We start from the raw sequence: 57,671 nt of genomic DNA on the forward strand, positions 1-57,671 counted from the left end.
TAGAGACGCAAGATTTTGCGTATCACAGTGAAAGAATGCGCCTGCTGACAGCATTTCTTGGTGTATGCATATTGGTATGGATTACTTGTAGAGACGCAAGATTTTGCGTCTCACGAGCAACCCATCGCAAACCTCATTCACCATAAAATACCAATATAAAGCATGCAAATAAATCGGGAGACGCAAGATTTTGCGTCTCTACAAGGAGGGAATGCGCCTGCTGACAGCATTTTTTGGTGTATGCATATTGTCATGGATTTCTTGTAGAGACGCAAAATTTTGCGTCTCACGAGCAACCCTTCGCAAACCCAATCCATCATAAAATACCAATATCAAACACACCAATAAACCGGGAGACGCAAAATCTTGCGTCTCTACTTTTTTCCACCACAAATTTCAATCAGCATTCCTCACCACATCATCACAATGCGCCAGCCTTGCTGTCACCGTTTTTTGGTGTATGCATATTGGTATGGATTGCTCGGGAGACGCAAGATTTTGCGTCTCTACTTTTCCTCCAACACAAATTCAAATCAACATTCCTACCCCTTACATCGCAACGCGCCAGCCTTGTTGTCGGTGTTTTTTTTGCAACACGCATTATAGTGGAGAAAAAGCGACATACCACACACCGTAAACTCACTGAGAACCGCGTATATCCTGACAACATATATTTCGCTTCTGTATACGCGGATTTCAGCGCATATGCATAACATCCTGGATATCAGCAAAATGCGCGAAAAGGCGTCCGAAAGAGGAAATCCGGCTTCACGAAAAAGGCTTTCCCGCCACGTAGGAAAGCCCGTATGAGCTTGCGGAAGAGCCTGTTCCGGCACTCGGAAGAGGCTCTTCCGCATCACAGAACAAAACGGGGAAGAGTCCCGGCATGCCTTTCTGACATCTTAAAACGATAGAAACAAGGGCACAGGCGTATACACTTGGGTATAACATGCAGGCTATTCCGATACATACCAAACACGAATTGGCTGCATTTGAATATATCCCCGCCTGTGAAATATCTGTTTTTCCATAAAACAGACTGCACCCGGCTATCTGACAGCAAGCTGTCAACGGACTCGCCGTCTCTATTTTCACAAAAGATAATGTCAAATTTTTTTACTGCCCGTCATGCGCTTACTCAGTCCTCTTCCTACCCTTACCGCCATCATGCCTCATACACATTTCACACCGGTGTCAGTCATATTGCCTGTCATTTTTACCGGAGACATTGAGTGTCACCCGCCGCACCGGCACACACTTCCTCCGCAGCCACATGCCTCCGCATGCGTCATTCCTTCCCGACCACAGTATAGTCTCCAGCCTTGTCCGAGACTATCTGTTGCAGATATTCCACACTCAGCTCACGCGACGACTCTATCCTCGCCAGCGGAGGGTTCAGCGTCACCGTCGCGCTCACACCATCTATGCTGTTCAGGGCATCCTCGACATGTGCGCGGCAGTGGTCGCACATCATGCCCTCTATCCTGTACTCACGCCTCGTCACGGCATCCTCACCGCCTCCGGCGACCTCTCCTGCCGCACCGTCACCACGCCGCGCCACAGGAAGAATGCTCTTACGCTTCAGCCGCAGACTGTTTGTCACCACACTCACACTGCTGAGCGCCATTGCCGCGCCGCCTATCATAGGGTTCAGCAGAAAACCGTTAAGCGGATAGAGCACACCGGCGGCTATCGGCACAGCTATGATGTTGTAGACAAACGCCCAGAAAAGGTTCTGCCGTATCGTGCGCATTGTGAGCTGCGACAGGCGTATCGCCTCCGCCGTCTTGGAAAGGTCTGACGACAGGATGGTCATCATCGACGTCTCCATGGCTATGTCGCTGCCCTTCCCCATCGCTATGCTAAGGTCTGCCTGCGCCAGAGCCGCACTGTCGTTTATGCCGTCGCCAGCCATCGCCACCACATGTCCGTCAGCCTGCAACTGTCTCACGAACGCCGCCTTGTCATCCGGCATCACCTTTGCTTTGTAATGCCTGATGCCTGTCTTGCGCGCCACGTATCCGGCAGACGCCTCATTGTCGCCTGTGAGCATATACACCCCGATGTTCATACTGTGCAGCATTGCCACAGCCTGTGCCGATGTCTCCTTTATCCTGTCGGCTATGCCTGCGACAGCCAACACACGTCCCGCTCCGCCAAACCACACCACGGTCTTGGCATCCTCCGTCCATTCAGCGGCTTTCCCAGCCATGTCACGGTCTGCCTGTATGCCGTTCTCGCGGAGCAGCTCCTCGTTTCCGGCGTAATATGTCACTCCGTCTACGGTGCCCTTCACCCCTCTTCCGGGGATATTGGCGAAATCTGTCACAGGCACGGTATGCGAGTCCTTCAGCGCGGCGACGACCGCCTCGGCAAGAGGATGCTCCGAGTTTTTCTCCAGACTGAGGAATATCGCCCTGCCTGTCCCGGCTCCGTCCGCCCAATGCATGTCCGTCACCACGGGTCTGCCCTCGGTCACCGTACCCGTCTTGTCGAGGACAATGGCGTCCGTCCTGCGTGCCGTCTCCAGCGCGGAGGCGTCTTTTATCAGTATGCCGTTCACCGCTCCCTTGCCTATTCCCACTATAAGTGCGGTGGGAGTGGCAAGTCCCAGCGCGCACGGACAGGCTATGATGAGCACCGTCACCATCGACAGTATGCCGTGCTCGAACCCTGCCGTAGGGGCGAACGCCCACCATATGGCGAACACGACGACCGACAGCAGCAATATCACAGGCACAAACACGCCCGCTATCCTGTCCACCGTCTGCTGCACGGGCGGCTTGCTTCCCTGGGCGTCCTGCACCATGCGGATGATGCCAGACAGCATTGTGTCCTGTCCGGTCTTCACGGCTGTGAAGCGCAACACTCCCCTCTGGTTTATCGTTCCGGCGAACACGCCGTCTCCTTGCTTCTTGAAAGCAGGCAGAGGCTCACCCGTGAGCATGCTCTCGTCGACGTAAGACTCTCCCCGGCACACCGTTCCGTCAGCGGCGATGCGCTCACCCGGTCTTACGACTATCACGTCGCCTTCCCTTACACTCTCCACCGGTATGACGCTCTCTCCCTCATCCGTCACCCTCGTCACCGTCTTGGGCTGGAGTCCCATGAGCTTCCTTATCGCCGTGGAGGTCTTCTCTCTGGCACGCGACTCCAGCAGCCTGCCCAGCAGGATGAACGCTATGATGACGCTCGCCGACTCGAAATAGACGTGCGGCTGTATACCTCTTGAAAGCCAGAAGTCGGGGGCAAGCAGATTGAACACGCTGAAGAGATATGCCACGCCCGTACTGCCTGCCACCAGCGTGTCCATATTGGCGGACAGATGTCTGAGCTGCCGCCACGCATTGATGTAGAAACGGCGTCCGAAACCGAACACCACCATTGTAGACAACAGCCACACCGCATATCCCACATATGCGTAATCCATGAAAAACGCGCTCATGACGACGACGGGAACAGCCAGCACTATGGCGGCGACTGTCTGCCGTCGAAGCAGCGCATATTCCTTTCCGCGCTCCACCTCCACACGTTCCGTGCCCGCCTCCGCGTCTGTCATCAGGTCATACCCGGCGTCGCGGACGGCAGCACGCAGTGCGGACGGCGTACACCTCGAGGGGTCGTAGACCACCCGTGCAGTGGCTGACGCATAGTTGACATTAGCCTCATACACCCCGTCCTGCTTGTTAAGAACCTTGTTTACACGTGCCGCGCACGAAGCGCAGCTCATCCCCGATACGGGGAATATGTCTTTTCTCATATCATTATCTCCCATAATACATTCACATATAACGGCTCCAGCCTGTAGAGACGCAAGATTTTGCGTCTCACGAGCAACCCATCGCAACCCATACACACTCCATTCCTCACAGTAGAGACGCAAAATCTTGCGTCTCCCGTGCAATGGCAGCATACTACCGATGACACATTATTGTTCGCACACATTGCTCTGACCTCCTTGTGAGACGCAAGATTTTGCGTCTCTACTTTTGCCGACTGCGATTCTACTTGCCCTCTAACTGCCGAGCCGAAGCTTACTTTATGCAAAGGTAATGCAAACGAGCGGAATGAGAGCTTGCTCTCAAATTCCCGAGTGCAGCTTATCTTATACAAAGATAATGCAAGGCGAGTGCAACGGCAAGGAGGGAAAACGCAGTTTTACCGCACTTGACACTGCCGAGCCGAAGCTTATCTTATGCAAAGTTACACACCATCCCCCCTTATGCCGTTACAATATTATGGATATGGTTTATATTTCGTCGAGCGGTCTGAGCCGGTGTTCCTTCATCTCCTTAAACTGCGTGGGTGACAGTCCGGTCTGCGCCTTGAACTGCGCGCTGAGGTGCGCCACGCTCGAATAGCGGAGCTTGTCGGCTATCTCGCTTACCGTCATCTCATCATACGCCAGCAGTTCCTTCACCAGCTCTATCCGCTGTGCGAGATAATACTTCTCGATGCTTATGCCCCTCATCTCGGTGAACAGCTTGCTCAGCGCACTGTATTCCTTGTGGCACACATCCTGCAAGTAAGCCGACAGCTTTGCCTTTTCCTGATATTCGGGATGGCGCACATACTCTATCACTCCGACACGTATCTGCTCGATGACACGCATGCGCTTGTCGTCAATCACCTCAAACCCGTACTCCTCAAGCTCATGCCTTATCTTCCTTTTCGTCTCCTCCGCCAAAGCACCTGGCACCACCACCGTACCCAGATTAACACTCACAGGCGTCACGCCGTTGTTCACGAAGATGTCAGAGACGGTCATTATGCACCGTCTGCACACCATATTCTTTATGTATATTTTCTTTTCTTCCATAATGTATATATGTTATAAATAGCTTTTCAAAACCGATTGATATCATAATCCTCCCACATGTCCTGACTGACTGCGGCAAAACAGAGGCATGTCAGTAAGGACATATGTGCACCGCACAGTCAGATGAGTACAAAGATAATGCAAGGCGAGTGCAACGGCAAAGTGGGAAAACTGTGTTTTCACAACTTTGACACTGCCGAGCCGAAGCTTATCTTATACAAAGATAAAGAATATTCCACATATTGATAATTATACACTCAAAAAACAGAAACATCCGAACGCCTTACCGCATACTACAGTATTCCCTTTCACTCACACCGGCGCTAGCCAGTAGAGACGCAAAATCTTGCGTCTCACAAGCAACCCATCGCAAACACACACAATCAACAACACACCGATTAAAAGCGCATTTCCTCCTTGTGAGACGCAAAATCTTGCGTCTCTACTTTTCCTCCGACACAAATTCCAACCAACATTCCTCACCCTTAAACCGCAACGCGCCAGCCTGTAGAGACGCAAGATTTTGCGTCTCTACTTTTCCTCCGACACAAATTCCAACCAACATTCCTCACCCTTAAACCGCAACGCGCCAGCCAGTAGAGACGCAAAATCTTGCGTCTCACGAGCAACCCGTCGCAACCCATATACATTCCATAACCACTTATTTAATTACACTTTCAAATCGGGAGACGCAAGATTTTGCGTCTCTACTTTAGCAAACAGCGGATATTAATCTGCACCCGTCACCCCATCCCCACACCCTCCCCGCGCAACGCGATGACGGATTCCACATACAGACAACCGCCGCACGGCGGCTTCGCAATGAAACCATGCCGTGCGGCGGTTGCTATGTTGTCACGCATGAAGCGTACCGCCGGTGCCGGGATGACACATATCCCGGCAGTCCGGCAGCTCCGGTTATCAGTTTCCGGATGAGGTACGCAGTTTGCGTTTGAAGTTACTCTCGATGATGGCGTTGTTTATCTCGGTGGATATCTCCTGCCGTGCGCTGTTGAATCCGATGTACCGTGAATACGTAGTACTTACGTCAAACAAGAATCTCGGATTACCCTCGTCATCCTTTCCAGGCACAAAGTCGAAGTACACGATGCCGAAACGCTGGTTCTGGTGAGCCTGGATGAAGTCCCTCACAGGCTCGTGGGTGAGTTCGAATATCACGCTTCCCCATGCGTTCCAGTTTGCAGTGTAGCCCTGATTCTTCTTCTGGAAATGGTCTACATAAGCGAACGACGGAACGGCAGTTACGAACCAGCTGTCCTTATATTGCGGGTCGCCAGCCATCTTCAGGAAGTCGTTAGTGAGGAAAGACTTCAGTTCGTAGAGCGCGCCACCGTAATAATTAGACACAGCATTTGCCGGAGCGAAATCTTCCTTGAATGCGTCAGGCACCTTGAAGTATACGTTTGTTCCCCATGTGGGTCCCTCCTTATAGGTCTGATTGTCCTCATATGTACCGCGCTTACCTATGATCTCACGGTCGAGGAAATAGAATGTGGCGAAGTCGCCGGTGGACTTCTCGTTCGGCTTCACGGTGATCTTGTCGAACGCCACCTTCGCGTCAGGATTGTCCTTCAGGAACGCATAGCTGTTATACACGGCTCCGGAGGTCAGTCCTCCCGACTCGTCATAGTTCTTCATGCCCACTGCCGCCGCCTGGTCATGAGTATAGTTATAGTTCGGCATGTAAGAGTTCATATATCCGATACCCTCAATGCTTCTGCCATTTACCCTATAAGTATACGACGGGTCATCAGAGAACCAGTAGCCTTTGGTGTCGTCTCCGTTGCGGCGAACTATGAGCACGACCTTTCCTCTGGCATGTTTCATGTCCAGACCGTCGCGGAACCATGCCAGTCGGCTTCTCTCGTCGTCTATTCCCACTTTGGTGGTCTTGTCCGATCCAATGTTCCGCTTCGGGTCCATAAGATAGTCTCTCAGCTCGTTCAATGCTTTCTCCGAATTCTCAGCATTTCCATAAGCCACCTGTCTTCCCGTCATAATGATGACAGTCTCAGTAGGATGCTGGTCGAGCCAAGCCACCACTTGCTGAAGTATACCCATACGATTGCGGTCTCCATCATTGATAAGATAGAAAGTTTTTTCAGAACTTCCATAGTGGTCTACGTTTCCAGGCAATGTGCCATACACGCTCGGACGTATGTCCAAAGCCCTCACGCCGGCATTCAGCATATCATAGATGCATGCCACCTGCTTGGCATGTCGCTGTGCCTCAGCCCAGTTAGTACCTTCTATATTGCCATATACTTTGAAGTCAACCTGACCTGAGCTGTGCGCGCCAGGTATGTTGAGGTCTTTCAGCAGCACGTCGTCGTCCAGTCTGCCCATCCAGTCTAACGGACTGATTAACTTCACCCTCTTGCTTTCCAGCGCAATCTTTGTGCTCGGGATGATGATTCTCGTGTCAGGGTTGGGTGAGCCCGCACCGTAGGAAATCACATTGTCTGTGACCGACTCGTCGATGAGCCGGTCGTAAATCGGCACGATGTCCAGACCGTAATGTCCGCGCGCGAAGATGTATGGAGGGATGAAGGCGGTGAGAATGGCGCCCTGTCCCGATTCCAGTTCCTGTGTTTTGGAGAAACGCACCTCTATATACGGAGTGGTGTTGTCCTTCGACGGGTCGATATTGGAGTTTTCGTCAAGCGAGCCCATGTCGATGTCCTCATTTCCGGCTACGGTGCTGTGGTCGTAGGCATGGTCGATGTAGTTGCAGTTCACCATGCTCTTCTGCACTCCGTTCTGCTTATAGTTCAGAGTCTGATAGTTGAGCGTTATCTCGTCCGGGAACGCGATGCGCTTGCCGCTGGCGTCCTTCAGATAGATGCGCACGCCGCTCACTGTGACAGAGTTGGCGTCGCCCGTGCCTCTCACACCGATGTTGAGCGTCGTCATGATGGGCTTGAAATTGATGGTATGCGTTCCTTCGGTGGTTGTGTATACATCGCTCTCGCCCACCATGTAGCAGTTTTTCATGTCGGGTGTCGATGTCCACCATCCGTCATTGTTGTTTCCGGTGAGCTTGCACACCTGCTTCTTTGGCACGGTGACAGTGACGCGCGCCTTTTTCTGCTTGTCGAATGTGCCGCCCGGCATCACCGGGTTGAGAGCCTTGATGCCGCTTTCCCCGCCTATTGCGGGATAGGTGGCGTAGAAGCGGTATTCGTCTGCGTTGGCATACCACCTCATCGCAGGATTGTCGCCAGACGCCACCGTGATGCCCTGCAGTTGCACGTTGCCGGGGTTGTCGCCTATCACGTAGTTGTATTTTGCCAGCGTTCCGTCGCTGTTTGTGAGCACTTTGCCGGTGTTCTTGTCGCGTGCCACCTGTATGATGCTCATCTTGTCGCCTGCGTCCCAGTACAGAGAGAGGGCGCGCTGCATGTCGTCGTTTATGCCATAATGCACACGCATGGCTCCGTTGGAGCCTCCGGTGTTCGCTGTCTTGGTCCATGCGCTGAATATCTTTGCCGAAGCCTCGTCCACAACCTCAGGCTGGCTGCTGCTTGCGGAGAAGTCTACGGCTATTCCCGTGGTGGGAATATCGTCATTGAAAGTGCCCGGACCGACAGGTGTTACTTCCGGTTCGAGATCGTCTGTGCATGCAGTTGTCATCACACCTGCGAGCACAACAAATAATAGGTGTTTCCTCATTGTAGTTTCTTGTTTAATAATTCATTTTTGATAAAAACAGTGCCAGCGAGCGCAATGAGAACTTGTTCTCAGATTGCCGAGCGCAGCCTGTTTTATTTAAAAACAGTGCCAGCGAGCGCAATGAGAGCTTGCTATCAGATTGCCGAGCGCAGCCTGTTTTATAAAAAAAAACTGAAAAGCTTACGGCTTGAGCCCAAGTCGTGCCGGCTCACCAGCCTAACTCGAAGCCGGTATCTCCTCCTCCGTTCTCCTCATCGAAGACATCAGTGCTGCCGTCCTGGCTTCCCAGTCCGGCTCCAAAGCCTCCCACGGCATCACCTCCGGGAACATCCTCACTACCGTTTATGGGATTCTCCGGTCCCGAACCGGCGAGAATGGCAGGCATACCTACCGCTTCCAACACTGTAATCTCAGGTCGTTGATAATTCTTTTTGTTCATTATATCTATTTTTGTTTATAAAATAATTGGTCTGCATCGGTTTTACAGCCGTTGTAAAATAATTTTGAAATGATTTCAAAAAATATAATTTGTGCAAATGTATACAAAAAAAGGCATACCGACAATGCCTTTATGACGCTATTTTCGAGGCTTCGGAGATACGTTCAAAAGAAAAGGTAATACCCTCCAAACATACCGTTCCGAATTCCCGCATTTGGTCCAAAATGCTCAATATAAGGCGATTTTATTTTACTGATGAATTCATGCAAAAAGACCATGAATTTATTGTTATATACCGTATGACATATAACCACATCCCGACCACCCCTCATTACAACACCGCGCCATCCAGTAGAGACGCAAAATATTGCGTCTCACAAGCAACCCATAGCACAAACACGCATTTAATAACACACCGATAAAAAGCGCATTTTCTCCTCGGGAGACGCAAGATTTTGCGTCTCTACTTTTCCTACAGCACAAATATCAATCCACAATTCTTCCCCTGTCATAACATCGCGCCAGCCAGTAGAGACGCAAAATCTTGCGTCTCACGAGCAACCCATAGCAAGCCTCATCCATCCTAAAACACTGACATTAAAAACATACATTGCTCAGGAGACGCAAGATTTTGCGTCTCTACTTTAGCCGACAGCAATTTACTGCGCAATAATTTGACTGTATGCTCTTCATTCATCCTACACAATACAGTCATCACAATGGCTTCCGCCATTTGCCGGTGCAGCCCGCTACTATCTCAATAAAAACATAAAAACAACATGGATGACATCAGCGGCAAATACGGATAAAGGCGGATGAAGGGTCAGGGATATAAAAAACCTGCCGCAAAGACAGGCTTCACGGCAGGTATGAAAAAAATATCAGTGCGACAGGCAACGTCACTTCACAGCCTCAACTGTGTATCCGGCGTCCTTCAGAAGCTGAAGCACACCCTTCGGACCAGCCAGATGACCAGCCCCCAAAGCGAAGAACGTGGGTTTGGCAGCCATTATTGCCGGCATCTTCGCAGCCCAGTCGGCGTTGCGGTTGTCGATGAGCAGTGCCATCTCCTCGGGTGTCGCGTCACACGTGTTGCCGAGTTTCATGTCCATCGCCGCCTTCATCCCGTCAAGATTCTGGGCATAGAAGGCTTCCGTGATCTTCTCCATCATCTCCTCGTTGAACTCCAGATTGTCGAGGAAACACATGAGAAGCTCCACCTGACGCTTCAGAGGCACGCTCTTGTAGAGCAGCTGTGTCTGGAACGCCATGGTCTCCAGACCGCCCACAGGCTCGTTGTTGTTCTTTGCCTGAGCCTGGAAATACTGGTCGAAAGAGCTTGAGGGGTCATACTCGCCCATGTGTTTCTGCAGATAGAGAAGCACCGTGAGCTGCGTGTTGAGAGCCGCCGGGGAGAGCCGTCCCATCTGTGCGTTGACCTGCGGGTTGTCCAGTCCGACACTCATCATCTGCTTGATGAAGGCGTCGAGCTTCTTGTACTGTTCTGCAGAGAGCACCGTCTTCAGCGTCTTTCCGTCGGGAAGCATCATCGCCTCCTGCATCACCTTCAGACTGTCGGTATTGGTCATGACGTCCCACTTCACCTCACCGTACACCTGCTCAGTGTTTGTGAGGGCATCCTTCACGCCCGGTATCTTGTCGACGAAGCCCACATTGGCAAGATGGTGAGTGCCTATGATATAAGAAGGAGCCTTCAGGTCCTTACCGGAAATTTTGTAGAGAAGCTGTGCGTTGGCTCCGGTCACCGTGAATGCGGCAACGAGTGCCGCCGCGATAAATCTTTTAATCATAATATAAGCGGTTTGGTTTGTACTGTCGTTAATGTCACCAGATGTGGGCGCGCTTTGATTTCGGCACATACATCCTGTCGCCCTTCTTCACCTTGAAAGCGTCATACCAAGCGTCGATGTGAGGCAGCGCGGCGTTCACACGTGCTTTGTTGGGAGAGTGCGGGTCTACCTTCAGCAGATAGTCTGCCATCTCCGGGCTCGTGTTAGAAGCCCACACACGTCCCCAGGCAAGGAAGAAACGCTGCTCAGGCGTAAAACCGTCGATGACGGGCAGCTTCTTTGTCTTCATCAGATTGCTCATGGCGCGGAAGGCGATGTTCAGTCCTCCGTTGTCGCCGATGTTCTCTCCGAGGGTCAGCTTGCCGTTTATCTTCTTTCCGGGAGCCATCTCGTAGTTGCCGAAATAGTCTTCGAGCACCTTCGTGCGACGGTCGTAGTTAGCCTTGTCGGCGGCGGTCCACCAGTTGTTCTGGTTGCCGTCCTTGTCGAACTGGCATCCCTGGTCGTCGAAACCGTGGCTCATCTCGTGGCCTATCACGCCTCCTATGGCTCCGTAGTTCACCGCGTCGTCGGCGTCAGGATCGAAGAACGGCGGCTGAAGGATTGCCGCAGGGAAACATATCTCGTTGGTTGTGGGATTGTAGTAAGCGTTGACCGTCTGCGGTGTCATGTGCCACTCGCTCTTGTCGACCGGCTTGTTCACCTTGCGCTCTATATAGTCCTTTGTCATGAACTCAGACACACGGCATATGTTCTCATACAGAGAGAGCGACGGATCTATCTGCAATCCGGAGTAGTCACGCCACTTGTCGGGATAGCCTATCTTGATGATGAAGTTGTTGAGTTTGTCCTTTGCCTGATTCTTTGTGGCTTGCTCCATCCACGACGCCTCGTCGATGCGCTCGGCAAGGGCTGTCTGCAGGTTGTGCACAAGGGACAACATGCGCTGCTTGCTGCTCTCGGGGAAGTACTTCTCCACATAGAGCTTGCCTATCGCCTCGCCCATCACGTCGCTAACGATGCTCACCGCACGCTTCCAGCGGGGACGGTCTTCCTTGACGCCTGTGAGCACCTGACTGAACTTGAAGTAAGCGTTCCTGAAGTCATCGCCCAGCAGGCTTATCGCTCCTCCCAACGCCTTTGCCTCCGCATAAGTCTTCAGGTCGTCGAGAGACGTGTCCTCCAGTATGCGCTCCACCTCCTTCACAGGCTCCGGTTGTCCGAGATCCACCTCATCGAACGGCGGGAATCCCTGTGCGAGGAAAATGTTGCCCCAGTCTATTCCAGGATAGTCGGCGATGAGAGAGGCGTAGCTCATCTTGTGATAGTTGGCGTTGATGTCGCGCAGCTTCACCTTGTCGTAGCTGGCTTTCGCTATGCGTGTCTCTATGGCGAGGAGCACATCGGTTTTCTTCTGAGCCGTCTGCGAGTCGTCACCGGCAAGGCGGAAGAGCGTGGCGATGTATTCCTTGTATGCCTCGCGCACCTTAACGGTCTGCTCGTCGTCGTTGAGATAGTAGTCGCGGTCGCCCAGACCTATGCCGCCCTGCGATATTCCCACGATGTTCTGCGAGGCGTTGCGCTGGTCGGCACCCACACCGATGCCGAACATCATGGCTCCCACGCCCTGGCGGTCGAGCTGTGCCGTGACGAGCTGATACTCTTTCTTGTTCTTTATAGCCCTTATCTTCTCGAGCACAGGCATAAGCGGAGCCGCTCCCTCACGGTTGAGACGCACGCTGTCCATCAGCATGTTGTACAGGTCGCCTATCTTCTGTCCGAGCGTACCTTTGGGCTGGCTGGTGGAAGAGTACTCCTCTATCAATCCGCGGATGCGCTTCTGGTTCTGTTCCTCAAGGTCGACGAAAGCACCGTTTGAAGGGTGTTCGGCGTCGAGGGGATGCGCTTTCAACCAACCTCCGGCGGCATATTCGTAGAAGTCGTCACCGGGTTTGACGTTAAGATTCATGTTGGTTTTGTCGATACCCGACGTGAGATTCTGGGCACACGCTGCCGAGGCAATCATCGAGAACGACATCAGTAATGTTTTCGTATTCATATTCACTATATATTAATATGTGTCTTTATTTATGTGAGATAGCTTAATATATTTTGCAAAGATAATGACAACGAGAGGAGAGAGAGCTTGCTCTTTATCTCCCGAGTGCAGCTTATCTTATGCAAAGATAATGCAAGGTGAGTGCAACGGCAAGGTGGTGAGACAAAGTCTTACCAAGCTTGACACTGCCGAACCGCAGCTTATCTTATGCAAAGATAATGCAAGGTGAGTGCAACGGCAAGGTTGTGAGACAAAGTCTTACCAAGCTTGACACTGCCGAACCGCAGCTTATCTTATGCAAAGATAATGCCAACGAGAGCAATGAGAGCTTGCTCTTACATTGCCGAGTGCAGCTTATCTTATGCAAAATTAATAATATTGCTCATGTCATCACTATTTATCTGACAAAAATAACATATTATAAGCTTTCACCATAACGTTTCCATTCCGTCTCCACATCCTCAATGCCGACATCAAGGAGCCGCATGTTGCGGAACATGTCGGGCAGGATGTTCTCCATGAAATCCTTGCGGCGGGCATCCATGATGCGTTCTCGCGCACCGGCGGTGACGAAATATCCCAACCCACGTTTGTTGTATATTATACCGTCGCGCGCCAGATAGTCGTAAGCCTTCACGGCGGTGTTGGTGTTCACTTCGAGTTTCACGGCATACTCCCTCACGCTTGGTATGCGCTCGTCATCGGTGTAGACACCTGCGAGGATGTCGTCGCACAGACGGTCAGCCATCTGTATGTATATCGCTTTATCGTTGCTGAATGTCATATGTTCAAGAGTTTATTGTTTATTACCTGCATCCTTGTGAACACACGGAAGGAAAGCCGCACGAACACCACAATGCATACGAGCATCAGCGTAACCGGTATCCAGATGTTCACAGCCGGGACAATGAGATGTATCAACGCTGTAACCAAAGAGTATATAAGGCATGCGAACAACCACGAATGGCGGCGGAACAGCGAGCCCATAAGGAGAAAGGCAGACATGTCGAACAGATATTGCAGGACAAACCATACACCCAGAAAGTTTCCCGACTGCATGCCCGTGGCTGCAAAAGATGCGTATAACGACGAGTTGGGGAAAGACGTCTCAATATCTATTCCCATTGACTTTAACGCTCCGACGCCTTTAGAGGCAATGTCGGACAGCATGGATGCGGACGCCATGACATACGAGCCTATGTGCGTATCACCGAATATAAGCTTTATGAAAACCATCTGAAGCTGGTCTGCCAGCACGAAGGACACCACCGACATAAGCAGTCCGCCGAGGGCAACCATCACCACACGGGTGACATATTTCTCCATGTTGGACGCGGGAAGCATCATGTATGCTATGCGCTGTTGCTTTGTTCTCATGTTGCGGAACACCATACTTACGCCCACCATCATCACAAGCCAGTAGATGGATATGAAGATGAAAGACAAGCCTTTAGACAGTTTTTCCATCATGAGGACCTGCATACGGGCATCTCCGCCATACGCCATGTATGTCGCCTCACCGCCAATCGACAGGAATGTCATGAGGAATGTCATCAGCAAAGTTATTATTATCGTGGTGCGGATGGCGAATCCGCGTTCTTCCACAAGGCTCCATCTTGCGAGCCGCGCCGTTCTCGATATATTGAAATTGCTCATATTTTACATGTTTTTATTTGCCTGTCCGAATGGCGGATCAGATGTTTATCCATTTGTTGTTTATCACGTTGGTGCGTATGAAGAGTCTGTACGACGCCCAGTAGTTGAATATTGTGAGTACCAGGATAAACACTGCGGCAGTGTATCTGGCGGTAACCACCATTGCGATACTCGGACCCTCGTAATCCACCGTCGCCGCTGTCATTGCCAAAGCCATCTGTATGAACATCAGCACAATCGTTGTGAGGAGGAACGCATGACGGCGGAAGAACGCGCTTCCGAGTATGTAGAAGCTGTGAGTCCACATCATTGCAGTCACCATGAGGACAATGTTTGCGACGGTTTCTGCCGGGAGCGAGCTTATGAACCACATGAGACCCGGGTCATGAAACATAGGACCGGCAGCCAGCATACTTAAGATGCTGCTTGTGGGCGACCACCCCATAACGGTGTTGAACATCATCCTGATACAGTCGGCGGCGAAAAAAGCCAGTGTTATTACTACTCCCCAGCCCACCGTAACATAAATCCACCGCGAGAGATATTTCTCCATGTTCGACGCCGGATGCATCAGGAAAGCCGTCGCCTGACGCCTGTGACGGGTGCAGGCAAACATGGTGCTCGCCCCGAAATTAAAGCATGTGAGTCCCATCATCACACAGAACGAGAGCATTATTCCGCCGACGAAGTCAAAATCACCGTACCCACTATTGACGAACATCACCCCTGCCATGAACTCCTCGCACAAGAAGAAGGCTATCGTCATTACAATTCCCATACGCAGGAGGTTTCCTTTATTGTTCCCGTATGTCCACAAAAGCATCATGCGGAAACGTTTCCAGTCAAACTGTCTCATCTTTCCATTCTCCTTTCTTCCTTATGTTTCATTCCCGTCATTTGAGCATTCCTTTTGTCACAGCGTTGAAAAGGAGTTCCAGATTCACAGGTGTCTCCTCACGACTGCCACGGCGCGCCATGACGGCATTGCCCTGAATGGAGAACTCGGAGTATATAACGTCGTCGGTGGAATCGCCCGGACGGCGGGTCTCAAAGACATACTTGTCGCACACGTCGCCCACAGACTCGTCGAGAGCGACGCCGTTTCCGTCGAATATCACTATGTGGTCGAGCAGCGACTCCACGTCGTGCACCTGATGGGTGGATATTATCAGGGTGCGGTCCTCGGTCATGTTGTTTGCCACGACCTTACGGAACTGGCTCTTCGACGGTATGTCGAGTCCGTTCGTAGGCTCGTCCATGAGCAGCAGGCGTGTCCCTGCGGCAAGGGCGAAACTCATGTACACCTTCTTCTTCTGACCCATGGAAAGGGCGTTTAGCCTGAGTGTGAGGGGCAGTTCAAACTCGTTCAGACAGTTCTGAAGCACCTCGCGGCTGAACCGTGGATAGAAAGGCTCGTTCATGCGGACATACTCATCGAGGGTCGTGCGCGGCAGTTCAAACTCCTCGGGCACAAGGAATATCTCCTGAAGCATCTCCGCCTGACGGAGGCGCGCCTCCATTCCGTCCACCTTCACCGTCCCGCCCGACGGCTGGAGAAGTCCGCTTATCAGATAGAGCATAGTGCTCTTTCCCATGCCGTTCTTGCCGAGCAGACCGTAAATGCGGTTTTCCTCGAATTTAAGACTGAAGTCTTCGAACACGTTTCTTTTTGTTCCCGGATAACTGAATGTTATGTTGTCTACTGTTATCATGACCTTATATGTTTTTATGTTGTCTGTTAATGTTTATCTGAAATCTTTATTCCTTTGTTGATGTATGACTGTCACACTGCCGTTCCTTTCTTCTTTCCGTGTCATTTTACCGTCACATCCTGTGCGATATACCAGTCGGAGTGTGGCTGCATCACGAGCATGTTGTCGGCAAGCTCGTAGCCTTTCGCCTTGTCACACCATCTGTAAGTGTTCACCGCGGCGACGTTGCCCATCACCATCCTGTACTCCGTCTTCTCCTCAGCCTTGGCGTAAGCAGATGCCTTGGAGTCCCATCTCTGCAGTTCGAGCGTGTATCCCGCAGCGTCATATGTATAGTTCAGTCTGTATGACGGCTGCCACCTGCGTGACGAGGAGTTCCACTCCAGGGCTTCCTTCGACACCAGACGGTTGTCTGAGTCGTAAAGGAAGCGGTACTGAAGTTTCTGAGAGAGATATTTTTCCGAATTGTCATATACATTGATTGAGGCAACCTTGCCGTCCTGTATGTCGGCGTTGTAGAGATAACGGCTGCTTTCCGATCCGAGTGAATTGAAATACATTGCCATTACTGTTGCTGCTGTGATGATTGCGTCCATAGTCGTATAGTTTTTAATGTGTTATTGTTTGTTTTGTTGTTTTATTACTGTTATAGTGTATTACTTTAATAGTACACTGCAAATGTACGCTATTTTGCAATACGATGCAAGCTTTTCGGGACTTTTTTTATATAAAGACCGGATTTTGGCTTAGATTTAACGTTTGTTTACGAAAAACCGGGTCATATAGCGGGAAAATCACCCTTTCACCGGTGAAAAATACCTGCGGAAGCGGTTTCAGGCAGAACCAGCAACCTGACCTCATCCATATTTCGCGCTGATGTCTGACACACCGGCTTACGGTATTGCAAAAATAAGCGACGGATGATGACGTGACAAAACATGGAAAGGGACGGACGACGTGCGAGGAATCATATATATAATAAGGTGAGATAATATATATAATAAGGTGAGATAATATATATAATAAGGTGATGAACAGAAATAATGCGCACAGACCGTCCTCACATAATTACCGCGCCAGCCTGTAGAGACGCAAAATTTTGCGTCTCCCGTGCAATAACAGGATATTAACGACGACATACCACCATCCCTACACATTGCGCATATTTGTCTCTCACGAGCAACGGAAGCATGTTTCCACCGACATATAAACATGCATATATATATTGCGAAGGACTTGCTTGGGAGACGCAAGATTTTGCGTCTCTACTATAATACCAAGATGTGTTGCCGGCGGATACGCTTCAATGAAAGGCAAAAAAGCGATTTGGCGGAATGACGACCTAATCGCGTCAAATCTTGTGATGCAGCCATTTGCCCCGGAAAAGACGCACAAGGAAAAGGATGCCTCGGAACGTCAGCTCCAGAGCCATAGCCGTCCATACACCCTTCAGTCCGTACTCCGGAGCGAGCAAAGCCGCAAGCGACAGACGCACGCACCACATGCTGAACAGATTGATGAGTGCCGGTTTGAGCGTGTCTCCGGCTCCCACACACACGCAATATACAACTATAGAGGCGGCGAACATCGGTTCAGCGAAAGCCTCTATGCGAAGACTCTGTATGCCGAGAGCACGTATCTCCTCTACAGGAGTGAGGATGCTCATCATGTCAGGAGCGAAAATATACATCACGGCACCCATCACAGCCATCACAGCCATGCCCAAGCCCACCGTCATGTGTGCGAAACTGCGGCACAGACCGAGTCTCTGGGCACCCTTGGTCTGCCCCACAAGTGTCGTGGCAGCGTCACCGATGCCGTATCCGGGCATGTAGCACAGACTTTCAACCGTGATGGCGAAGGTGTTGGCGGCAATGGCGAAGTTGCCCAGCGGAGCCACAATCATGGTGCTCACTATCTGCGCGCCGCTCATCAGGACCGACTGCAGGGCGATGGGTGTGCCTATCTTCAGCGCGTTGCGGACATAGGATGTAACCCAGCGGAAACGCTCGCTGTCCTGCCGTAAAGCCAGCATCTTGCTCCTGAAAATGGCAAAATATGCCTGCAAGGAGGCTGCCACCGTCACCGCAAGAGCCGTTCCTATAGCCGCTCCTACCACACCCAGTCCCATGACGAATATGAATATGTAGTTGAAAATGACGTCGAGCACACACATGAGCACGCTCACTATACTCGGGATGCGCATGTTGCCCGAACACTTCAGCATCGCCCCGCAAAGGTTGGACAGCTGGAACGAGGGCACGGCGAGCGAGAATATGAGGAAGTAGAGCGATGCGTCGCGAGCTATGTCCTCGCCTCCGCCAAGCCAGTAGGGCAGCCGCGAATGCACAGCCACCGCCAAAAGCAGCACCACCATACTTATTATCGTGGTACAGACAAGACCGTGACGGAACACCTGACGGGCTTTGCCGAAATCACCGGAGCCTATGAAATGTGCCGCCTGTACGGAGAATCCGAGCGACGCGGCATTGGTTATGCTGCCGAGAAGCCACGTGGTGGTCTCCACCAGACCTATCGACGCCGATGCCTCCGCGCCGATGTGACCCACCATGGAGGCGTCGATGAAGAACATGAGTACGGATGTAACCTGCGCGAGAATGGACGGAATACTCAGTCCTATGATAAGACTGAGTTTCTCGCTTGTGCTCACCGGCTTTCCCTCGCGTATGCCGGCAAGAAGCTCGTCACTGCTTTTCAATGAAAAAATACGTCCCAAAGCGGCTGCAAAGTTAACTCAAAAAAATGTGTAAAACGAATAAAACGACACCATATTATATATATACGGCACAACATTCTCCCAAAACATGACATCAGAACCAAGCCTCACCGCGTGCTGATGTCATACAGAGCCACGTCTGGTAATGCAGAGAATGCAACGGACAATCCCCCGGAAAACAAAAAGATGAAGTCATGCGCATGACCTCATCCTCATATAACTTTCCTGATTTCTGTTTCCTTATAATTAAACCTATTTCTTTTTTCCTATGCTTTCCCATGATGAGCAGCGGCTTATTCCTTGTTCTTCCTCACCGCCATACCTATTGCAGCTAACGCTGCAAATAGGGTCATCTTCATGCATCAAAATCCTTCTACCATCTTTCTACACTTCCTGACCTTTACCTATTGAACCTCCTGAACAACCTTTCTTATCAACCTTAACAACTAATACCCAAATCTGTTATCCTTCAATCTTTACCTGCCAATACCTTTTCTTTAAGTGTTATCCTCAATCTTATACCTTTTGTCGTTATCCTCAATCTTATACCTTTGACCAATACCCTGTTCTTATTTACTAATCCTTTTTATTTTTATCCGTTCTCAATCTTTACCTTATTTACTTTATCTCTCTCTTTTTTATTACCTATGAAGATCTTTTCTACTACCTATGAAGATTTATCTCTCTCAAATTAATCTTATCTGACGTCTTTCTTTTTGTACCTCGCGGTAGATTTCTTTTGACGATGCAAAGTTACAACCGTATGACATTCCACGCAACACTTTTGCATTACTTGTTCCAGAAAAATGCCTTATTTTTGACCTAAATCAACTACTGTGTGCGCACACAGTGGCTTTTTCATGAAAAAACAGTGCCAGTGAGGGCAATGAAAGCTTGCTTTCAAATTGCCGAATGCAGCCTGTTTTATAGAAAAAACATGTACAAGTCGGGGCAATGAAAGACTGCTATATTATTGCCGGACGCGGAATGTTTTTATTAAAGAAATGTACGAGCGAGGGATATGAAAGATTGTCGTATGGATGGCGAAAGAAGGCTGGTGTATTTGAAAACAACGGAAGCGAGGGATATCGGGCATCGGTATAACACCGTGAAGGTGGTGAAATCGATACAACATATATTATATATAATAATGTATAATATGTCGTTCCAAGCATCGGTAACATAATATCATAACAATGGCGCAAGCCTGTAGAGACGCAAAATCTTGCGTCTCACGAGCAACAAAAGCATATTTTCACAGCCATACAAATGTGCGGATGTATTGCGGAACGCCCGCTCGGGAGACGCAAGATTTTGCGTCTCTACTTTTACAGGCAGCGATGGAATGCATGGACAAGCGTCATGGTGGGGGCACATGATGAAAAAAACACGGAAAAAGGCGGACTCTACTGAATCCGCCTTTATACTGTATACTGATGCGCAGAGGCACCGTTGATGATGTGTCATTCCTCCACCCATCCCGCAGCTTTACGCGCCTTGGAGTCGGGCACGTCCACACCAGCCCTGTAATAGCTCACGAGTGTCACGTCGAACACCAGCGTGGAATAAGCCGGAATGGTACCGTTGTTGGTTGTGCCATAGGCAAGCTGATACGGGATGTACACCTTCCAGCGGTCGCCTATGTGCATGTGCTGCAGTGCGGTAGACAGTCCGTCCACCACTCCCGACACTCCGAACTTTGCCGGTGTGGACGTTGCCGGACTGTATTCTCCCGTGAACGACTTGTCGAAAACATATCCCTCGGGATAAGATGTCGACGGGAGCAGCCGTCCCTCATAGTGCACCTTCACAGAGTCTGTGTACAGAGGGCAGCCCGAGCCCGTGCCGTTCTCCAGCACATTCACCACGACGTGGTCGTAGGGATCCTTCGCCGCCGACTCCTCGAGCGACCACTGGCGTATCACCTTCCAGCTCTTGTCGCCCAGCGACGCACTCGACTTCGCCGTGGCATACAGGTTGTTGAAATAATCGTCATTGGTCTTCTTCCAGTTGGCGAACTCCTCCGGATCACCGTCACTCTCACTGCACGACGTGAGCAGAGCCATCGGTGCGAGCAGTGCAAACAGATATATAATAAGGTGTCTGTTCATATATTATTGCAGTTTTTTCAGCAGGCTGTATATGCTTACCTTGTCTTCTATGATGCCGCGCAGCTGGTCTATGCCCACACGTTCCTGCTCCATGGTGTCGCGGAAGCGCAGTGTCACGGTGTTGTCCTTGAGAGAGTCGTAGTCCACAGTCACGCAGTAAGGCGTGCCGATGGCGTCCTGACGGCGGTAGCGTTTGCCCACCGTGTCCTTCTCGTCGTACTGACAGTTGAAGTGGAACTTCAGGTCGTCTATTATCTTGCGCGCCATCTCGGGCAGTCCGTCCTTCTTCACGAGCGGCATCACGCACAGCTTCACCGGAGCCAGAGCGGCGGGCAGGCGTAGCACGGTGCGCGTCTCGCCGTTCTCGAGTTTCTCCTCGCAGAAGGAGTGACACATCACGGAGAGGAACATACGGTCCACTCCTATTGACGTCTCAATGACATACGGCGTGTAGCTCTCGTTGGTCTGCGGGTCGAAGTATTTTATTGAGCGTCCCGAGAACTTCTCATGCTGCGACAGGTCGAAGTCAGTGCGGCTGTGTATGCCCTCCACCTCCTTGAATCCGAACGGCATGTGGAACTCTATGTCGGTTGCGGCGTTGGCATAGTGGGCGAGCTTCTCGTGGTCGTGGAAACGGTAGTTCTCCGCACCGAAGCCCAGTGCCTGATGCCACTTCATGCGCGTCTGCTTCCATGTGTTGAACCACTCCAGCTCCGTGCCGGGCTTCACGAAGAACTGCATCTCCATCTGTTCGAACTCGCGCATGCGGAATATGAACTGCCGTGCCACAATCTCGTTGCGGAACGCCTTGCCTATCTGCGCGATGCCGAACGGCACCTTCATACGTCCGGTCTTCTGCACATTGAGATAGTTTACGAATATTCCCTGTGCCGTCTCCGGGCGCAGATATATCTTGCTTGTAGAGTCTGCGGTGGAGCCCATCTCCGTAGAGAACATCAGATTGAACTGTCTTACGTCGGTCCAGTTCTTCGTTCCGCTTATCGGATCGACTATCCCCTCGTCGAGTATTATCTGCTTGAGCTCCTCCAGATTCATGGCGTTCATAGCCACGCTGTAACGCTCGTGCAGCTCGTCGCGCTTCTTCTGGTTCTCCAGCACGCGCGGGTTTGTCTCGCGGAACTTAGCCTCGTCGAACGCCTCACCGAAGCGTTTGCGCGCCTTCTCCACCTCTTTGTTTATCTTCTCCTCATATTTTGCTATCTGATCCTCTATGAGCACGTCGGCGCGGTAGCGTTTCTTCGAGTCGCGGTTGTCTATGAGCGGGTCATTGAAAGCGTCGACATGTCCCGACGCCTTCCATATTGTCGGGTGCATGAATATGGCGGAGTCGATGCCCACGATGTTCTCGTGCAGGAGCACCATGCTCTTCCACCAGTATTCCTTGATATTGTTTTTCAGTTCAACACCGTTCTGTCCGTAGTCGTATACGGCTGCCAGACCGTCGTAGATGTCGCTGCTGGGAAACACAAAACCGTATTCCTTGCAGTGCGATACTATTTTCTTAAAAACGTCTTCCTGTGCCATTGTATAATTGTTTTCTTATATTTCGGATTCATAAAAGCGTACGTCACAGACATACAGAATGTCATCTCCGCGCACATTTTTTGTGTGCAAAGATAAGATAATTTGCCCAAAGCGCAAAACATTTTCACACACATTATACTTACGGGCGCGCCATTGTGACACACGCACACATTCCGATACACCATACATGAAGCACAGGGCGGCTAACCGCCACATGCCGGATGAATAAATATTCACAACCGTCACGGCAATGCATATTTATGCAATGTCAACTCCGCGAGAACGCCGCAGAGACGGAACGATGCGCCTTCGGCTGCAAATAAGCGAGTATTTTGAAGTTTACATAAAGGTCTGTCAATCAACCATTTGCGCTGTCATGCATCACGACAGTCCAATCGCAGCCATGCGGAAGAGCCTCTTCCGTCATGCCAAACGGGCTCTTCCGCGCCTCAGAAAAGCCTCTTCCGCCACACTGAAGGCACCGTTCCGCCACACCGAAACGGCATTCCTGCAACAGCGGAAGTACTCCGCCACCCCTCCGGACAGGCAGAAAAGGGGTGAGAAAAAGGGGTAGACATACCACATCGCCATTCCATCTGCCGTGAGAAACATATTTTATGACATCTCCGTTTTCTCTTTCCCGATTTTCAGTTGTCAAAATATTTTACTTTCCCTTCCGTATATTTATGCATCCTCCCACCCTCTCATTCTCTCCCCTCCCCACCCTCTCCCCTCCTCACCTTCCCACTCTCTCCCTTCCTCACCTTCCCCCTCTCCTCCCTTTTGCGTCCAAATCTTTCTCAGATAGGATTTTTTTCATTAACTTTGAAGCAAAATTTGTGACCACAGAAAAATATGAGTGACGAAATAAAAGACAACGAGAGTTTTGATGAAGAGATAAACAACGAAAGCGCGGACGATGCCGTCAATGTGCCGGAGGCGCGGTCAGACTACAAACCGGTGAACCGGTTTGACGCCTCGGCGGTGCACCATCTCAGCGGCATGTACCAGACGTGGTTTCTCGACTACGCCTCATACGTGATACTCGAACGCGCCGTGCCACACATAGAGGACGGACTGAAGCCCGTGCAGAGACGCATACTGCACTCCATGAAGCGCATGGACGACGGACGGTACAACAAGGTGGCGAACATCGTGGGACACACCATGCAGTTCCATCCGCACGGCGACGCATCCATAGGAGACGCCCTCGTGCAGATGGGACAGAAGGATTTGCTCATCGACTGTCAGGGAAACTGGGGCAACATACTTACCGGTGACCGGGCTGCCGCACCGCGTTACATAGAGGCGCGGCTGTCGAAGTTCGCGCTCGACGTGGTGTTCAACCCCAAGACAACCGACTGGCAGCTGAGCTACGACGGACGCAACCGCGAGCCCATCACGCTGCCGGCGAAGTTTCCGCTGCTGCTCGCGCAGGGAGCGGAGGGCATAGCCGTGGGTCTGAGCTCGAAGATTCTGCCGCACAACCTTGTGGAGATATGCGACGCGGCGATAAGCTATCTGCGCGGAGAGGAGTTCACCCTCTATCCCGACTTCCCCACAGGCGGCTCCATAGACGTGAGCAAATACAACGACGGACAGCGCGGAGGACAGCTCAAGGTGCGCGCCAGGATAGAGAAGATAGACAGCAAGACCATCGCCATAAAGGAGATACCGTACAGCAAGACCACGTCGACGCTCATCGACTCAATACTCAAAGCCATTGACAAGGGAAAGATAAAGGCGCGCAAGGTGGACGACAACACGGCGGCGGAGGTGGAGATTCTGGTGCACCTCACGCCGGGCATATCGTCCGACAAGACCATCGACGCGCTCTACGCCTTCTCCGACTGCGAGATAAACCTGTCTCCCAACTGCTGCGTCATTGAGGACAACAAACCGTGCTTCCTTACCGTCAGCGACGTGCTTCGCCACTCGGTGGACAGCACCATGGGGCTTCTGCGCAAGGAACTCGAGATAAGGCGCGGCGAGCTTTTCGAACAACTGTTCTTCGCCTCGCTCGAACGCATATTCATAGAGGAACGCATATACAAGGACAAGGGGTTCGAGAACGCGCCCGACATGGACGCCGCCGTGGCTCACGTGGACAACCGGCTGGAGCCGTTCAAGAAACAGCTGGTGCGCGAGGTGACCCGTGACGACATACTGCGGCTCATGGAGATAAAGATGCAACGCATACTGAAGTTCAACAAGGACAAGGCTGACGAACTCATACTCAAGACGAAGGAGGAGATAAAATCGATAGACCACGACCTCGCCCACATGACCGACGTCACCATACGGTGGTTCGAGTTCATAAAGGAAAAGTACGGCAAGGACCATCCCAGACGCACGGAGATACGCAGCTTCGACACCATCGAGGCGGCGAAAGTGGTGGAGGCGAACGAAAAACTCTACATCAACAGGCAGGAGGGATTCATCGGCACAGGACTGAAGAAGGACGAGTTCGTGTGCAACTGCTCCGACATTGACGACATCATCGTGTTCTTCAAGGACGGAAAATATAAGGTGATGCGCGTGGCTGACAAGATTTTCGTAGGCAAGAACGTGATGCACGTGCAGGTGTTCAAGCGCAACGACAGGCGCACCACATACAACGCGGTATACCGCGACGGCAGAAATGGACCGTCATACATCAAACGCTTCAACGTGACGTCGATGACACGCGACCGCGAGTACGACCTCACGCAAGGCACACCGGGCTCGCGCGTGCTCTACTTCACAGCCAACCCGAACGGTGAGGCGGAGGTGATAAAGGTGACGCTGGAGGTGACCGCCAAGATGAAGAAGATTTTCCTGGAGAAGGACTTCTCCGACATCGCCATAAAGGCACGCACCGCTAAAGGCAACATTCTTACCAAACATGCCGTCAACAGGATAGGACTGAAGAGCCACGGACGCTCCACACTCGGAGGAAGGAAGGTGTGGTTCGACGCCGACGTGAACAGACTGAACTACGACGGACGCGGGAAGCTGCTCGGAGAATTCAACGACGGCGACTCCATACTTGTGGTGCTCGACGACAACGAGTTCTATATCACCGACTTCGACGCCAACAACCACTATGAGGACAACATCCGCATAATAGAGAAATGGAACCCCGGCAAGGTGTGGACAGCAGTGCTCTACGACGCCGACAACGACAACTATCCTTACATAAAACGCTTCTGCATGGAGGCTACGAAACGCCACCAGAACTTCCTCGGCGACAACCCGCAGAGCAGGCTCGTGCTTCTCACCGACACGGTATACCCGCGCATACGCGTGACATTCAAGCCGGTGGAGGGCAGAGACGGCAACTCCACGCAACGACCGCCCATGGAAATAGACATGGAACAGTTTGTTGGAGTGAAGGGATTCAAGGCTAAAGGCAAGCGCATATGCACATGGGAGGTTGAGGACATAGAGGAGCTGGAGCCTCTGAGAATGCCGGAGCCTGAACCGGAAGACGCGCCCGACGGTGGCGAAGAACCGGAGGAGGAGCCGGAGAACCTCGATCCGGACGCAGGAAAAAGCAGGCAGCAGGTGATAGACGAGATGACAGGACAGCTTAATCTCTTCGGCGATGACGACATGTAGAGTGTTTATCGCGGCGGCGGCACTGCTCTACGCCACCGCGTCACGGGCGCAGAGCGACACCATAACGTCGGACAAGGTGATAACGAACGCACGAATGGCTGCCATAGGGTCGGCTGACATACTCGACACTTATCTCTCGCCGGAGAAATACAAGGGTGTGGAGCTGCGCTACATATCGCACACCACACGCGACTCCGAACGCAGCCGCTGGTCGCGGAGGATAACCCATCAGGGCAGCATATCCTACGCCGACAACCGCTCGGGCAACGGAGCGGAGATGGCGGGAGCGTACTTCTTCCAGTACGCATGGCTTTACAACTGGCGTCTCTCAGGCAACAGACTGAACCTGAAGGCGGGTGCCGCAGCCGACGCCACCATCGGTTTCATCTACAACACACGCAACGGCAACAACCCGGCGCAGGCAAGGGCAATGGTGAACATAACGCCTACGGGAAGCGCGGACTACAGATTCACCCTCGCGGGCAGACCGTTCACCGCGCGCTATGAGCTGAACATACCGCTCTGCGGACTGATGTTCAGCCCCAACTACGGGCAGTCTTACTACGAGATATTCTCACGAGGCAACTACGACCGCAACATTGTGCCTACCACATTCGTATGCTCACCGTCGGTCAGACAGATGCTATCGCTCGACTTCACCATAGGACGCACGACGCTGCGGGCTGGTTATCTGTGCGACATACAGCAGGCTCGGGTGAACAATCTGAAGTCGCACATCTACACGCACGCCTTCATGATAGGCGTGGTAAGGCGGTTCAAACTCATAAAGATACATCCATGAGACGACTGACACTGTTTTTTCTCTACATCACGGCTATGACGGCATGCATCACTTCATGCGTTGACGAGGAGGAGTATGCCGACAATCCGCGCGGCAACTTCGAGGCTCTGTGGCACATAATGGACGAGCACTACTGCTTCTTCGAGGCGAAGGGCAAGGAGTACGGGCTCGACTGGGACGAGGTACGCAGCCGCTACTCGGTGCAGATGAGCGACAACCTGACGGAGGACCAGCTGTTCGAGATTCTCGGCAACATGCTCGGCGAACTGCGCGACGGGCACGTCAACATGTACTCGGCGTGGGACGTGGCGCGCAACTGGTCGTGGAAGGAGGACTATCCGTCAAACTACAGCGACACGCTTATAAGAAAATACCTTGGCACGGACTACCGCATAGCGGCGGGAATGGAATACCGCGTGCTCGACGACAACACGGGTTACCTGCGCTGCAAGTCGTTCTCCACGGCTCCGGGCGACGGCAATCTGGACGAGATACTGCTTTTCCTCGCACCCTGCAACGGACTCATCATCGACCTGCGCGACAACAGCGGAGGCATGCTCACGGCTGCGGAGAAACTCGCGGCACGCTTCACCAACGAGGAGATATGCGTGGGTTACATGCAGCACAAGACCGGTCCGGGGCACAACGACTTCTCCAAGATGGAGGAGCAGAGGCTCAAGCCTGCCAAGGGACTGCGATGGCAGAAACGCGCCGTGGTGCTTACCAACAGGGCGGTATACAGCGCAGCCAACGAGTTTGTGAAGTACATGAAGTGCTGTCCGGGCGTTACCGTCGTGGGCGACAGGACGGGCGGCGGAGCAGGAATGCCCTACACGAGCGAGCTCCCTATAGGATGGAGCGTGCGGTTCTCGGCATGTCCCATGTACGACACTGACAGACAGACCACCGAGTTCGGCATAGAGCCTGACTACAGGGTGTCGCTCGAGAATGCCGACATGCTGCGCGGAAGGGACACCATAATAGAATACGCACGGCGCATCATCAACGGCGGCACGGCGGAAGACACTCACTGAACACTACGGACACCGCGTACGGCAACGGCACGGAAATGATACGACAACACGGAAAACCAATATTCACACAACAATAAAACATCAACACACATGAAAGCAATAAGCACAGAAAAGGCTCCGAAAGCAATCGGACCATACAGTCAGGCCATCGAGGCAGGAGGAATGGTATTCGTCTCCGGACAGCTTCCCATCGATCCGGCAACTGGAATGTTTGCAGAGGGTGGCATAAAGGAGCAGACCAGACAGTCGCTCACCAACGCTATGCACATCCTGGAAGAGGCGGGCACTGACCTGGCACATGTTGTCAAGACCACCGTTTTCCTCTCCGACATGGACAACTTCGCCGCTATGAACGAGGTGTATGCCGAGTTTTTCAGCATGCCTTTCCCCGCACGGTCGGCTGTGGCGGTGAAAACGCTGCCCAAGAACGCACTTGTGGAGGTGGAATGCACTGCGATAAAAGGGTAAAAAGGTACAAAGGTAAAGAGGTAAAAAGGCGGGGGAAAGGGTAAAAAGGTAAAAAAGTAAAGAGGTAAAAGGCAATTGGAAAGGGTAAAAAAATAAAAAGGTAAAGAGGTAAAAACAGGCGGATTGGAACAAGACAGGAGCGACATGGAGCTTCTTGATAATGCATGTCAACATTCAAAAGACAGCTCGTCGATACCTCAAACGTTATTTTTACTTCTTTACCTTTGTACCTTTTTACCCTTTCCAATTGCCTTTTACCTTTTTACTTTTTTACCCTTTTACCCTTACCAATTGCCTTTTACCTCTTTACCTTTTTACCCTTTTACCCTTTCCAATTGCCTTTTACCTTTTTACTTTTTTACCCTTTTACCCTTAATCCCGTCTTTTTACCTTTTTACTTTTTTACATCTTTACCTTTTAAACCAAATTGGACCGGTCGTGAAGATGCCCCGACCGGTCCGTGTTACCCTAAAAACAGCAATTGACTCACGTCAATATTTTATTATGAAAACATTCGTCTTATTATGAAATAAAAGTTTGATTACAGCAACCGTGAGCCTTGCGGAAGCACCGGCTGCGCGACCTCCGTCATGACACATATGCCTTTCACGCACTACAACTTTATCCTGTAGCTCAGCCCGAGCACATGTTCGTCGGTGTCGTCATCATCCTTGTCGTTGTTTACATTCTGATAAAGATAATACAACCCCACGCTGTGCGTCATCGTGATTTTCCACTCCGCGCCCACTATATAGCGCGATTTCTCCAGCGAAAACGAGTTGTACATCTCGGCACTGGCATAAGGGTCTATCCTGCATCCGGGAATATCGTACTCCACTTTGAGCCGCGAGCGCAGCACATTGTGCCCCTTGCCTCTCACATTATAGTCCTCCCACAATCCGTTATCATAGTCGTAACGCTCCGTGGTTTTCCTCGGACGGTAGGTGTACTGCCATCTTTCGCGCAGCGAAATACCGAACCTTCCTGTCTTGACACTACCAGTGAGCGACACGTTGAAGCGGTGGCGCAGTCCCCAGTAGGACGGTCTCCGACTGTTGTATGAGCCGTCCTCATGAAGGGTTATCTCCTCGTCGTTGTTGTCGTAGAGCAGAGTGTATCCTGCTGAGAGCTTCAGTCCGTTCACAATCTTGTAGCTTCCTTCCAGTCCTAAGCTCCATCTGTCGGCTGTTCCGGAATTGTCGCGCGTTCTGAACTCGCCTTCAGCCCCGACGCTCCATTTCTCTCCAAGACTCTTCTCCGCACCCACCGTTGTCCATACACCGAAGTCGCTATGCTGCGCCATAATGCCTTCAGGCATCATGAGAAGCACCGTCAGCAACACGGCAGTACGCACGGCACGCACCGTCCACGTCTCTATATATCTTCTACTGTTCATTTCTCGTGTGATAATTTCAGTCCGCTGCTTATCCTACTGCCGTCCTCATACACATCCGTTTCACCGTAAACCTTCAACGTAGTCATACCCCTCGGAGCGCATCTGAATACACTGTGCGGCACGAAGCTGTGCGTCCGCCTTCTGTTTCCTGCACGCTGCAAGTGTCCTTAGCCATGAAAACGAGCCTTGCGGACAACTTTTCTGTAGCCGCAATCCCTACATCCGTCCAGTTCATAAGATATATGCCGTTCTTTTCGTCAAGGGTAATAGGTTCAAATAAATACAGCAGTCCGGTCACAGCAGTAAATTTATAGTTGTTTTGTAGAGACAATGCAAACGAGCGGAAAGGGAGCTTGCTCCTATTTTCCCGAGTGCAGCTTGTCTTCTACAAAGACAATGCGAGGCGAGTGCAACAGCAAGACGGTGAAACGAAGTTTTACCGGACTTGATACTGCCGAGCCGAAGCTTGTCTTCTACAAAGACAATGCAAACGAGCGGAAAGGGAGCTTGCTCATGCTTTCCCGAGTGCAGTTTGTCTTCTACAAAGACAATGCGAGGCGAGTGCAACAGCAAGACGGTGAAACGAAGTTTTACCGGACTTGATACTGCCGAGCCGAAGCTTGTCTTCTACAAAGATAATGTAATATTCATTACAACGCAAACAAAACCATCCATTATATCTTTTTTTCACAATAAATTAAGCATAAAAGTATATGTGCGGTGCGTTTTCGTAGAATCGACAGTCCGCATATAACATCATTCCAACACGCAGCCCGTCTCCTTGTCGGTCCCTCCCCGCGATATACTTCCGAATGAACAGCCCTGCCGAAGGCAACTAAAAAAAATACCGTTTCGTTCGTATATGATATAAAAAAAGTGTAACTTTGCAGCGATTCCTGTTCATGCAGAATCACAGCGACCGCAACACGCCACCACACAGGTGGAAAAAACGTCGGTTACGGTACACTCTACTCGCGCTTGTGGCGGAATTGGTAGACGCGCCAGACTTAGGATCTGGTGTCTCGCGACGTGTAGGTTCGAGTCCTATCAGGCGCACACGCACAACGCCGGACGGTTTTTCATTACCGCCCGGCGTTTTATTTTCACATCACACCTTTATCTATATACATGCGCGCATACATTAATATAATATGATGCATACATTAATATAATGGCACGAAAAATATCTTACGGCATGCCTTCCCGTCACTGTCTGTCCCACGCGAATAATGCCGCGAAGCCACGGCAGCGTCAACGTCATGTCTGAGCCCTAATCATACGCGCATGAAAAAACGGCGTATGCTGAGGTTGGCTCACAGCATACGCCGTATGTATATCCACCGGTCTGCCGACCGTCACAAATCATTTCACGTCACCCACCTTTATCAGATATTCGGCTATCTGCACGGCGTTGAGCGCGGCACCCTTGCGTATCTGGTCACCGCTGAGCCACAGCGTGAGACCGCAGTCGTCGGTAAGGTCCTTGCGGATGCGTCCCACGTACACATCGTCCAGTCCGGCTGTCTCCAGCGGCATAGGATAGACAAGGTTCGCCGGGTCGTCCTTCAGCGTACATCCCGGTGCGGCTGCTATTGCCTTACGCGCATCCTCGACACTTATCGGAGTCTCCGTCTCTATCCATACGCTCTCCGAATGGGAGCGGAGCGACGACACACGCACGCATGTGGCAGAGCATTTCACGTCGCTGTGCATTATCTTCCGTGTCTCGTTGAACATCTTCATCTCCTCCTTTGTATACCCGTTGTCAGTGAAGACATCAATCTGCGGAATGACGTTATAGGCGAGCTGATGCGGGAACTTCTCCACAGTCACAGGCTTGCCCTCCACGAGCTGCTCATACTGCTGCTGCAATTCAGCCATCGCAGCGGCACCCGCGCCGCTCGCGCTCTGGTAGCTCGACACGTGCACACGGCGTATGTGACTGAGCTGCTCCAGCGGTTTGAGCACCACCACCATCATTATTGTAGTGCAGTTGGGGTTGGCGATGATGCCGCGCGGACGGTTGAGCGCATCCTCGGCATTGCACTCCGGCACAACCAGAGGCACGTCGTCACACATGCGGAACGCGCTCGAGTTGTCTATCATCACAGCTCCGTGCTTGGTGATTGTGTCGGCATACTCCTTCGATGTGCCTCCTCCTGCGGAGACGAAAGCTATGTCGACATCCTTGAAATCATCGTTGTGCTGCAACAGTTTCACCTCGTAATCCTTTCCCTTGAAGCTGTATTTTCGTCCAGCCGAACGCTCTGAGCCGAACAACACCAGTTCATCCATCGGGAAATCACGCTCTGCAAGTATGCGCAGGAACTCCTGTCCTACGGCTCCGCTTGCTCCTACAATTGCTACTTTCATAATGTTATAGTGTTTATGTTGTTATATATCGGTATGCCGGACGGCATCTTCCGCACCGCCTTACCGTGACTTCAAAATATCGACGAGCCGAAGCTTATCTTATGACAAAGATAATGCAAGGCGAGCGCAACAGCAAGGCGGGAAGACGAAGTCTTACCAGGCTTGATACTGCCGAGCCGAAGCTTATCTTATGACAAAGATAATGCAAGGCGAGCGCAACAGCAAGGCGGGAAGACGAAGTCTTACCAGACTTGATACTGCCGAGCCGAAGTTTATCTTATGCAAAGATAATGCAAACGAGCGCAATGAGAGCTTGCTCTCACATTGCCGAGTGCAGCTTATCTTATGCAAAGATAATGCAAGGCGAGTGCAACAGCAAGGCGGGAAGACGAAGTCTTACCAGACTTGATACTGCCGAGCCGAAGCTTATCTTATGCAAAGATAATGCAAACGAGAGGAAAGTAAGCTTGCTTACAGTTTCCCGAGTGCAGCTTATCTTATGCAAAGATACAACATTTCCATTAAAATGCAATTACCACGACTTTATTTATCACAAAGCCATGCGAATCATCCGCCTCTGCCGTCCCTCCCCACACACCACATGCAGACATCATCGCATCCTGTCTCCGTCATACACGGGTCAATATGTGATTAACATTATTTTAATATTACACTATAATAATTTAACTTTTCTAATCTCACAATCAGGAAAAGACTTAGCCGATAAATGTATACAACACAACCGAAAAGGAACAATCATACAGTCGTACGCAAAAGACCGGATTGCAGGAAAGCCTGTTCCGCATCGCCAAACGGTATGTCTCATGCTACGAAGAAGGCTCTTTCGTGTTGCAAAAGACACTATTCGGCACGACAGAAAAGGCTCTTTCGTAAAACAGATGACAAAGCACCGCGAGCCGTCTGAAGCCTAACAGCGTATCAGTCAGCAGGTTACGGAAAGACTGCAAAAACCGTCATTTTCCGCGAAAACAGCGTCCAGAGCGTCCGTGTTTCAGAATACGGCAGTTTTAGAGACAATGTTTTAACATTTAGGATATACAATATGTTAATTTATATTTACCAAAACTATTCCGCCATATTATATCCGCCATTCTTTCCCACACTGTCACCCGTTCCGCAGACCAAGCCACGCGCCGCTGTGTCACAGCGTCGGTCACGCGATATCACGGCAATGACGCGGAGGAAAGTCAGACTGCATGCGTGCGCTGAAACGCCCAAATAGCGTCCCGTAACACCCATTTCCGCATTTTTTTTCGTTTATTCCAGCGATTTTGATTAAGTTTGCATATTAATCAGACAACAGACATACAAACACCGGCAACATACCTATGTCCCAGATAGCGCAATACTTTCCGATAACCGATCCCACGCTGATATTCTTCGTGGTGATGATAATCATACTCTCGGCACCCATCATCATGGGAAAGCTACGTATTCCCCACATCATCGGAATGGTGCTCGCCGGAGTGCTCATAGGCAAGTACGGACTCAACATTCTGGTGCGCGACGACTCCTTCGAGCTGTTCGGCAAGGTGGGACTGTACTACATCATGTTCCTCGCGTCGCTCGAGATGAACATGGACGGCATACGTAAGGACGGACGGAGGTTTCTCACTTTCGGTCTGCTCACATTCTCCGCGCCGTTCGTGCTTACCTACATCATGAGCTACACGCTGCTCGGCTACTCCCTTCAGGCGTCGCTGCTGCTGGGCTGCATCATGGCTTCCAACACTCTGATAGCCTATCCCATAGTGAGCCGTTACGGACTCCAGCGCAAGAAGAGCGTGTCGCTGAGCGTCGGCTCGTCCATGATCTCGCTGCTGATGGCTCTTGTCACGCTCGCCGCCCTCGTGGCATCACACAGGGAGAGCACAGGTTTCTGGTTCTGGGTGTGGTTCGCAGCCAAGTTCTTCGTGTACATCGGGGCGATGGTTCTCGTCATACCGAGGCTCACGCGATGGTTCCTGCGCCGCTACAGCGACGCCGTGATGCAGTTCATCTTCGTCATGTCGATGCTCTTCATGAGCGCAGCCCTGAGCGAGGCAGTGGGTCTTGAGGGCATCTTCGGAGCCTTCGTCGCCGGACTCATACTCAACCGCTACATACCCCACGTGTCGCCTCTGATGAACCGCATAGAGTTCATCGGCAACGCCCTGTTCATCCCCTATTTCCTCATAGGCGTGGGAATGCTCATCAACGTGCGCCTGCTCTTCGCCGGGACAGGCATCATATGGGTAGTGCTCGCCATCACCTTCATAGGCACCTTCGGCAAGGCGATAGCGGCATATCTGTCAGCCCGCATGTTCCGCCTGCCGCTCTCGTCGGGCAACATGATGTTCGGACTCACCTCGGCACACGCCGCCGGCTCGATAGCCATGATAATGGTGGGCATGAGGATAGAGACCGCTCCGGGACAGGTGCTCGTGAACGACGAGATGCTCAACGCCGTGGTGATAATGATTCTCTTCACGTGCATCATATCGACGATGATGACCGAGTCGGCTGCACAGCAGATAATACTGCGCGACAAGGACATGCCGCAGGACGAACAGCAGACCGACGACGAGCGCATACTCATACCGATGAAGTATCCCGAGTATGCCAACAGACTGCTGAGTCTTGCCATCATGATGCGCAACCCTAAGCTGCGGCGGGAGATTGTGGGGCTTAACGTGGTGTACGACGACGACGACATGCGGGCAAACCAGGAGCGCGGACAACGCCTTCTCGAGAATGTGAGCAAGTATGCGGCGGCTGCCGACGTGAAGATGCAGACTCAAGTGAGGGTCGCAGCCAACATAGCCAACGGCATAAAGCATGCCTTCAAGGAGTTCCGCGCGTCGGAGATAATCATCGGGATGCACATGCACAAGGAGGTGTCGCAGAAGTTCTGGGGCGCGTTCCACCAGAGCCTGTTCAACGGACTGAACAACCAGATAATAATGGCGCGACTCAACCAGCCGCTCACAACCATACGGCACATACACGTGGCGGTGCCGTCGAAGGCGCAGTTCGAACCGGGATTCTACCGCTGGCTCGAACGTCTGGACCGCCTCGCGGGCAACATGGAGTGCCGCATGATGTTCCACGGACGCCCCGACACGCTCTCGCTCATCAACAAATACACCATGCAGCACCATCCGGACGTGAAGGCTGAATACATGGCTATGGACCATTGGAACGAGCTGCCACGCCTCGCGGCGAACATAAGCGGGGACAACCTATTTGTGGTTGTGGCTGCGCGGAAGGGCACCGTGTCATACAAGAACGCGATAGAATATCTGCCCGAGGAGCTGACAACGCATTTCTCCGGCACGAATCTCATAATAATATTCCCCGACCAGCACGGCAACGCCATGGACGAAATGACCTTCGCACAGCCTCAGCACACCGAGGACCGCAGCGCATACGAGAGCATCGGCAAGTGGATAAACCGCATGAAGAAGTCGGGGAAAAGCCCTGCCGACGGCAACGCGGAACAATGAACACCGCACGGAGAGGCAACGCCAACGCCGCGCCAAGGCAAGAGACAAACGACAAACACACTGCATTTTATGATAGACATCAAGGGAATTACAAAAAGCTTCGGCTCACTGCAGGTGCTCAAAGGCATCGACCTGCACATCGACAAAGGCGAGGTGGTGAGCATAGTAGGTCCGAGCGGAGCGGGAAAGACCACTCTGCTGCAGATCATCGGAACGCTCGACAGACCTGACAGCGGCTCAATCGTCATCGACGGGACTGACGTGAGGAAACTCAACGCGGCACAGATAGGCGACTTCCGCAACCGACGCTTAGGCTTCGTGTTCCAGTTCCACCAGCTCCTTCCGGAGTTTACGGCACTGGAGAACATTATGATTCCGGCATTCATAGGGGGTACCGGCAAGGCTGAGGCGAAAGAACGCGCAGGCGAACTGCTGCGATTCATGGGACTGGAAGACCGTGCCACGCACAAGCCGGCTGAACTGTCGGGAGGCGAGAAACAGCGCGTAGCGGTGGCAAGGGCACTGATGAACAACCCGGCGGTGATTCTTGCAGACGAGCCCAGCGGCAGCCTCGACTCAAAGAACAAGGAGGAGCTGCACCGCCTTTTCTTCGAACTGCGCGACAAGTTCGGACAGACGTTCGTCATAGTGACACACGACGAGAACCTGGCAAGCATAACCGACCGCACCATAGTGATGAAGGACGGAATGCTCGAAAGCTGCTCCTCAACAGCTGTCACGCACATTTCCGACCCCGTCGCGGAAAACGCTGCGGAGGAGAGCAATGGTTCACGCGACGGCGAATGAACTTTCACATACATCAAAAGCAAAAAGACTGACTCATATGATAAAGCTCGGCGACTACAACATACTTACCGTCGTGAAGGAGGTTGACTTCGGTCTGTATCTCGACGGAGGCGACGAGGGGGAGATACTCCTGCCGCGCCGCTATGTGCCGGAGGGTGCCTGTCCTGGCGACACGATGGAAGTGTTCATCTATCTCGATAACGAGGAGAGGCTCGTGGCTACCACGGAGATTCCTCGGGCGAAGGTGGGCGACTTCGCATATCTTGAAGTGGCGTGGGTGAACAACCACGGGGCGTTCCTCGACTGGGGACTGATGAAAGACCTCTTCTGCCCGTTCCGCGAACAGAAGATGCGCATGGAGAAAGGCAAGAGATACATAGTGCACGTGCACATCGACGAAGAGAGCTACCGCATAATGGCTTCGGCAAAGGTGGAACACTTCCTGAGCGAGGACATGCCGCCATACCGTCGCGGCGACGAAGTGGACATGCTAGTGTGGCAGAAGACCGATCTGGGCTTCAAGGTCATTGTGGACAACACGTTCCAAGGGCTCATCTACGACAGCCAGATATTTGAGGACATACACACGGGCGACCGTATGAAGGGCTACGTCAGCAACGTACGGGAAGACGGGAAGATAGACCTCATGGCGCAGCCGTCGGGACGCCGGCACACCAAAGACTTCGCCGAGGCACTGCTGGAATACTTGCACGGCAACGGCGGAACGTGTCCGCTGGGCGACAAGAGCGACGCGGAGGACATAAAGAACATGTTCCATGTGAGCAAGAAGGTGTTCAAACGCGCCGTCGGCGACCTGTACAGACGGAGGCTGATAAGCATCTCCGACAAATCCATAAAACTGAACAGATGATGCAGAAGTGGTATGCAAGGACAGAGATGCTGTTCGGACGTGACGCCATAGAGACTCTCGCCAGAGCGCGCGTTGCAGTGTTCGGTGTAGGAGGAGTGGGCGGTTATGCCGTCGAGGTGATGGCTCGCAGCGGTGTGGGACACATCACTCTCATCGACAACGACACCGTGAGCATAACCAATCTCAACCGCCAGATAATCGCACTCAACAGCAACCTCGGGGAGTATAAGGTGGATGTGGCACGCCGGAGGATTCTCGACATCAACCCTGAATGCAACGTCAATGCCATACGCATGTTCTACCTGCCGGAGGAGGCGGGCAACATTGACCTGTCAGAATACGACTATGTGGCTGACTGCATAGACACAATAAAGGCGAAGATAGACATAGCCATGCGCTGCCACGGGCTCGGTGTGCCGCTGATAAGCAGCATGGGGGCGGCAAACAAGTTCGACCCTACAATGTTCAGAGTGGCTGACCTGAGCAGGACAAGCATGGACCCGATAGCCAAAATCATGCGGAAGAAACTGCGGAAGGCTGGCATAGAGCATCTGAAAGTGGTATACAGCGAGGAGCAGCCAGCGCATTCACCGGCACAAGACGCGCCGGACAGCGGTGCCGAAGCCTCAAAACGCCCGGTTCCGGCAAGCAATGCCTTCGTGCCGGCGGCGGCAGGTATAATATTAGGTGGGGAAATAGTGAAGGACATCATAGGCTTTCCCGGAAAATCATAAAGCGGCACGCCCGGCACAGGCACGCGATGCTGATGTGACACGACCGCCTGAACGGAATGGAAAAGACAATCCCGGAACAGAAGCGCAAAGGCTTTGTTCCGGGATTGTCCGTATATGATGATGCCCTTTCTCAGAACTCCGCAGTCTTCGGAGTACGCGGGAACGGGATGACATCGCGTATGTTCTGCATGCCCGTGACGAAAAGGATGAGACGCTCGAAACCGAGCCCGAAACCGCCGTGAGGGCATGTTCCGTACTTGCGGGTGTCGAGATACCACCACATGTCCTTCATCGGGATGTTGCGCTCCGTTATCTGCGCCATGAGCTTGTCGTAGCTTTCCTCACGCACGCTTCCTCCTATTATCTCGCCGATCTGCGGGAACAGCACGTCCGTTCCCTGCACCGTGCGTCCGTCTTCGTTCATCTTCATGTAGAAAGCCTTTATCTCTTTAGGATAATCATTCATTATCACGGGCTTCTTGAAGTGCTCCTCAACGAGGTAACGCTCGTGTTCGCTGGCGAGATCCATGCCCCATGAAACCGGGAACTCGAACTTCTTGCCGTTCGAAACTGCCTCTTCGAGTATCCTGATGCCGTCGGTATAGGTGAGACGCACGAACGAATCCTTCAGCACTCCTTCAAGTCTTGCGATGAGACCTTTGTCAATCATCTTGTTGAGGAACTCCAGATCGTCCTTGCAATTGTCCAAAGCCCACTGCACACAATACTTGATGAACTCCTCCTCAAGGTCCATAAGGTCGTCCTTGTCGATGAAAGCCACCTCGGGCTCTATCATCCAGAACTCGGCAAGATGGCGCGGAGTGTTGCTGTTCTCGGCACGGAACGTCGGTCCGAACGTGTATATCTGTCCGAGGGCAGTGGCTCCGAGCTCGCCCTCAAGCTGTCCGGAAACGGTGAGAGACGTCATCTTTCCGAAGAAGTCATCGCTGTAGATGATCTTTCCGTCCTCGTCTTTCTTAAGGTCGTACAGGTTCTTTGTCGTCACCTGGAACATCTCGCCGGCACCCTCGCAGTCGCTTGCGGTGATGATGGGCGAATGGAAATAGAAGAAGCCACGGTCGTGGAAGAACTTGTGTATGGCAATCGCCATGTTATGACGGATGCGCATCACGGCACCGAAAGTGTTGGTGCGCAAACGCATGTGCGCGTACTGGCGCATGTATTCGAAGCTCTGTCCCTTCTTCTGCATGGGATAGTCGGAGCCGCACAGACCGTAAATCTCTATCTCACTGCACTGTATCTCAGAAGCCTGACCGGCTCCCTGGCTCTCGACAAGCACTCCCGTGGCACTTATGCAGGCACCTGTGGTGATCTGCTTCAGCATATTCTCGTCGAACTTGGAGGGATCGACAACTATCTGAACGTTCTTTATGGTCGAGCCGTCGTTCAGTGCTATGAAATCAACAGCCTTGCTGCTGCGGTGCGTACGCACCCATCCCTTCACATTGACAACCGCTCCGAAGTCGGTGCGTTTGAGAATGTCGACTACCTTTGTTCTACGTATTGTCTCCATATTATATATATGTTATAAAATGCCGTCAGCCTTTTCAGCCCGCGCCCCTGCCCTTCCCCGGCAACTGAAGCCGTGTTATGTGGCGGCGGCACGGTCCGAACAGGCCGACACGTCATCTGTTTATGTTATAATGTATTGTTATGTCTGTTTACTCGAAAGCACCCATGCGCAGCATGTCGACCTCCTTCTCAGTGAGGAAACGCCAGTCTCCGCGACGCAGGTTCTTCTTTGTCAGTCCCGCGAACTGTACACGGTCGAGCTTCACGACGCGATAGCCCAGATGTTCGAAGATGCGGCGCACGATGCGGTTCTTGCCGCTATGAATCTCTATACCCACCTGACTCTTGTCCGTATCGCTGGCATACTCGATGGCGTCGGCATGTATCTCACCGTCCTCAAGCTCTATTCCCTCCGCTATCTGCTGCATGTCGTGTGCGGTGACATTCTTGTCGAGGAACACGTGGTAAACCTTTTTCTTGAGGAACTTGGGATGAGTCAGCTTGCTCGCAAGGTCGCCGTCGTTTGTGAGAAGCAGCACACCGGTCGTGTTGCGGTCAAGCCTTCCCACCGGATAAATGCGCTCCGGACACACGTTACCCACAATATCCATGACGGTCTTGCGGTTCTGCGGGTCGTCGCTTGTGGTGACACAGTCCTTCGGTTTGTTGAGAAGCACGTAGACCTTTTTCTCGAGTGTCACCACGTTATCCTGGAACTTGATCTCGTCCGAACGCTTTACCTTGGTGCCGAGTTCGGTCACCACGGTCCCGTTTACGGTCACTGCGCCTGCCTCTATGTACTCGTCAGCCTCGCGGCGGCTGCACACTCCGGCATTGGCAAGGAACTTGTTGAGACGTATAGGCTCGTTCGGGTCGATGTGACTCTCGCTGTACTCGATGCGCTTCTTCATGCTATACTTGGCGTTGGGGTCGTAGTCGGCAGTACGCTGACGGTAACCTCCCTGCTGATAATTCTTGTTATAGCCACCGCGCTGCGGACGTGCGCCACGCTGCTGGAAGCCGCCCTGGCGCGCCTGATAGCCTCCCTGATTGCCCTCGGCGTTGTTGAAGCGCGGACGATAGCCTGCCTGCTGGCGTGGCTGATAGCCCGTCTGGTTGCCCTCGGCGTTGTTGAAGCGAGGACGGTAGCCTGCCTGCTGGCGTGGCTGATAGCCCGTCTGGTTGCCCTCGGCGTTGTTGAAGCGGGGACGGTAGCCTGCCTGCTGGCGTGGCTGATAGCCCGTCTGGTTGCCCTCAGCGTTGTTGAAGCGAGGACGGTAGCCTGCCTGCTGGCGAGGCTGATAGCCTGTCTGGTTGCCCTCGGCATTGTTGAAGCGCGGACGATAGCCTGCCTGCTGGCGCGGCTGATAGCCCGTTTTATTATTGTTTTGCAGCAATCCCGTCCCGAAACCTTCCGGCCGGAATCCGCCCTCATCGCCGTTGCTGCGCCCTGTAGTGTAGGCGCGCTGCACGCGGATGCGCGGACGTTGCGGACGAGTGCCGCTACGATAATCCTTCTGATAGTTTGTGGCAGAGTTCTCCTGACCCTCGTTTTTCTGCTCTGAAGACTGCCCTTGAGCTTTGTTTTCTAATTCTAAGTCCATATTAAATGATGATGTTCTGGCCTCACGGCTCCGGTTAATAAATTATAACTCTCTGATAAATATAACTCTGTTATGTGTAAAATGACGATTCACTGTCATATACCCGTGTAGTTGTGCGGTGTGATTGCCATCAGCTCCGACTTCACCTCATCGCTCACATCGAGTGTCCTGATGAAGTCGTGTATGGTCTCCTCCGTCATCTTCTTGTTTGTACGGGTAAGCGCCTTCAACGCCTCGTAAGGGTGAGGATAAGCCTCACGGCGCAGTATTGTCTGTATAGCCTCAGCCACCACAGCCCATGTGTTGTCGAGATCGTCGTATATTTTCTGTTCGTTGAGAATGAGCTTGCGCAGTCCTTTCAGCGTGCTCATTATGGCAATAAGACCGTGACCGAACGGCACACCCACATTACGGAGCACCGTGGAGTCGGTAAGATCGCGCTGCAGACGGCTCACCGGCAGTTTTGCGGCAAGGAACTGGAGCACGGCGTTTGCCACTCCCAGATTGCCCTCGCTGTTCTCGAAGTCGATGGGATTCACCTTATGGGGCATCGCACTCGACCCTACCTCGCCAGCCTTTATCTTCTGTTTGAAGTAGTCCATGGATATATACATCCACATATCACGGTCAAGATCGATGATGATTGTATTGATCCGGCGCATGGCATCGAACACACCGCCGAGGCAGTCGTAGTTGCTTATCTGCGTGGTGTACTGCTCGCGCTCCATACCGAGTTTCTCCTTGGCGAACCGGTCGCCGAAAGCCTTCCAGTCGAACTGCGGATATGCCACGTGATGGGCGTTGTAGTTGCCTGTCGCGCCTCCGAACTTCACAGTCATCCTGCACGCCTTCAGTTCTCTGAGCTGTTCTGTGAGACGGTACACATACACCATTATTTCCTTACCGAGCCGTGTAGGCGACGCCGGCTGTCCGTGTGTCTTGGCGAGCATCGCCACGTCTTTCCACTCTTCGGCATAATCGTTGAGCTGCGCTATAAGCTCCTCCACTGCCGGACAGTAGACCTTCTCGAGAGCCTCTTTTACGGAGAGCGGCACGCTGGTGTTGTTGATGTCCTGCGATGTCAGTCCGAAATGTATGAACTCCTTATACGCATCCAGTCCTCCTATCTTGTCGAACTCCTCCTTTATGAAATACTCCACTGCCTTCACGTCGTGGTTGGTCACCGCCTCGATGTCCTTCACGCGCTGTGCGCAAACCTCGTCGAAAGCGGTGTAGATGCTTCTCAGCCGTGGGAACAAAGAATGGTCGAACGAAGCCAGCTGAGGCAGCGGAAGCTCGCACAATGTGATGAAATACTCTATCTCCACACGCACCCTGTAGCGTATGAGCGCATATTCTGAAAAGTAATCAGCCAATGCCTCCGTTTTACCTCTGTAACGTCCGTCTATCGGAGATATGGCAGTAAGCAAGTCAAGTGTCATAAAAATACCTATTATAAGATGCTGCAAAATTAATAATTAAAATCGAAACATGCGAAAAGAATGCCAAAACTTAGCCTCAGGATTCTCTTATTTTATGTACACTTAACTTTTAATGTCATTTCGGCACGTTTATTTTCACATATCGGGATATTCCCGCATGCCGTACAACACGCACGCGGAGAACAGACGGCAACACACATACGGACAAAAAATTAGCCGGATGCAAAATCACATCCGGCTATGGCTGTGGGCGTTGACGGATTCGAACCGCCGACCCTCTGCTTGTAAGGCAGATGCTCTAAACCAGCTGAGCTAAACGCCCCTTGCTTGTCTTAAAAGCGGTGCAAAGATATTAAGATTTATCCGAACAGCCAAACAAACGCTGTCATATTTCATATATTTTAACAAAACAGTATCTTTTATTCGCCCTCACACGCCCGTCCGCACACCACATCCGCACCGTCGCGCCATCACGCACGCACCGTTTACGCCGCGCCTCACACATGCAATGGCAAGCCGCGCGAGCCTGTCACGCAAGCCTGCCGCACACATTGCATATTTATGCAAAGACGGAGGGACATCCGCATAATTATGCATCGCCAACTTCACGAGAGTGCCCTCAGAATCAGCGAAAGCGGATACGGCTGCAAATAACGCAGTATTTCGAAGTTTACATAAGATGCTGTCACACAGCGGCTTGCGCCGACACGGCACAGAAAAGAAACTTTACGACGTCATGGAAGAGCCTCTTCGGGCATGCGGGAAAGCCTCTTTCATGGTGCGGAAAAGGCTCTTCCGCACAACGGCAAAGCCCGTTCCGCACGCCGGTACAGTCATTATGGCACACAAAAACGGCTCTCCGATGTGTCCGAAGAGCCGTTTTCAGCTTTTTCAAAGTACGGAAGCGTGCCGATGGAAGCTTCTCCGACGCCTCACGACACGTTTCCCGTCACACTGCCTTTTCTCTTTCGAGAATTTCCGTTGTAAAGATTTTTTACTTCCGGAAACGCATATTTATTCACTTTCATATATCCTTATGCCATATCCGGAGGCGGCATGCGTCATAACGTCAGTGCCGTTCGCTCACGCCCTCACACCCCCGCCACCATGCCGTCTGCGGTGTCAGCGTTCAGCCAGAGGCACATACGTGCGCTCCTCCATGACACTCTTGTAGGCAGGACGGATGATGCGCCGTCCCTCGAAATTGAGTTCCTCTATGCGGTGTGCCATCCATCCCACGATGCGCGACATGGCGAATATCGGGGTGTAAATCTCCTGCGGCAGACCTATCATCTCGTATATGAAGCCCGAATAGAAGTCCACATTGGCGCAGAGAGGCTTCTTTGTCTTGCGCCGGGCGGACACACACTTGATGCTCTCCTGCTCGAGCAGCCGGAGGAAATCATACTCCTTGTCGCGCCCCTTCTCTTTGGCGAGTTCGCCGGCAAGCCTTTTCAGCTCCACGGCACGCGGGTCGCTCACGGTATACACGGCGTGTCCTATGCCGTAGATGAGTCCGCTCCCGTCGTAGGCGTCGCCGTCGAGGATGCGGTTAAGATAAGTGTCTATCTCCGCGATATCGGTCCAGTCGCTTATGTTCTCCTTCAGATGGTGGAACATGTTGATGGCTCTGATGTTGGCGCCTCCGTGCAGCGGACCCTTGAGCGAGCCAATGCCGGCTGCTATGCTCGAGTAAGTGTCGGTGCGGCTCGACGACGTCACCCTCACCGTGAACGTGGAGTTGTTTCCTCCTCCGTGCTCCGCCTGTATGATGAGGAGCATGTCGAGCATCCTCGCGTCGAGCTCGGTGTAGTCTCCCTCCTTCAGCATGTAGAGGAAGTTCTCGGCTATCGAGAGGTTCTCATGCGGGTGATGGATGTGCAGCGAGCGTCCGCGCACGGTGTGGCGGTAGCTGTTGTAGGCGTAAGCCACGATGGTGGGGAGCTTCGCGGTGAGCTCCACCGCCTGGCGCATGAGGTTGTCGCGCGACAGGTCGTCGGGGTTAGGGTCGAACGTGTACATCTCCAGCACGGTGCGCGCGAGTATGTTCATGATGTTCGAACCCTCAAGGTCTAATATATGAACTACCGATTTATGGTCCAGAGCCATGTTGTCGTTGATGAGCTCTTTGAACGCTGCGAGCTCCTCGCGGTCGGGAAGATTGCCCGAGAGAAGCAGGAAAGCTATCTCCTCAAAGCCCAGTCTCTTCTCGGCAAGTATGGGTGACACAAGGTCGTCAAGCTCGTAGCCACGGTAGTAAAGCTTTCCTGCGGTGGGCACGAGCCTGCCTTCCCCGTCGCGTTCGTAGCCCACGACGTTTCCTATCTTTGTGAGTCCGACAAGCACACCGCTTCCGTCCTCGTTTCTCAATCCGCGTTTCACGCCATACTTAGGAAACAGTTCGTTGTCTATCTTACACGAGTTTTTCACCTCGTCAGACAGCTTATATATCAGATATTCCTTCTTCATAACCTTATGTTTTGTATGTTTTAAACTGCCGGGCGGCGCGATGTGCCCGTCCGGTGAAATAACAGTGCGGTCACAGTGCGGAGGCGAGTATGGAGCCGAAAGCCCTCGTCCCGAGCGGTTTCCCGTCGGGCATGAACCGCGCGAGGTCCGCCGTGGCATGTCCTCCGGCAAAAAGCCGCTCCATAGCCGAGGTGATGAGACGCGCCGCCTCGTCCCATCCCATATACTCGAGCATCATCACCGCCGAGAGGATAATGGAACAGGGGTTCACCACATCCTTGCCCGCGATGTCGGGCGCGATGCCGTGTGTCGCCTCGAAAATGGCGTGTCCGCTGCCGTAGTTTATGTTTGCGCCGGGCGCGATGCCTATTCCTCCCACCTGCGCGGCAAGCATGTCGGACACGTAATCGCCGTTAAGGTTCATCGTGGCGATGACCTCATAGTCGCGCGGACGCAGCAGGGCGTTCTGCAGGAAGGCGTCGCATATGCAGTCGTTCACCACAAGCCTGCCGCTCCGCAGCTCACTGCCATACTCGCGTTCAGCCAGTTCGTAGCCCCATTTCTTGAACCCTCCTTCCGTGAACTTCATTATATTGCCTTTGTGGACAAGCGTCACCGTCTTGCGTCCGTGCGTCAGAGCATACTCTATAGCACTGCGTATGAGCCGCTCGCTGCCCTCTCGCGACACAGGCTTCACGCCATATGCCGAGGTGGCAGGAAACCTCACCTTGCCCACTCCCATCTCTTCCGAAATGAACTTATAGAACTTCTCCGCCTCGGGCGTGCCTGCCTCCCACTCTATTCCTGCGTATATGTCCTCGGTGTTCTCGCGGAATATGCACATGTCTACATCCTCCGGATGCTTCACAGGCGACTCTATGCCACGGAAATATCTCACCGGACGCTGGCACACATACAGGTCGAGCGTCTGCCGCAAAGCCACGTTGAGCGAGCGCATGCCGCCTCCCACCGGTGTCATCAGCGGACCTTTTATTCCTACAAGATATTCGGTGAAGGCGTCAAGCGTTGCCTTCGGCAGCCACTCTCCGGTAAGTTCGTGAGCCTTGCCGCCCGCAAGCACCTCCATCCATTCTATCTTCCTCCGTCCGCCGTAAGCCTTTCTCACAGCCTCATCCACCACTTCCCGGCACACGGGAGACACCTCGCTGCCCACGCCGTCGCCCTCTATGAAGGGCACTGTAGGCATATCCGGAACGGCAAGAACGCCGTTTTTCATTTCGATTTTCATTATTATTCGGTTGTTTTGGGATTTCCTTCAATGTGTGATAAAACCATTAGTCTTATCCGGTATGTACGCCGCCTTTATCCGGCTGACGCTCACCTGTGCCTTCCGACGTAGTTGAGCGCGCTTCCGGCGCGGAACCATTCTATCTGCGTTGAGTTGTAGGAGTGGCACGCCTCGAAGCTGTCTGTCGTGCCGTCGGCGTGTCTCAATGTCACGGTGAGCGGCTTTCCGGGCTCGAAGGATCCGAGTCCTGTCACCGAGATGCGGTCGTCCTCCCTCACCTTATCATAGTCGTCCTTGTCCGCGAAGGTCAGTGCGAGCATGCCCTGTTTCTTCAGATTGGTCTCATGAATGCGCGCGAAGCTCTTCGCCAGCACCACACGCACGTTGAGATAGCGCGGCTCCATGGCGGCGTGCTCGCGCGAGCTGCCCTCGCCGTAGTTATCTTCCGCCACCACGACAGACGCAAGTCCGGCAGCCTTATAGGCTTTCGCTGCGGCGGAGACGGTCTTTTCCGTGCCGTCGGTGAGGCATATCACGCGGTTGCTCTCGTCGTTGAAGGCGTTCACCGCTCCCATGAGCAGGTTGTCTGAGATGTTCTGCAGATGTCCGCGATACCTCAGCCACGGTCCCGCCATGGATATATGGTCGGTGGTGCATTTGCCTTTCACTTTTATCAACAACGGCATGTCGCACAGGTCTTTGCCGTCCCACGGGTCGAACGGAGCCAGTTTCTGCAGTCTGTCGGAGTCGGGCGAGATTGCCACCTTCACACCGCTGCCGTCTGAGGGAGGCTCTACGAACCCCTCGTCCGTGGCATCGAACCCTTCGGGAGGGAACACGTTGCCGTGCGGCTCGTCGAGCATCACACTGTGTCCGGAGCCGTCCTGCAGCGCGTCGGTTGCCGGATTGAAGTCGAGACGGCCCGCCACGGCGAGTGCCATGGTCAGTTCGGGACTGCCGATGAAGGCATATGTGTTGGGATTACCGTCCGCACGGCGTCTGAAGTTGCGGTTGAACGATGTCACGATGGAGTTCTTCCGCTCATTGTCATCGGTATGCCGCTTCCACTGTCCGATGCACGGACCACACGCATTGGTCATTATCACGGCGCCGATACGCCTGAAGTCGTCAAGTATACCGTCTCTCTCGGCAGTGCGGCGTATCTGTTCAGAGCCCGGATTGATTATTATCTGTCCTTTTACAGGGATGTTTTTCTCATAAGCCTGACGCGCCACCGATGCGGCACGGCACAGGTCCTGATAAGATGAATTGGTGCACGAGCCTATCAGTCCCACCTCCACTGCGGGCGGGAATCCGTACTCTTCCACCCTGGCTTTCATCTGAGAGACAGGCGTAGCGGCGTCGGGCGTGAACGGACCGTTGAGATGCGGCTCCACCTTACTGAGGTCGATGTCTATCAGACGGTCGTAGTATGCTTCCGGATTTGCGTACACCTCGTCGTCGGCACGCAGGTCATCGGCGCACGCGCTCGCCATTGCGGCTATCTCCTCACGCCCCGTACGGCACAGATATTCAGCCCCGTTGTCGTCGAACGGGAATATGGAGCAGGTCGCGCCAAGCTCCGCTCCCATGTTGCATATGGTCGCCTTGCCTGTTGCCGACATAGAAGAGAGACCGTCGCCGAAATATTCAAGTATGGCGTTGGTGCCGCCCTTGACGGTCAGCATGCCGAGAATCTGAAGTATGACATCCTTTGGCGACGCCCACCCAGAGAGCTTTCCGCTCAGCCGCACACCTATGAGCTTGGGCATCTTCAGTTCCCACGGCTGACCCGTGAGCACGTCGACGGCATCCGCGCCGCCCACTCCCACAGCCACCATACCGAGTCCTCCGGCGTTGGGAGTGTGTGAGTCGGTGCCCACCATCATTCCTCCGGGGAAGGCATAGTTCTCGAGCACCACCTGATGTATGATGCCCGCGCCCGGTCCCCAGAACCCTATGTGATACCTGGCGGATACGGAGCGCAGGAAGTCATACACTTCCCTGTTGGCTGTCATTGCAGCCGGCAGATCGCTGTCCGCACCGGCATCTGCCTTTATGAGATGGTCGCAGTGCACCGACGCGGGCACAGCCACACGGTCTTTTCCGGCGTTCATGAACTGCAGCAACGCCATCTGCGCCGTCGCGTCCTGCATCGCCACACGGTCTGGGCGGAAGTCCACATAGTCGGTTCCGCGCTCATACCGCCTCAGTCCGTTCTCATCAAACAGATGGGCATACAGCACTTTCTCCGCATAAGTAAGCGGTCTGCCTAACAATCCTTTTACCTTCGCTACCTTATTATTATATGAAGAGTAGAAGCTCTTCAGCATTTCGTAATCCAGAATCATCTTATGTTGCTTTTGATTGGATGCAAATATACAAAAAAAAATCATATTTGCATCATTTCATTCAATATAGTTAGCAAACTGACATTAATATTTAAGCAAACCGATAAATATGTTGCATTTTTATACAAAAAGCAATGTCAGTGAACGCAATAGAGCTTGTCATGACATTTCCGGGCGCAGCATGATTTATAAAAAAGCAGTGCCAGCGAGCGCAATGAGAGCTTGCTATGACATTGCCGAGCGCAGCATGATTTATAAAAAAGCAGTGCCAGCGAGCGCAATGAGAGCTTGCTATGACATTGCCGGGCGCAGCCTGCTTTATATAAAAGCAGTGCCAGCGAGCGCAATGAGAGATTGCTGTGACATTGACTGCCGCAGAATGTTTTATAAAAAAGAAAAAATAAAAGTACAATGACCGACTCCTTGACCCTCTTACGTACTGCCGTCGTCATTCTGTTTTCCCCTCTTGTACGATTCTAACCATTGCATTTTCTGCATAATATGGAAAACAACAACATGCCGTCAGCACGGAATGCGGATGCGGCATGACGGCTGATTCGGGTCAAATCACATCTCTGCGAGCAGTCCCCGACACGCATCCTCGATGAGATCGAGGGCATAGTCGAAGTCGGAATCGTCACCGTAGTAAGGGTCGGGTATCTCACTGACACCGGCATGCGATGTCATATACGAGCCGAGCATCCTCACCTTGTCCCTCTGCTCAGGCGCGGACGCCATCGCCTTTACCGCCCGCACGTTGGCGTTATCCATCACAAGGATAAGGTCGAAACGGCTGAAGTCGGCTTCGGAAAGCTGCCGCGCCCTGCTGTCAAACCTGTATCCGCGCACCGCCCCGCGCCTGCGCATGCGGCTGTCGGGCAACTGTCCGACGTGCCATCCGCCTATTCCGGCAGAGTCGATGACAAATTCGTCGCCGCGTCCGGCATTCTCCACAAGTGTCCTCATCACTCCCTCGGCAGCCGGACTGCGGCATATGTTACCGAGGCATACAAACAACAGTCTTTTCTTATTTTTCTTCATCTTCTTCGTTTAAAAGCGTTTGTGGTTCCGGTATGGGGTAGTTGGCGCTCTCCTTCACGCCAAGCGACTTCAGCTCGTTTGCCTTCTGCACGATGCTCTGGCGTCCTGTGTAAGCCTTGTTGTAGGCATCGTCGTAGTCCTTATGCAGCGTGTCGATGTCCTTCTTGAGCTTGTCGAACCTCTTGATGAACTCCCCCACGCGCTTTATCATCTCGTCCGCCATCTCGAAAACCTTCTTCTGGCTCTCGGTCTGGGCATACTGCCGCCATGCTATCTGAATCATCCTGAGTATCGCCATGAGGTTCTGCTGCCCGGTGATGAACACATGCCGGTCGAACGCCTCGCGCCAAATCTTAGGGTCGTGAGCCAGTGCCAGCTGCAGCGCGCCCTCGTTCGGCACGAACATTATGACAAAGTCGATTGCCCGCCGCGGCTTTGTGATGTATCGGCTGTAGTCCTTCCGCGCGAGGTTCACAGCCTGCGTGCGCACACTTTTCACAAGGTCGTCGGCAAACTTGCGCTTGAGCGTCTCGTCGTCCGTATTCACATACTGATAGTAAGCGTCTATCGACATCTTCGAGTCTATCACTACGTCCTCGTTGTCGGGATAATGCAGTATGACGTCGGGAATCATCCTCTTGCCGCTCTCGTCGCTTACGACGATGTTGCCCTTGTCGTCCGTGATGGTCTGCTGCACGTCATAGTCGGTCCCCAACTTGTATCCCTGTGCGTCGAGAATCTCGGTCAGCATGCGCTCTCCCCAGTTTCCCTGCGCCTTGTTGCCCCCTCTTATGACGTTGGTGAGCATCGTAGCCGTGCGGTCTATCTTCGTTGTCTGGTCACTCATGGCCTTAAGCTGCTCTGAAAGTGACGCTGTGCTCTTTGCCGTCTCGCTGTTAGTGAGTCGTATAGCCTCCTGAAGCTGCTTGAGATTGTCGCGCAGCGGCTTGGTGATATTCTCCATACTCTCGGAGTTGTCAGCCTTCAGCCGGTCGGTGGTCTGGCTGAGCACCCTGGTGGCAAGATTGGCGAACTGCTCCTGAACGGTCTTCAGCTGCTGGGCGAACTGCTCCTGCCTCATCTGCATCTCCTTGGAGTTGTGCTCCTTCTCTGCCTTCAGCTCGGCGGCAGAACGCTCCGCCTCCAACAACGCCTGCGTCAGTCTGCCGTTCATCTCCTCCGTTCCGGCTCTGGCGGCGTCGGTCTCCGCCCTGAGCTGCGCGGCAGTATGCTCCAGCTGCTCCGCCTTCTGCGCGGCAAGCGCAAGCTCCGTTCTCACCCCCCTTATCTTCGACTGCATGAAAAAGAAAGCCGTCACGCCGCCGACAACCATACCTATCATTAAATAAACTATCTCCATATTCCGGAATATTTTATACTTTCAACTGTCACGATGCAGCCGCCATGGAACCGCCGACGGCTGACATCGGTAAAGGAAAAAACACGTGGAAGCGCAAATATAATAAAATAAATCGGCTCCGCACGCCACTTTCCCGAAAATATTTAAAGTCTGACTGACAATCTGGCTTCATCAGTCTTTCGTCATGGCGGCGCACACATTGGTCTCAGGTTTGGCGCAAACGCCCGGACGAGGGCGTCACACCTGTCGTGCCATATGCATAATGTCGGTCAGAAAAAACTTCCTCCGGCATGCGTCATGAAGAATAAAACGCATATCCGCAACCACGCCGGACATACATATATAATAATGTTTAACTGCTGACTTACACATTTTCCGCAATGTCCGGACGGGGAAATCATACCGTCACACCGGCATACGCATATAACCGTTTTATACAGTTTTATTATAAATTTTATTGTTCCAAACCGTAAAAAAGCATGCTGTGTGCGCACACGGAGCACTTTTTTGGAAAAAAGGAATAAAATATTTTGGCAGACATAAAAAATGTCCTATCTTTGTAAACGTTATCCTGAAAACAATCTTTTTACCTTAATGGAAGAGACTAATACCTATTGAAGATTCGAAGCGGTCGCCTGTGAAGGTTGTCGCTTTTTTATGCGGTGAAGCGAACAGGACAAGCTTGCACCCCGATATTAAAAAACACAAGACACAATGGACAACAACACAGCAGACTATATAAGACTCCTTGCGGAGAGATATGAGACGGCGGACTTTCTGAAAGACGACCCCAGCCTGTTCATGCACAAGGTGGAGGCGGCGGCAGACAGGGAGGTCATGGCGTTCGCGGCGTCGTGCCTGAGCTACGGCTCGCGCAAACAGTTCTTCCCGAAAATACAATACATGCTCGACAGCTCGGGCGGCAGGATGGACGAATGGGTGAGAAGCGGAAGCTTCCAGACAGACATTCCCGACGACGGCAGGTGCTACTACCGCCTCTATACGCGGCACGACGTGCACCGGCTGCTGCACACCCTGCGCCTTCTTCTCACGGAGCACGGCAGCCTCGGACAGTTTGTCAGGGCGAACGCCACCGACGGCTACGGAGCGGTGAACGCCATATGCGCATACTTCGCGGCGCACGAGGCGAGCACGGTGATACCGCGCGACACCAAGTCGGCATGCAAGCGGGTGTGCATGTTCATGCGATGGATGGTGCGCGACGGCTCGCCCGTCGACCTCGGACTGTGGACACGGTTCATCGACAAGCGCACGCTCATCATGCCGCTCGACACGCACGTGGTGCAGCAGTCGCAGCGGCTGGGACTCCTCCGGAGCCGTACAGCGTCGATGAGTGCGGCACGCCGTCTGACGCAGGCTATGCTGGAGGTGTTTCCCGACGACCCTCTGAAAGGCGACTTCGCACTGTTCGGATACGGGGTGAACAAGGAGTGAGACGGAGGCTGGCACCATACAGGGCTGGCATACGACGGCAAGAGGCGGACGAGAGGCGGACTTTGACATGCGTCTAAGCAATATACATTTTAACATTTTTATGTTAACACACCTACGGAAAAGCCCCGCCAGCCTTCCCGCACCACAGATTCCGGACATCGCAAAAACACCTTCCATACCCCCATACATACCATTCCGGCATGCCGTTCTCACATTCCGGAGACGCCAAAGACACCGTTCAGCCATGCCATAAAGCCCGTTCCGCCATCCGGAAAAGCCTATTCCACACCTCAGAAAAGCCTCTTTCGCACCACCAAAAAGCCCGTTCCGCACCCCCTGAGAGTCCCCTCCGAAAGCCATCCACATACAACACACTGAGTCACAGACATTTACACGCACCGTCAGAAAATCACATTTTTCAACCCAAAACACTCGCACGACATGAAAAACGCTCCCATCCTGACGTTCAATTTAACACTTGCCACACCATAATTATCCCTACACGCACACGCAGCCCCGCCCTCATCCCCTCACCTTTTCCCCTCCTCACCCCCTCACCTTTTCCCCTCCTCACCCTCCCACCTTCTCACCCTCCCACCTCCTCCTTTACCTTCTTACCCTTTTACCTTTTTACCTCTACAAAGCCCTCTCCCCTCCTCACCCTCCCACCTTCTCACCGTCTCGCATTGTTTTTTATTTTATTTAACCATCCGACAATATAACTTACGATATTTTTCAATAAATTTGCAAATCATGAGAATAGACATTATCACAGTCTTGCCGGAGATGCTCGAAGGCTTCATAAACGAGTCAATACTCGCAAGGGCACAGAAGAAAGGACTGGCGGAGATACATCTGCACAACCTGCGCGACTACACCACAGACAAGTGGAGGCGCGTGGACGACTATCCGTACGGGGGATTCGCAGGAATGGTGATGCAGTGCGAGCCGATAGACCGGTGCATTTCGGCACTGAAGGCGGAGCGCAGTTACGACGAGGTGATATTCACTTCGCCAGACGGCGAACGCTTTGACCAGCACGTGGCAAACGACCTCTCGATGAAGGAAAACATGATAATACTGTGCGGTCACTACAAAGGTATAGACCAGAGGGTGCGCGACCATCTCATAACACGCGAGATAAGCATAGGCGACTATGTGCTCACCGGAGGCGAACTTGCAGCCGCCGTCATGGCAGACGCCATAGTGAGAGTGGTGCCCGGAGTGATAGGCGACGAGCAGAGCGCGCTGAGCGACTGCTTCCAGGACGACATGCTGTCTGCCCCCATCTACACGCGCCCGGCGGAATACAAGGGATGGAAGGTGCCCGAAATACTCCTCAGCGGCAACGAGGCGAAGATAAAGGAGTGGGAAATGGAGCAGGCTATGGAGCGCACAAGGCGGCTGCGGCCCGACCTTCTGGACAGATGACCGGCGCGGCGGCACTCCTCACGGCGTACAGGCAAGACCCGTAAACGCGACAAACGACAATAAAGATATGAAAAACCTGAACTTCCTAAGCAAAGCCCTATGTCTCATCACGATGCTCATGATATGCCGCACGGCGGCGGAGGCGGCACCCGGAGGAGACGGAAATGAGCTGCGCGTGGCTGTGGCAGGAGTGGCTCACGGTCATCTCAACGACATAATCTCGCGCATGGACAGGGGCGACTTCAAGGTGGTTGGAGTATGGGAGAAGGACGACCGCATGCGCCGCGACAACGGACTAATAAGGCACGACAGCACCATACCCGCCTTTGACGACCTCGGAGAGATGCTCGACACCACGCGACCGGAGGCTGTCGTGGCTTACGGACCGATATACGACCACATGGAAGTGGTGGAGGCTTGCGCGCCGAGAGGCATACACGTGATGGTGGAAAAGCCGCTGGCGGTGAACAACAGGCACGCCCGCCGCATGGCAAAGCTGGCACGCAGGCACGGCATACTGCTGCTCACAAACTATGAGACGAGCTGGTACAGCTCAAACCACGAGGCATACCGCATGGTGAAGGACGGCATCATAGGCGACATCACACGCATACTTGTCTATGACGGACACCAAGGTCCGATAGAGATAGGGTGCGGAAAGGATTTCACAACGTGGCTTACCGACCCGGTGATGAACGGCGGAGGCGCCATAACCGACTTCGGATGCTACGGCGCCAACCTCGCCACGTGGCTCTTCGGAGGGCGGAAGCCGCTGAGCGTATATGCAGTGACAAACAGCCAGAAACCCGAAAAATACCCTAAAGTGGACGACGACGCCACCATCATACTGCAATATCCCGACGTCACGGTGCAGCTTATGCCGTCGTGGAACTGGCCCATGAACCGCAAGGACATGTACGTATACGGCTCGAAGGGATATATATACCAAAGCGCGCCGTCGCGCATGTCACTATACAGGAACGGGAAGGAGAGCAACGTGAAACCCACGCCTCTCGAAGCTCCATACGACGACTCGTTCCGCTATCTGAAGGCTGCCGTGAGAGGAGAGATAAAGGTGAACGCCACCGACCTCGCCTCGCTGGAGAACAACCTTACCGTAGTGGAGATTCTTGACGCGGCGGTGAAAAGCGCGCGGAAAGGAAAACCGGTGCGCCTGAGATAAGCAGACGGCGCGCCGCGACACAACCGACACAAGCCTGCCAACGGAGAAACGGAGCCCACTCCGGAGCAGACAACATAACAATACGTTGGGCTACACATTTAAAACCTAAATTAAACATGAGAGAATTGACAGTACTTCCACAGTTGGGATTTACAGAAGCGCTGGGCGCGGCATGTAAGAAGGTAACACAGTTCAAGGGGCGTTCGCGCCGTTCGGAGTTCTGGTGGACCTACCTTGCGGTAGGCATCATCAACTTCATTTGCTCGTTCATACCGTTAATAGGAACCTTGATGTCGATTCTGCTGGGTCTGGCGATGATACCTATCACATTCCGCCGCCTGCACGACACGGGCAGAAGCGGATGGTGGTATGGCGTCAGCATGATATGCGGAACCATATACACCATTGTAGCATGTTCTCTTGTCATCGCCGCTCTCGGTGGCAGTGCGTCCGCGGCAGACCTGAGCTCGATGTCGTCGGAGGAAATAGTGGAGGCTCTGATGGAAGGTCCGGCAATGGGATTCATCGGCATCGGATTGCTGGCTGGAGTCATCTACGGCATCATCCTGCTCATATTCTACTGCCAGGACAGTCAGAAGGAGGAGAACAAATACGGTCCGTCACCGAAATACGTAGAGGAAAACGCCGACGCGGAAAGTCAGGACACAATGCAGACAATGGCATAAGCAAGCGGCAGGACACCTGCCTTGCGCTGACGTGACACGTCATCAGAGAACATTCGCGCGGCTACTTCGCGCCGCCATAATCCTTACAGAAGGCTTCGCCAAGCGCGAAGCCTTCCTCGTAGAGAGCCTCCAGTTTCTTCGTGTCTTTCTCTATCCGGTCCACCTCCATGGGTCGCTGGGGACGTATGCAGGTGATGCGTCCCTCCTGCTCCAGCCGGTCTATCATGTCGAGCTGGCGGTTGTACACCTCTATCCTGTGGCTCAACGCCACGCGCAGACGCGGATAGTCGCGGTAGATGAAGCGCGGAATCTTAATGTCGCGGCTGTCGTTGCGGTAGCCCTTATTGCGGGTCAGCACCACCACATTGTGGCTGTAGCCCTTCTGCATGGCATGTTCCACGGGTATGCTGTCTACTATTCCCCCGTCGAGCATGGGTTTTCCGTCCACAAAGACAATCTTGCTCACATACGGAAGGCTGCTCGACGCGCGCACCACATCGAGCGCGCGCTGACGGTCGTGACGCTCTGATAGATATTCGGCAAGACCTGTTCGGCAGTTGGTTGTCACCATCTCAAACTCTGTCTCGCTCTTGAAGAACGTGTCGAAATCGAAAGGTATGTAGCTGTTCGGAAACTTGTCGTAAAGCAGTTTCTGGTCGAATATGCTGCCCTGCGTGAACAGATAGCGCAGCCCTATGTAGTCGTAGCGCGCCAGATAGTCGATGTTGGAAATGCGGGCGCGGCGCGGCTGGCGGCTGACATACGACATGCCGTTGCACGCCCCAGCCGAAACAGCCACGACATAAGGAAAATACAAACCGTGCTTCATGAACGAATCGAGCACTCCGGTGGTGAAAACGCCACGCATGCCACCGCCTTCAAGCACAAGCCCCGTATTGTTGTCCATCTGCGAAAAAAACGTTTAAATCACTCTGCAAAATTACACATTTTAAATATAAAAGTTGTAACTTTGCAATCAATTGACACGAATTTTTAATATATGTTTGACAAACAGACCTACGTAAACCGCCGGGCAAGGCTCAGAAGTCTTGTGAACGACGGCATAATAATTATTTTCGGCAACAACGAGTCGCCCTGTAACTACCCGAGCAACGGTTATTATCCGTTCAGACAGGACTCTTCGTTCCTGTATTATTTCGGTCTGAACAGAGACGGACTCGTAGGAGTCATCGACATAGACAACAACAGTGAGACTGTCTTTGGCAACGATATCGACATCGAGGACATCGTATGGTATGGCAGCGTGGACAGCGTTCACGACCTCGCCGCACAGGTAGGCGTGGAGCACACGGCACCGATGCGCGCGCTGAAAAACACATGCAACGAGGCTCTGAGGCAGAAACGCAGGATACATTTCCTGCCGCCCTACCGCCACGACATAAAGATACAGATATTCGATTTGCTCGGAATACACCCGGTGCAGCAGAAGGAAGCCGCAAGCATGGAGCTGATAAAGGCGGTGGTGAGCATGCGTTCGGTGAAGGAACAGCAGGAAATAGAGGAGCTGGAGAGGGCTGCGGAGATAGGCTATCTCATGCACACCACTGCCATGAGGCTTACACGTCCCGGGGTGACGGAGAAGTTCGTGGGCGGTCAGGTAGACGGAATAGCCCACTCATACGGAGCCATGACGAGCTTCCCCACAATATACAGCCAGCACGGAGAGATAATGC

At 52.8% G+C, this 57,671-nt stretch carries 41 protein-coding genes and 2 tRNA genes (1 of these 43 cut by a window edge); 16 read left to right on the top strand and 27 right to left on the bottom strand.

The window, feature by feature from the left end:
• Window positions 1–1,288: 1,288 nt before the first annotated feature.
• The 14 genes from BN4609_RS07990 to BN4609_RS08060 form a co-directional block, all read right to left on the bottom strand.
• A complete protein-coding gene (locus BN4609_RS07990; protein WP_068856043.1) occupies window positions 1,289–3,775 on the bottom strand; it encodes a heavy metal translocating P-type ATPase in 2,487 nt (828 codons plus the stop codon).
• Window positions 3,776–4,249: 474 nt separating this feature from the next.
• Complete coding sequence (locus tag BN4609_RS07995; protein WP_021992831.1) at window positions 4,250–4,819, bottom strand: helix-turn-helix domain-containing protein; 570 nt, start codon at window positions 4,817–4,819, stop codon at window positions 4,250–4,252.
• Window positions 4,820–5,740: 921 nt separating this feature from the next.
• Entirely contained in the window at window positions 5,741–8,512 is a 2,772-nt protein-coding gene (locus tag BN4609_RS08000) for a phosphatidylinositol-specific phospholipase C domain-containing protein (protein ID WP_164071611.1), read from the bottom strand.
• Window positions 8,513–8,720: 208 nt separating this feature from the next.
• The gene (locus BN4609_RS16510) at window positions 8,721–8,951 is read right to left on the bottom strand and encodes a hypothetical protein (RefSeq protein ID WP_068856047.1); all 231 of its coding nucleotides are present in this window, start codon (window positions 8,949–8,951) and stop codon (window positions 8,721–8,723) included.
• A gap of 899 nt (window positions 8,952–9,850) precedes the next feature.
• Window positions 9,851–10,762: a TraB/GumN family protein gene (locus tag BN4609_RS08010; RefSeq protein ID WP_241033227.1), complete on the bottom strand. Its 912-nt coding sequence runs from the start codon at window positions 10,760–10,762 to the stop codon at window positions 9,851–9,853.
• Window positions 10,763–10,796: 34 nt separating this feature from the next.
• Window positions 10,797–12,821, bottom strand: a complete 2,025-nt coding sequence (locus BN4609_RS08015) for a M13 family metallopeptidase (RefSeq protein ID WP_068856049.1) — start codon at window positions 12,819–12,821, stop codon at window positions 10,797–10,799.
• A 418-nt stretch (window positions 12,822–13,239) separates the two neighbouring features.
• Window positions 13,240–13,605 (bottom strand): GntR family transcriptional regulator, encoded by a 366-nt coding sequence (locus tag BN4609_RS08025; RefSeq protein WP_021992167.1) that lies wholly within the window; start codon window positions 13,603–13,605, stop codon window positions 13,240–13,242.
• Window positions 13,602–14,477 (bottom strand): hypothetical protein, encoded by an 876-nt coding sequence (locus BN4609_RS08030; RefSeq protein WP_068856053.1) that lies wholly within the window; start codon window positions 14,475–14,477, stop codon window positions 13,602–13,604. Before BN4609_RS08030 ends, BN4609_RS08025 begins: the two co-directional genes overlap by 4 nt.
• A 37-nt stretch (window positions 14,478–14,514) precedes the next feature.
• Window positions 14,515–15,333 carry a hypothetical protein gene (locus BN4609_RS08035; protein ID WP_068856055.1) on the bottom strand — a complete coding sequence of 273 codons (819 nt, stop codon included), beginning with the start codon at window positions 15,331–15,333 and terminating at the stop codon, window positions 14,515–14,517.
• A gap of 37 nt (window positions 15,334–15,370) precedes the next feature.
• Window positions 15,371–16,189, bottom strand: coding sequence for an ABC transporter ATP-binding protein (locus tag BN4609_RS08040; protein WP_068856057.1), 819 nt, complete (start codon window positions 16,187–16,189; stop codon window positions 15,371–15,373).
• Between the two features lie 101 nt (window positions 16,190–16,290).
• Complete coding sequence (locus BN4609_RS08045) at window positions 16,291–16,785, bottom strand: DUF3836 domain-containing protein (protein ID WP_068856059.1); 495 nt, start codon at window positions 16,783–16,785, stop codon at window positions 16,291–16,293.
• Between the two features lie 755 nt (window positions 16,786–17,540).
• Window positions 17,541–18,917, bottom strand: coding sequence for an MATE family efflux transporter (locus BN4609_RS08050; protein WP_068856371.1), 1,377 nt, complete (start codon window positions 18,915–18,917; stop codon window positions 17,541–17,543).
• A gap of 1,472 nt (window positions 18,918–20,389) precedes the next feature.
• On the bottom strand, window positions 20,390–21,037 hold the full coding sequence (gene bamJ / locus BN4609_RS08055) for a BamJ family beta-barrel-assembly machinery protein (RefSeq protein WP_068856061.1): 648 nt from the start codon (window positions 21,035–21,037) through the stop codon (window positions 20,390–20,392).
• Between the two features lie 3 nt (window positions 21,038–21,040).
• Complete coding sequence (locus BN4609_RS08060) at window positions 21,041–22,582, bottom strand: glycine--tRNA ligase (protein WP_068856063.1); 1,542 nt, start codon at window positions 22,580–22,582, stop codon at window positions 21,041–21,043.
• A 376-nt stretch (window positions 22,583–22,958) separates the two neighbouring features.
• Here BN4609_RS08060 and BN4609_RS08065 point away from each other — a divergent pair, with 376 nt between their 5' ends.
• The 5 genes from BN4609_RS08065 (at window position 22,959) to BN4609_RS08085 (ending at window position 28,486) form a co-directional block, all read left to right on the top strand.
• Window positions 22,959–23,156: a hypothetical protein gene (locus BN4609_RS08065; RefSeq protein WP_068856065.1), complete on the top strand. Its 198-nt coding sequence runs from the start codon at window positions 22,959–22,961 to the stop codon at window positions 23,154–23,156.
• A gap of 281 nt (window positions 23,157–23,437) precedes the next feature.
• Window positions 23,438–26,182: a DNA gyrase/topoisomerase IV subunit A gene (locus BN4609_RS08070; protein ID WP_068856067.1), complete on the top strand. Its 2,745-nt coding sequence runs from the start codon at window positions 23,438–23,440 to the stop codon at window positions 26,180–26,182.
• Entirely contained in the window at window positions 26,169–26,984 is an 816-nt protein-coding gene (locus BN4609_RS08075) for a DUF3316 domain-containing protein (RefSeq protein ID WP_068856069.1), read from the top strand. Before BN4609_RS08070 ends, BN4609_RS08075 begins: the two co-directional genes overlap by 14 nt.
• The gene (locus BN4609_RS08080) at window positions 26,981–28,018 is read left to right on the top strand and encodes a S41 family peptidase (protein ID WP_068856071.1); all 1,038 of its coding nucleotides are present in this window, start codon (window positions 26,981–26,983) and stop codon (window positions 28,016–28,018) included. The genes BN4609_RS08075 and BN4609_RS08080 overlap by 4 nt, the downstream gene beginning before the upstream one ends.
• 90 nt (window positions 28,019–28,108) lie before the next feature.
• Window positions 28,109–28,486, top strand: a complete 378-nt coding sequence (locus tag BN4609_RS08085) for a RidA family protein (protein ID WP_021992859.1) — start codon at window positions 28,109–28,111, stop codon at window positions 28,484–28,486.
• A 613-nt stretch (window positions 28,487–29,099) separates the two neighbouring features.
• Here BN4609_RS08085 and BN4609_RS08090 read toward each other — a convergent pair.
• Both BN4609_RS08090 and BN4609_RS08095 read right to left on the bottom strand, forming a co-directional pair.
• Complete coding sequence (locus BN4609_RS08090; RefSeq protein ID WP_241033228.1) at window positions 29,100–29,882, bottom strand: DUF2490 domain-containing protein; 783 nt, start codon at window positions 29,880–29,882, stop codon at window positions 29,100–29,102.
• Window positions 29,883–29,964: 82 nt separating this feature from the next.
• On the bottom strand, window positions 29,965–30,117 hold the full coding sequence (locus tag BN4609_RS08095) for a hypothetical protein (RefSeq protein ID WP_164071612.1): 153 nt from the start codon (window positions 30,115–30,117) through the stop codon (window positions 29,965–29,967).
• Between the two features lie 739 nt (window positions 30,118–30,856).
• Between BN4609_RS08095 and BN4609_RS08105 the strand changes: the two genes are divergently transcribed.
• Window positions 30,857–30,938 (top strand) — tRNA-Leu (locus tag BN4609_RS08105).
• 306 nt (window positions 30,939–31,244) lie between these two features.
• Here the strand turns inward: BN4609_RS08105 and BN4609_RS08110 are convergent.
• Window positions 31,245–32,255 carry an aspartate-semialdehyde dehydrogenase gene (locus tag BN4609_RS08110; RefSeq protein WP_068856077.1) on the bottom strand — a complete coding sequence of 337 codons (1,011 nt, stop codon included), beginning with the start codon at window positions 32,253–32,255 and terminating at the stop codon, window positions 31,245–31,247.
• A 1,349-nt stretch (window positions 32,256–33,604) separates the two neighbouring features.
• Here BN4609_RS08110 and BN4609_RS08120 point away from each other — a divergent pair.
• From BN4609_RS08120 to BN4609_RS08135, 4 genes are all read left to right on the top strand, one after another.
• On the top strand, window positions 33,605–35,761 hold the full coding sequence (locus tag BN4609_RS08120) for a cation:proton antiporter (protein WP_068856081.1): 2,157 nt from the start codon (window positions 33,605–33,607) through the stop codon (window positions 35,759–35,761).
• 69 nt (window positions 35,762–35,830) lie between these two features.
• A complete protein-coding gene (locus BN4609_RS08125) occupies window positions 35,831–36,568 on the top strand; it encodes an ABC transporter ATP-binding protein (protein WP_068856083.1) in 738 nt (245 codons plus the stop codon).
• Window positions 36,569–36,605: 37 nt separating this feature from the next.
• Window positions 36,606–37,439 carry a CvfB family protein gene (locus tag BN4609_RS08130; RefSeq protein WP_068856085.1) on the top strand — a complete coding sequence of 278 codons (834 nt, stop codon included), beginning with the start codon at window positions 36,606–36,608 and terminating at the stop codon, window positions 37,437–37,439.
• Entirely contained in the window at window positions 37,439–38,173 is a 735-nt protein-coding gene (locus BN4609_RS08135) for a tRNA threonylcarbamoyladenosine dehydratase (RefSeq protein WP_068856373.1), read from the top strand. Before BN4609_RS08130 ends, BN4609_RS08135 begins: the two co-directional genes overlap by 1 nt.
• 130 nt (window positions 38,174–38,303) lie before the next feature.
• Here BN4609_RS08135 and asnS read toward each other — a convergent pair whose 3' ends face one another.
• The 7 genes from asnS to BN4609_RS08170 all read right to left on the bottom strand — a co-directional run bounded on the left by asnS (window position 38,304) and on the right by BN4609_RS08170 (window position 48,821).
• Window positions 38,304–39,707: an asparagine--tRNA ligase gene (gene asnS / locus BN4609_RS08140; protein WP_021992960.1), complete on the bottom strand. Its 1,404-nt coding sequence runs from the start codon at window positions 39,705–39,707 to the stop codon at window positions 38,304–38,306.
• A 148-nt stretch (window positions 39,708–39,855) separates the two neighbouring features.
• Entirely contained in the window at window positions 39,856–41,310 is a 1,455-nt protein-coding gene (locus BN4609_RS08145) for a pseudouridine synthase (protein WP_068856087.1), read from the bottom strand.
• 95 nt (window positions 41,311–41,405) lie between these two features.
• Complete coding sequence (purB, locus tag BN4609_RS08150; protein ID WP_068856089.1) at window positions 41,406–42,752, bottom strand: adenylosuccinate lyase; 1,347 nt, start codon at window positions 42,750–42,752, stop codon at window positions 41,406–41,408.
• Window positions 42,753–42,999: 247 nt separating this feature from the next.
• Window positions 43,000–43,074, bottom strand: a tRNA-Val gene (locus tag BN4609_RS08155).
• Between the two features lie 800 nt (window positions 43,075–43,874).
• Window positions 43,875–45,221, bottom strand: coding sequence for a citrate/2-methylcitrate synthase (locus BN4609_RS08160; protein ID WP_068856091.1), 1,347 nt, complete (start codon window positions 45,219–45,221; stop codon window positions 43,875–43,877).
• Between the two features lie 70 nt (window positions 45,222–45,291).
• Entirely contained in the window at window positions 45,292–46,473 is a 1,182-nt protein-coding gene (icd, locus tag BN4609_RS08165) for an NADP-dependent isocitrate dehydrogenase (RefSeq protein WP_068856093.1), read from the bottom strand.
• A gap of 86 nt (window positions 46,474–46,559) precedes the next feature.
• Complete coding sequence (locus BN4609_RS08170) at window positions 46,560–48,821, bottom strand: aconitate hydratase (RefSeq protein ID WP_068856095.1); 2,262 nt, start codon at window positions 48,819–48,821, stop codon at window positions 46,560–46,562.
• Window positions 48,822–48,930: 109 nt separating this feature from the next.
• On the opposite strand from BN4609_RS08170, the gene BN4609_RS08175 reads away from it, so the two are divergent.
• On the top strand, window positions 48,931–49,236 hold the full coding sequence (locus BN4609_RS08175) for a hypothetical protein (RefSeq protein WP_068856097.1): 306 nt from the start codon (window positions 48,931–48,933) through the stop codon (window positions 49,234–49,236).
• 152 nt (window positions 49,237–49,388) lie between these two features.
• Here BN4609_RS08175 and BN4609_RS08180 read toward each other — a convergent pair whose 3' ends face one another.
• Window positions 49,389–49,862: a low molecular weight protein-tyrosine-phosphatase gene (locus BN4609_RS08180; protein ID WP_021993438.1), complete on the bottom strand. Its 474-nt coding sequence runs from the start codon at window positions 49,860–49,862 to the stop codon at window positions 49,389–49,391.
• Window positions 49,849–51,222, bottom strand: coding sequence for a DNA recombination protein RmuC (locus BN4609_RS08185; protein ID WP_068856099.1), 1,374 nt, complete (start codon window positions 51,220–51,222; stop codon window positions 49,849–49,851). Before BN4609_RS08185 ends, BN4609_RS08180 begins: the two co-directional genes overlap by 14 nt.
• A 714-nt stretch (window positions 51,223–51,936) precedes the next feature.
• Here BN4609_RS08185 and BN4609_RS08190 point away from each other — a divergent pair.
• From BN4609_RS08190 to BN4609_RS08205, 4 genes are all read left to right on the top strand, one after another.
• Window positions 51,937–52,677 carry a TIGR02757 family protein gene (locus BN4609_RS08190; protein WP_068856102.1) on the top strand — a complete coding sequence of 247 codons (741 nt, stop codon included), beginning with the start codon at window positions 51,937–51,939 and terminating at the stop codon, window positions 52,675–52,677.
• Between the two features lie 753 nt (window positions 52,678–53,430).
• On the top strand, window positions 53,431–54,108 hold the full coding sequence (trmD, locus tag BN4609_RS08195) for a tRNA (guanosine(37)-N1)-methyltransferase TrmD (RefSeq protein ID WP_021993434.1): 678 nt from the start codon (window positions 53,431–53,433) through the stop codon (window positions 54,106–54,108).
• Between the two features lie 67 nt (window positions 54,109–54,175).
• Window positions 54,176–55,291, top strand: coding sequence for a Gfo/Idh/MocA family protein (locus BN4609_RS08200; protein WP_068856104.1), 1,116 nt, complete (start codon window positions 54,176–54,178; stop codon window positions 55,289–55,291).
• Window positions 55,292–55,407: 116 nt separating this feature from the next.
• Window positions 55,408–55,977: a DUF805 domain-containing protein gene (locus BN4609_RS08205; protein WP_021993432.1), complete on the top strand. Its 570-nt coding sequence runs from the start codon at window positions 55,408–55,410 to the stop codon at window positions 55,975–55,977.
• 61 nt (window positions 55,978–56,038) lie between these two features.
• Here the strand turns inward: BN4609_RS08205 and BN4609_RS08210 are convergent, their stop codons facing one another.
• Entirely contained in the window at window positions 56,039–56,884 is an 846-nt protein-coding gene (locus BN4609_RS08210; protein ID WP_068856106.1) for a patatin-like phospholipase family protein, read from the bottom strand.
• Window positions 56,885–56,977: 93 nt separating this feature from the next.
• Between BN4609_RS08210 and BN4609_RS08215 the strand changes: the two genes are divergently transcribed.
• Window positions 56,978–57,671, top strand: the start of a protein-coding gene (locus BN4609_RS08215; protein WP_068856109.1) for an aminopeptidase P family protein. The gene runs 710 nt beyond the window's last position; 694 of the gene's 1,404 nt are visible here — the first part of the coding sequence; the start codon lies at window positions 56,978–56,980; its stop codon lies off the right edge, out of view.

This window comes from Leyella lascolaii (assembly GCF_900079775.1).
Taxonomy (GTDB): Bacteria; Bacteroidota; Bacteroidia; order Bacteroidales; family Bacteroidaceae; genus Prevotella; species Prevotella lascolaii.

What these genes read in the sequence shown, in the direction of transcription:
- BN4609_RS07990 (WP_068856043.1), bottom strand. Translation starts at nt 3,775, where the DNA reads ATGGGAGATAATGATATGAGAAAAGACATATTCCCCGTATCGGGGATG.
- BN4609_RS07995 (WP_021992831.1), bottom strand. Translation starts at nt 4,819, where the DNA reads ATGGAAGAAAAGAAAATATACATAAAGAATATGGTGTGCAGACGGTGC.
- BN4609_RS08000 (WP_164071611.1), bottom strand. Translation starts at nt 8,512, where the DNA reads ATGAGGAAACACCTATTATTTGTTGTGCTCGCAGGTGTGATGACAACT.
- BN4609_RS16510 (WP_068856047.1), bottom strand. Translation starts at nt 8,951, where the DNA reads ATGAACAAAAAGAATTATCAACGACCTGAGATTACAGTGTTGGAAGCG.
- BN4609_RS08010 (WP_241033227.1), bottom strand. Translation starts at nt 10,762, where the DNA reads ATGATTAAAAGATTTATCGCGGCGGCACTCGTTGCCGCATTCACGGTG.
- BN4609_RS08015 (WP_068856049.1), bottom strand. Translation starts at nt 12,821, where the DNA reads ATGAATACGAAAACATTACTGATGTCGTTCTCGATGATTGCCTCGGCA.
- BN4609_RS08025 (WP_021992167.1), bottom strand. Translation starts at nt 13,605, where the DNA reads ATGACATTCAGCAACGATAAAGCGATATACATACAGATGGCTGACCGT.
- BN4609_RS08030 (WP_068856053.1), bottom strand. Translation starts at nt 14,477, where the DNA reads ATGAGCAATTTCAATATATCGAGAACGGCGCGGCTCGCAAGATGGAGC.
- BN4609_RS08035 (WP_068856055.1), bottom strand. Translation starts at nt 15,333, where the DNA reads ATGAGACAGTTTGACTGGAAACGTTTCCGCATGATGCTTTTGTGGACA.
- BN4609_RS08040 (WP_068856057.1), bottom strand. Translation starts at nt 16,189, where the DNA reads ATGATAACAGTAGACAACATAACATTCAGTTATCCGGGAACAAAAAGA.
- BN4609_RS08045 (WP_068856059.1), bottom strand. Translation starts at nt 16,785, where the DNA reads ATGGACGCAATCATCACAGCAGCAACAGTAATGGCAATGTATTTCAAT.
- bamJ (WP_068856061.1), bottom strand. Translation starts at nt 21,037, where the DNA reads ATGAACAGACACCTTATTATATATCTGTTTGCACTGCTCGCACCGATG.
- BN4609_RS08060 (WP_068856063.1), bottom strand. Translation starts at nt 22,582, where the DNA reads ATGGCACAGGAAGACGTTTTTAAGAAAATAGTATCGCACTGCAAGGAA.
- BN4609_RS08065 (WP_068856065.1), top strand. Translation starts at nt 22,959, where the DNA reads ATGCATCACGACAGTCCAATCGCAGCCATGCGGAAGAGCCTCTTCCGT.
- BN4609_RS08070 (WP_068856067.1), top strand. Translation starts at nt 23,438, where the DNA reads ATGAGTGACGAAATAAAAGACAACGAGAGTTTTGATGAAGAGATAAAC.
- BN4609_RS08075 (WP_068856069.1), top strand. Translation starts at nt 26,169, where the DNA reads ATGACGACATGTAGAGTGTTTATCGCGGCGGCGGCACTGCTCTACGCC.
- BN4609_RS08080 (WP_068856071.1), top strand. Translation starts at nt 26,981, where the DNA reads ATGAGACGACTGACACTGTTTTTTCTCTACATCACGGCTATGACGGCA.
- BN4609_RS08085 (WP_021992859.1), top strand. Translation starts at nt 28,109, where the DNA reads ATGAAAGCAATAAGCACAGAAAAGGCTCCGAAAGCAATCGGACCATAC.
- BN4609_RS08090 (WP_241033228.1), bottom strand. Translation starts at nt 29,882, where the DNA reads ATGAACAGTAGAAGATATATAGAGACGTGGACGGTGCGTGCCGTGCGT.
- BN4609_RS08095 (WP_164071612.1), bottom strand. Translation starts at nt 30,117, where the DNA reads ATGAACTGGACGGATGTAGGGATTGCGGCTACAGAAAAGTTGTCCGCA.
- BN4609_RS08110 (WP_068856077.1), bottom strand. Translation starts at nt 32,255, where the DNA reads ATGAAAGTAGCAATTGTAGGAGCAAGCGGAGCCGTAGGACAGGAGTTC.
- BN4609_RS08120 (WP_068856081.1), top strand. Translation starts at nt 33,605, where the DNA reads ATGTCCCAGATAGCGCAATACTTTCCGATAACCGATCCCACGCTGATA.
- BN4609_RS08125 (WP_068856083.1), top strand. Translation starts at nt 35,831, where the DNA reads ATGATAGACATCAAGGGAATTACAAAAAGCTTCGGCTCACTGCAGGTG.
- BN4609_RS08130 (WP_068856085.1), top strand. Translation starts at nt 36,606, where the DNA reads ATGATAAAGCTCGGCGACTACAACATACTTACCGTCGTGAAGGAGGTT.
- BN4609_RS08135 (WP_068856373.1), top strand. Translation starts at nt 37,439, where the DNA reads ATGCAGAAGTGGTATGCAAGGACAGAGATGCTGTTCGGACGTGACGCC.
- asnS (WP_021992960.1), bottom strand. Translation starts at nt 39,707, where the DNA reads ATGGAGACAATACGTAGAACAAAGGTAGTCGACATTCTCAAACGCACC.
- BN4609_RS08145 (WP_068856087.1), bottom strand. Translation starts at nt 41,310, where the DNA reads ATGGACTTAGAATTAGAAAACAAAGCTCAAGGGCAGTCTTCAGAGCAG.
- purB (WP_068856089.1), bottom strand. Translation starts at nt 42,752, where the DNA reads ATGACACTTGACTTGCTTACTGCCATATCTCCGATAGACGGACGTTAC.
- BN4609_RS08160 (WP_068856091.1), bottom strand. Translation starts at nt 45,221, where the DNA reads ATGAAGAAGGAATATCTGATATATAAGCTGTCTGACGAGGTGAAAAAC.
- BN4609_RS08170 (WP_068856095.1), bottom strand. Translation starts at nt 48,821, where the DNA reads ATGATTCTGGATTACGAAATGCTGAAGAGCTTCTACTCTTCATATAAT.
- BN4609_RS08175 (WP_068856097.1), top strand. Translation starts at nt 48,931, where the DNA reads ATGTTGCATTTTTATACAAAAAGCAATGTCAGTGAACGCAATAGAGCT.
- BN4609_RS08180 (WP_021993438.1), bottom strand. Translation starts at nt 49,862, where the DNA reads ATGAAGAAAAATAAGAAAAGACTGTTGTTTGTATGCCTCGGTAACATA.
- BN4609_RS08185 (WP_068856099.1), bottom strand. Translation starts at nt 51,222, where the DNA reads ATGGAGATAGTTTATTTAATGATAGGTATGGTTGTCGGCGGCGTGACG.
- BN4609_RS08190 (WP_068856102.1), top strand. Translation starts at nt 51,937, where the DNA reads ATGGACAACAACACAGCAGACTATATAAGACTCCTTGCGGAGAGATAT.
- trmD (WP_021993434.1), top strand. Translation starts at nt 53,431, where the DNA reads ATGAGAATAGACATTATCACAGTCTTGCCGGAGATGCTCGAAGGCTTC.
- BN4609_RS08200 (WP_068856104.1), top strand. Translation starts at nt 54,176, where the DNA reads ATGAAAAACCTGAACTTCCTAAGCAAAGCCCTATGTCTCATCACGATG.
- BN4609_RS08205 (WP_021993432.1), top strand. Translation starts at nt 55,408, where the DNA reads ATGAGAGAATTGACAGTACTTCCACAGTTGGGATTTACAGAAGCGCTG.
- BN4609_RS08210 (WP_068856106.1), bottom strand. Translation starts at nt 56,884, where the DNA reads ATGGACAACAATACGGGGCTTGTGCTTGAAGGCGGTGGCATGCGTGGC.